Genomic DNA, 57,172 nt, shown 5'->3' on the forward strand with positions numbered 1-57,172 from the left:
GGCCAGCGAAGGCGGCGCGCAGCACATTGACGCGTTCCTTGCCGAATTGCGGAGCGGAGGTGACTTCGAAAGACTGGAACATGGATTTTTCCTGCGAGGGTGTCCGAAGAAGGAGCCGGTGGCCGGGATCACGCCGCGCAAAGTGCAGGCTGATTCCTGAAAGGGTGCCGGTACTCTAGCGGAAACAGACGGCGCAGCGAAAGCCCGTGTTTCTTGCTCAGCTTTTGATGACTTCGAGGTTGCCCGCCATCGTTGTCGTAATTATCATACTTATGCGCCTCATGCATGGCACCCATGCTGCAAGTCACCTAGCCCGATTTCAAACTTCGTTTATAAGGGCGCTCAACGAACACGGACGCAACTCTGTTGTTCACGCGAATGCCGAAAGGCAAGAGCTGCATGATCTGAGAATGGTTGGTCACCCTTCTCCTCCTCCCTCCGGGTGGCCAATTTTGGATCATGAAGAGTCCGCTTGAGCGCTCCTCCTCCTCAAGCTCGCGGACATGGCCGGCTTGCCGGTCAGCGGGCGGTGCTTCGGCATCGCCTTTGTTTTGAAAAACCCGCCTGTCCATGACCGGCGGGTTTTTCATTTTTCCGAACTTCAACATCCCTCCGTCAGGGACGGTCGAGATGGATCGTCACCCAGCCGTTGCGCCAGATGGTGCGGATATGGCGGAGATGCTGACCATTATAAGCAGACAGCACCTTCCAGCGCTGCGATGCCAGAATGCCCGACAGGATGACCGAGCCGCCGGGCGCGAGGTGGCCGGCAAGCTGCGGCGCCATTTTGCTCAGCGGGCGGGCGAGGATGTTGGCGATGATCAGGTCGAAGGGACCATGCGCGGCGAAGGCCGGTGAGTGGAAGCCGGGGGCGGTGACCGTGGTGATGCCGGTGGAGATGCCGTTGCGGCGCACATTCTCGGCGGCGACACGCGTCGCGATCGGGTCGATGTCGGTTGCGAGAACCGGGATCGGCTTCAGCTTGCGCGCCGCGATCGCCAGCACGCCGCTGCCGGTGCCGAGATCGAGCGCATTGCGAACCTTGCGGGCGCGCATGACCGTTTCGATGACTTCGAGGCAGCCCGCCGTCGTGCCGTGGTGTCCGGTGCCGAAGGCCTGGCCGGCATCGATCTCTAAGGAGATGTCGTTGACGCGAACCTTGTTGCGGTCATGCGAGCCGTGGACGAGGAACCGGCCGGCGCGCACCGGCGACAGGCCCTCCAGCGATTTGGCGATCCAGTCGACATCGGGAATGACTTCCCGCTTGATCGTCGCATCGGGAAAGTGCGCCACGATGACGTCGCTCAAGCGCGCCCGCATCTCGTCTTCCTCGTCGAAATCGATGTAAAGCGACGCCTCCCAGATATCCTTCTTTTCGTCCATCTCCATGGTGGCGATGGCATAGCCGTCATCCTCGAACGCTTCGGTCATCAGGTCCATGATGACTTCTGACTGCTTTTCGGTCGTGGTGATGAACAGGCGAAGGTCGCTCAATGTCTTTATCCTTGGTCGGCGGACGGCTTGTGCGGCTCTAGCACGCCCGCCGATCAAAGGTAAAGCGCAGGCCTATCTGGCGTCGGGAATCCACGGCGGCGGCGGCGTGTCCTGGCCGGAAACTTTGCGCAGCGCCGCCGCCGTGAAACCGGGTATTTGGTTCAATAGCGGCATCAACAGCGTACGCCCGCCTGTCAGGAGAGGATTCTTCAGGGTGATGAAGGCGGTGTAGCGCCGCGTATCCTTGAGCACGGTTTTGACGACGGGCATTCTCAGCTTGGAATAGTCCCGTTCCCGTCCTTCGGAAATCAGCCAGGCGAGCCAGCAGGCATCCTCGATGCCGAGGTTCATACCACGGGCGCCAGCCGGTGAATGCACGTGCGCGGCGTCGCCGGCAAGAAAGACATTGCCGCGGCTCATCGTTTCGACATGGCGGAAGCTGACGGTGAAGTCCGATTTCCACGTCCGCTCCAGCACCGTGGCCGGATGCTCGATGCGGGGTTCGAAATCCTCGATCGTCGACACATAACGCAGCCTGTCTTCGCGTACGGGCAGGCGACCCAGCACGCCCGGATTGAGGAGGTTCATTTCGGCGAAGCTGGTATCGACCGGCTGGGCATAGCGGTAATCGGCCAGGAAGAAACGGCTTTCGATCGCATCGCCTGGAAAAGCGAAGCCGCAGGCCTTGCGCACATCGGAATGGGCGCCATCCGCGCCGATCAGCATGTCCGGCAGCACCGTCTCTGTTTGGCCATCCGCGTGGCGCAGCATGACGATCGGGCTCCGGACATCGCCGGACACAGCCTGAACTTGCGTTGACCACTCAGGCCTGATGCCGAATGCCGACAGCCGCTGGAGCAACAACCGTTCCGTTTCGCCCTGTGGCAGGGCATAGATCGGACAATAGGGGCCCCGGAATGTCTCGGTGTCGATCGTCAGCAGCAACTTGCTTGCGGAGCAGATCTTGAATTTGGTCAGGCGCCGGGCGTCGGCGAGGATCCGGGCGCTGGCGCCGGAGGCCTCCAGAAGCGTCATGGTCCTCGCATTGACACCCAGCGCCCGGCTTTCATTGATTGGCGCCGGTCCCGCGGCCCTTGAGACCAGACGTGGGCGGAAGCCGCGCCGCGCAAGTTCGAGCGCCAGAGCAAGTCCGGTCGGCCCCGCACCGGCAATCAGAATTGACCTTCCGGTGCGTTCCCCCATCAGCTCCTCGCGGCGATCCTTATGTCTTCAGCAGATTTTCCAGCTTCTTGACCGCGGTGTCCGGATTTTCGCCGTAAGCGATCGTGCCGGTGAATTTGCCTTCGGAATCGAGAAGGAAAACGGAGGCGGTGTGGTCCATCGTATAATCGCCGTCCGGCTTCTTCTCGTCCAGCGGGATTTTCTTGGCATAGACCCGGAAACCCTTGACCATCTCCATCACCTTGTCCGGCGGACCGGAAATGCCGGTGATGCGCTTGGAAACGTTCGAAACATATTGGCCAAGGACTTCAGGCGTGTCGCGTTCCGGATCGACGCTGATGAAATAGGCCTGCAGCTTGGTGCCGTCCGGATCGACCTTTTCCAGCCAGCCGTTCAATTCGAACAGGGTCGTCGGGCAGACTTCCGGGCAGTGCGTGAAGCCGAAGAACAAAGCCGTCGGCTTGCCGGTGAAAGCCTTTTCGGAAATCGGCTGGCCCGTCTGGGACACGAGTTCGAAGGGCACGCCGAAAGGACCGGCCGCGATCTGGTCCTTCGACGCGGTCATTTGATAGGTCATCCAGCCGAGGGCAGCCGCGACGACGGCGACGGCAGCCCAAAGAACGATGCGAAGTGCTTTCATGATGATGTCCGGTCCATTTAACCAATCTCGATGATCAGATAGACCTTCGGACCGCAGGTTGCAAACGTTCGGTCGGCCAGCGTCAATATGCGGCAGGCAGGATCAGAAACACCAGGAGAGGCCGTTTTCGGCCATGGTCAGGAAGATCTCCGGTCCCTGGACGATCCATCCGAGAAAAGCAGCAAGGAACAGAATAAGGCCGCCGCCGGCAAGGGCGGTGACCATCAGGGTTTGCGGGGGCTTTTTCACGTCATCTTGCATGCCGCCATGATACCCGGGTGCGTTGAAGATTGAAAGGCGCGGGATGGCGCGTTTCCGGCGTGGTCAGCGCATTCGAATCGCGAGAATTCGGCACTCATTTTAGCGAATGTTTAATTTGTGTTTGCCATGTTCTAAGCGCGTGAAGGGGGGCTAAATCCCCTTGCTGACATGACGTCGCCGGTTGTCCGAGTCCGGTTTCCCGCATCATCATTCCCTTTGTCTGCGCGCGCGACGCTCGCTGCCGCACTCACGAATTGGATACTGCCGCATGACGTCTGCACAACTCGACCGTAAACTTTCCGTCAGCCAGCGGCTCGGCACTCTTGGGTTCGCCGCGTTCATTGGCTTCGGTTCGATGCTGGCTGTTGGCTGGTATCAGAATTCGCATGTCAACCAGGCGCTCGACAAAGCCATCATCGCGCAGGCTGCGATCAAGAACGCCGAGACCATGCGGCTTACCAGCGTCGAGCTGACCCTGGTGGCGATGGATACGATCGTCGATCGCGAGGAACGCCAGGTCGCGCCGGAACGGTTGAAGGCGATCGCTGATTTCACCTCGGTGCTGGAGGCTGGAAAGGCTGGGGCAATAGAATTGGCCGCATCTCTTGGCAAGCCGGAGATCATGGCGTCGTTCGAGGCCGATCTCGCCGAGATGACCAAGGCTATTCAGGTCGACCTGAAGAAAATGGTGGAGGAGGGCGCTCCTGCGGACGCCTATGGGGCGATCGATGATACGATCGATGGCACTGGCGAGCGCATGGCCCTATCGCTTGGAAAATTGTATGAAGAGGCTGGCTCGGCGCTTGCTGCGCGCGTCGCCGATGCTACCGCTCGCTCACGTGAATCCCTCCAGTTCCAGATCGCCGTTGGGCTCCTTGCCATGGCGTCGCTGATGGGCATGCTCTATTTTCATGGCAATGTCCTTCGCCGTGGCATTTTTGCGGTGCGCGACAGCATGAAGCGCATCCTGAAAGGCGACTACGAAACCGCAGTTGACGCGGTCAACCGAAGCGACGAGATCGGTGAAATGGCCCGTTGCGTCGAGATGTTCCGGGCAGCTGCTGTCGAAAAACGTGATATTGAACAGTCGGCAGCGACAAGCCGCAGCGAAAATGAAGCCGAGCGCGCGGCCAGTGAAGCAGGCCGCGCTGAAGAGGCGCGGCAGGTGCAGTCCGCAGTCACAGCACTTGGACAGGGCCTGAACCGCCTCTCTGAAGGTAATCTGACCGCTACAATCGACCAGCCGTTCCGCGACGATCTCGAAACGTTGCGCCAGGACTTCAACCATACGGTCGAGAAGCTGCAGAGCGTGCTCTCCAGCGTCCGCGACAACAGCAGCTCGATCCAGTCCAACAGCCAGCAGATGCGCGGCGCTGCCGATGATCTTGCCAAGCGCACCGAGCAGCAGGCTGCCTCTCTCGAAGAAACCTCCGCGGCGCTGGACCAGATCACTGTTACCGTGCGCACCGCCACCCAGCGCGCCGAGGAGGCGAGCCAGATGGTCGGCGAGACGCGCACCAACGCGGAAGAATCCGGCCGTATCGTTCGCGAAGCGGTCGAAGCTATGGCCCGGATCGAAAACGCATCGTCCGAAATCGGCAAGATCATCAATGTGATCGACGAGATCGCCTTCCAGACCAACCTGCTTGCGCTGAATGCCGGTGTCGAAGCCGCCCGCGCCGGTGAGGCCGGCAAGGGTTTTGCCGTGGTAGCACAGGAGGTGCGCGAGCTCGCCCAGCGGGCAGCGGGCGCTGCCAAGGATATCAAGGTTCTGGTCGGGCGCTCCAGCACCGAGGTCGGAACCGGTGTTCGACTGGTGCAGGAAACCGGCGAGGCGCTCGGGCGTATCGGCACGGATGTGGTGCGTATCAACGAGCACATGACGTCGATCGTGATGGCCGCCCGCGAGCAGTCGACCGGTCTTCAGGAAATCAATACGGCCATCGGCCAGCTGGATCAGATGACCCAGCAGAATGCGGCGATGGTCGAGGAAACCAATGCCGCCAGCCATACGCTCGCACAGGATGCCGAAGGCCTGACCGCGCTGATCGGCCAGTTCAAGCTCGGCGGCGGCGCGTTCGCTCCGCAAATTCGTCAACCGGTCCGTGTCGCCACATCGGCCACCGCGCGCCCCGCGCCGTCTCCCGCCAAGGCCCTGATGGGCAAGCTGGCGGGTGCCTTTAGCAGCCCCGCGTCGTCCGTGCCGAAGGCATCGGGTTCCGCCGAAAACTGGGAAGAGTTCTGATCATGTCAAACGCAATCAAGCAGTCCGGTGCCTATCTCGAAATCGTTTCGTTCCACCTGGGTGATCAGGAATTCTGCATCGACATCATGGCGATCCGCGAAATTCGCGGCTGGGCGCCCGTGACGCCGATGCCGCATACACCGCCCTACGTCCTCGGCCTTATCAACCTGCGTGGCGCCGTCATCCCGGTCATCGACATGGCCTGCCGCCTCGGCATGAAGATGACCGAGCCGTCCGAGCGCTCGGCGATCATCGTCACCGATATCGCCGGCAAGCTGGTCGGTCTCTTGGTCGAGCAGGTCTCCGACATGATGACCATCAAGAGCGAAGACCTGCAGCCGGCGCCGGAGATCATTCCGGAGGCGCAGCGCGCCTTCTGCCGCGGCATCGTCGCATTGGAAAAGACCATGGTCTGCTTCCTCAACCTTGATACGGTCATTGCCGACGAACTGGCGCAGGCCGCGTGAGCTGATATCTGCAAATTGGCAAGCACCGCGCGGGAAACCGCGCGGTGTTTTGCTGCGTTCGTGATAGATTGGTCGTTGGCAGAAGCCCGGCTGGTTTTTCCCGACACTCCGTTTATTGTGCGATGCGAAATACGGGCGCCGTTCTCTGCCCGAACCTCTGTTGCAATGATAGGAGACTGCCGTGCGATGCCTTCTGCTCGTCGATATCCAGAATGGCTTCTGCTCGGGGGGAAACCTTGCGGTACCGCATGGCGAGGATGTGGTGCCGGTCGCCAACCGGCTGATCGCCCAAGGCAAGTATGATCTCGTCGTCGCCTCGCAGGACTGGCATCCGGCCGATCACGGCAGCTTTGCCTCGCAGCATCCCGGAAAGAAGCCTTTCGAGATGGGTACGCTAAACGGCAGGCCGCAGATGCTGTGGCCGGATCATTGCGTCCAGGGGACCCGCGATGCCCAGTTCCATCCCGGCCTGAATTTCGCCGGCATTGATCACGTGCAGCGCAAGGGGGCGAATCGTGAGGTCGACAGTTACTCCGCCTTTCGCGACAACGATCACGCCGCGCTGACAGGACTTTCGGGTTACCTGATCCGGGCACGCGTCGGCACCCTCGATATTTGCGGCCTTGCCACGGATTACTGCGTCAAGGCCTCGGCGCTTGACGCGAAGGCGATGATGCCCGGCGTTAATGTCCGGTTTATTGCCGATGCAAGCCGCGGCATCGATCCCGCCGGCGTGCAGGCGGCAATTGCCGAAATGGCCGCGGCAGGCGTCCGCATCATTACTTCCAAGGATGTCTTCGCCGAACGGTAGCGCCGTTACTTCGGCGCACCGTTCGTCCAGGTCACCGGCTGGCCGAAGAGCGGAATGGTCGAGATCGACATCTTGGCGGAGCCGTCGGTCAACTCGCGCGAATGGGCGAGATAGATCAAGGTATTGTTTTTCTTGTCGTAGATCCGGTTGACGACAAGTTTCTTCCAAATCAGCGAAAGCCCCTCGCGAAAGACTTCCTCGCCTTCCTGGCCGAGATCGATATCGCCGATCGTCACCGGCCCCGTCTGGCGGCAGGCGATCGAATTGTTGGAGGGGTCCTCGAACCAGTTGCCCTTTCTCAGGCGGTCGATGACGCTGCGGTCGAAATAGGTGACGTGGCAGGTGACTCCGGCCACCTTCGGATCGGTGACGGCATCGATCAGGATATCGTTGCCGAGCCAGTCGACGCCGACCTCGCCGACGGTTTCGGCCTGTGCGGGCAGGGATGCAAGGATGGCCGCGAAAAGGGCACAAGCGCTGAGAAGGCAGAGGCGAAGGGGAAGCGGCATTGATTGTTCTCCGGAAGCGTTTTCCCTCACATAGGATGGCCGCTTGGCAATGCAAGCCGCACGCTCGGCAGCACCGCCGGCAACGTCAATCTTAGCCGACGTTCGACAGGGGCGGTGCTGAGGCAACCGCCATGGCTGCTGCAGCGCGCATCTGCGCAGCGGGTCCTGCAAGCGCCCTGGCGCTGGCTGAGGAAGCCGCTTCAAGGCTATCGGCAATACTCAACCGGTCGCGTCCCATCGCCTTGGCTTCGTAGAGCGCCACGTCCGCCTGCATCATCAGATCGGCCAATGCGCCGCCGGACTTGGCGATGGCGATGCCGATACTGACCGTCAGTGCGATCGTCATGCCTTTGCCGGCGCTGGCCGGCGTTGTCCTGACAGCCGTGCAGATGGCCTCCGCGACCGCGACCGCTTCCGCGCGGCCGACGCCGGCCAGAACAATGCCGAATTCCTCGCCACCCAAACGCCCCAAAATACCGCGCCCGGCAAGCGTCTGTTGAACAATCCTGGTAAAGTGCCCAAGCGCTGCGTCGCCGCCGGCGTGGCCGTGCTGATCGTTGATCTGCTTGAACCGGTCGAGGTCGAGCAGCATGAACGCCGTCTGGCGCCCGTAGCCGGAGGCGGCGTGGGACATCCGCTCGCATTCGGCCATGAAGGCCCGCCGCGACAGGGCGCCCGTCAGTTCGTCATGCGCGATCAAATGACGAAGATTGGCGATCATCCAGCCGTGCAACAGCAGAACGACGCCCAGCAAAAACAGCGGCATCATCAGTTGACGGGCAGCCACAAGCGCTGTTGTCCACATCTGCGGCTCGACGGCGCTGCCGAAATCGGTGGTGGCGGCAATGGCGCGAAGGGCATTCAGGGCAGCCATCGCAAAGGCGGACACGCAGCAGAACAGCACGTAAGGTGCGATCGCCCGTTGCCTCGACCAATGGCGCATGATCATGATGCCAGTGAGGAAATAGATCAGCCCCGCCAATCCGGCACTGAAAGCGACGCAGACATCCCGACTTTCGAACACGTGGCTGAAGACGCCAGGGACGATAGCCGTGCAGGCAAGGGTTGCAACGAGCAGCGGCAATCTGAGCAGTTTTTGCCCAAGGAAGTCACGGAAACCGTTCAAGGCGGCCAGAGACGCAGCCACCGTCAGCGTTGATCCGGCCACCACATCGAACCAGGGGGGCGCAATCGTCGATGTAAGAACGGCGCCGGCGGAAAGCATCGAAAGAATGCATGCGAGGCAAAAGCTGCCAACACCCGGTACACCGCTCTTGCGCAATAGCAGCAGTACGGGAAGCATCACCGCAAGGGCAATGACGGCGATGGCGGAAAGGAAGCTCATAGGCGTGGATTCCTGCCGGGCGGCGCTGAAAATGGTTGGGTCCGTTTGCGCGGATAAGCCCGAATTCGTAGTCGCAGCGCTTTAATTTTTTCGGCCGAAATTCGCTGCAATTTTATCCAAACAGCACACACCTCGCGATTTCCGACGCTATTTGCACGGCGGCGGACAGCGTTACCGCGCTCCACCACTGATTTAGGTGCCGCAAGCTTGCATATGCATCATCGGCAAGGGGCCGGATGCGCACGCCGCACGAACCGAATTCCATTTTGAGTGGACTGAAACTGTCGGCTGCATGATGTGGAATGAGATCGGAAATCGCGTCGAGCAGGGAGGGCCGCGCGCAAGGGGGAGGGGTGCGAAGGGAATGCGCGGGGCCAGAACGAATACAGTAAGTCCGAGAAAAAGCCCCGCTATCTCCACAATATCGTCAAAAATAAAGGTTTTGAGACCAAACGCAGGCGCCGACCGCCGAGCCTCGGCTCGGTGCTGGCGTTGATGCAGCCATGTGTCCGTTGGACCGCAATATCCCTGGCGGCGAGGGTACAACCTTCGTCGCCCTTTTCTGTGCCGCAATGCTGTTCTTCCTCCCGCATCCTTCTCCTCGATTTCGCGGGGTCAGCGTAAAGGAATTGGTTACCATACTTTGTCATTCTTCTGATCGATCGGCATGCCCGGGAAAGCGCAGAGTTTGGCGCCCCTCAAGCATTGGACCGGCCTCCTCGGCAATGCGTTCCGTTGCCTTCGGATTGTGTAATGCGTTTTGGGTAACGAGTATCATGGCGTTTGCGGTCGAAAAGTTCAGTCATGTCGCCTCATCCGGCAAACCGGCAGGCCGCTCGAAAAAGGCGCATTCTCTCGTCTCCGGCGCGGCCTTTATAGGTGTCGGCATCGCCGCTTCGATGTGGGTGATCGCGACCTTTGCGGCCATGCAAACCATGGGGCCATCGCTGCCGTCAGACAATCAATCTCGTCTGGAGGCCTCCCTGGGGCTCAACGCGATCGTGCGCGCCGCCCCGCAGCAGCGCGTGGTGCGGCTCACCAAGTTCTCGCGGCTGACAGTCCTGCCGCGCATCCATCTGGCCTCCACGCTTGTGCCACAAAAGAGCATCGCGGCCGTTGCGCTGGCGAAACCCCCTGTCGATTTTATCGAAAAGACGCAGGTTTTGGCGCTGGCGAAGGCGGCTGCGGCGAGGGGTGACGACGTAATCACTGGCTCGACGCCCGTGATGGCCAATGCGCTCATCGAAAACGTCTCGCTCAAGCAAGGCTTGGGCAAGCCGTTCAGCCTCGTGATGGAGGAACCGGCCTCATCGCTGAATGGAATGTTGCCGGATCTGGGGCCGACGCCGCTTTCCAAGCCGCGGAGCCTCGCCGACAGCGCCGGCAAACCGGCCAACCGGACCAGACAGCCGGGGACCAAGGAACTTGCCTATGCCAAGCCGGATCTTCCCATGGACGATGATGACGAGGTTCGTCCGACTTTCCGCGGCCGCAAGGGCGTTGCCTACTACGATATTTCGGCCGGCGTGGTTTACATGCCGAACGGCGAGAAGCTCGAGGCGCATTCCGGCATCGGCAAGATGCGCGACAATCCCGCTTACGTCCATGTGAAAATGAAGGGCCCGACGCCGCCCGGTACCTACAAGGTGACGATGCGCGAGTCACTGTTCCACGGTGTGGCGGCCGTGCGCCTGACGCCGGTCAATGGCGTCGCGCCGCATGGCCGCGTCGGTCTGCTCGCCCACAGCTATCTCTTGCGCAACCGCGGCGACTCGCATGGCTGCGTCGCCTTCGAGGAGTATCCGCGCTTCCTGAAAGCCTTCAAGCGCGGGGAAATATCGCACATGGTCATCGTCAAGAGCATGAAGGGTGGCTTCTCCGCGCCGAAGAAGACGCTGGCCTCGCTGTTTTCCAAGGGCGTATAAGCCGTCGCTTGCGGCCGGATCACCCCACGCGGATCGCGAGACATATAAATTACATTGTGCTAATGTGCCCCCTCTCGAGGAGGGGGAGATGTTTGCTCCGGATCGGGCCGTTGTCGTCGCATTCAGTCTGTTGCTCTCCGCTGCAACCCCGTCCGTTGCTGCGCAATCGATCGGCAAGGCCATTCACATCAAGACTGCGGTGACGGGGGCGAGCGGTGAGCTCGCGATCGACGATCCGGTGTTCCAGGACGAACGAATCAGCACGTCCCGATCCGGGCTGGGCCAGTTTGTCTTCCGGGATGGGACCAAGCTCGCCGTAGGGTGGGGCTCATCCGTGGTTATCGACAAGTTCGTCTTCGATGGCTCGCGTTCGGTGAAGAAGCTCACCGTCAAGGCGGCCAAGGGCACGTTTCGCTGGATAAGCGGAAACTCCAAACACGCCGCCTATGAGATTTTGACGCCAGCCGGAACGATCGGCGTTCGCGGGACCGTTTTCGATTTCTATGTCGGTGCCGACGGCACGACCGCCATGGTGCTGTTGGGCGGATCGGCCAGTTTTTGCGGCCCGGGCGGCTGCCGAGAATTGAGGCGGCGTTGCGACTGCGTGGTTGCCACCCGCAACGGAGGCCTGACCGAAACCCGCCCGGTCGACCGCGGCATCTTCAAGACGCTCGGCAATACCAAGGCGCTGCCGTTCCTCTCCGGCAGCCAGAGGCTTTCAGCGGGCGGCGGCGGCGGTTGCGGCCTTGCGAACGTCGTCGATATTCGGCCCGACCGCATCCCTGCGACCGTTCGCGAGCAGCGCGATGTGCCGGATAAGCCGGATATACCCGACAAGGACGATAAGCCCGACAAGCCGGATAAGGACAAGCCGGACAAGCCGGACAAGCCGCGCGAGCGCGACAGGCACCACAACCATCATGATCGTGACGGCAACAGCGTTGACGACGGCAGCCAGCATCACGGTGACCACGACGACGGCTACCATCGCGGCCGCAACAAGGACCGCAACGATCGCGGCAAGAGCAGGAAATGACGGGAGGGATCGTCGCCGGCGTGGCGCTCGCGATGTTGCCGTCAACACGGCTTTGTACCGCCGAAATGCCGCTGCGGGCATGAGGTGTCATGTTTTCCCGTCAGGATGGACGCGCGGCGCTACGGCGGGCCGCTGGAGAAAATGGTCGGCTCGGCGCGAGATGCGGCGATAGAATTCCGCCAATCCCACCGGCAGTTCCGCCGCCTTGCGTTTTGCCACACGTAGCATTTTGCGGGCAGCCGGCGACCGCGATGCCATGGCTTCGATCAGTTGCCCGTGAACATGCTTCAATGTGGCAAAATCGGGGGAGATGGCGAGGCGCTCGTCGCCGACCACCGCGAAGGTGCGGGTTCGCGTACTCTTACCCTTGAGCGCCAACGCACCCGCCTCAAGAAGTGCATACTGCGGCGCCAGGCTCGCAGTGCTCTCAGACACCAGAATGTCGAAACAGACGTCCTTGCAGGCCGCCTCGATGCGTGCGGTGACGTTGACGGTGTCGCCCACGGCGGAATAATTGAAATGGGTCTCGGCGCCCATGTTTCCGACGCAGGCTAGGCCGGTATGGATGCCGATGCCGATGCCCACGGACTGTCCATTTCCAAACCCGAAAGCGTCATCGGCATTGAGGCGGGCAAGCGTCTCGCGCATGGCCAATGCGGCACGGACCGCCTTGACCGCATGGTCCCCGACATCGACGGGCGCATTCCAGAAGGCCATGATCGAATCCCCGATGAACTTGTCGAGGGTGCCCTCGTTCTCGATGACATGGCGGCTCAGCGCATCAAGAAGGGTGTTCAGGAATCCGACGACCGCGGTGGGCGCCAACCGCTCGCTGATCTCGGTGAAGTTGCGGATGTCGACGAACATCACCGTCAATTCCCGGTCGTCGCCGCCGAGACGCAGGGCGCCCTGGGTGTGCTCGATGCGATAGAGCAGCGAGGGGGAGAGGTAGTGGCCAAAGGCGGCGCGGACCTCCCGGCGTTCCCGGTCGATCACCAGGAAACGGAACGCGGTTGCCGCGAAATGCGTCATCGATCCGCTGATGATCGGCGCCAGGGGATCAAGCAGGAGGCCGCCGTAGAGGAAGGCAAGCCACGAGGCGGCGAGAGCGAGCGCCGTGATCAGCAGCCCGCAGGCCAGCGCTACGGCGGGGCTGACGAATGTGGTGAGGATGACGAGCAGGGTGCCCGCAACCGCGATGGACAGGATTTCAAGGCCGTCGGCCCAGTCGGGCCGCGAGAGGAACCGCCCGGACAGGATCTGCTCGACGGTCTGGGCCTGGAGCGAGACGCCGGGCACGTTCTGACCGAGCGCCGTCGTGCGAATGTCCTGGAGGCCCGCGGCCGAGGTGCCGATGAAGACGATGCTGCCTTCCATTGCCGCGGCTGTTGCGGGCGAAACCCCTTCGGCAGCCAGTATCTGTCGCGCCGAAATATACCTGTCCGCCCTGTCGGGAGTGACATAGAGCCAGAGTTCACCGGCTGCCGTCACCGGGACGACGAAATCTCCGATCTTGATCAGGGTAATGGTGTCCGGCGCATCCGGCGCATCGGCGAGCACGTAGGTGGACGCGCCCTGCGCGACGCGCAGCGCTTCGAGCGCAAGGTTGGGATAGAGTTGTTGCCCGTCGCTCAAGAGCAGAGGCACGGTGCGCACCACCGCCGACGGATCGCCGGGGTTGAGGCTGATATGGCCGATGCCGGCGGCATTGGCCTCGAGTTGCGGGCGCAGGGGTGTCGCGCTGGTGATGCGGGGCGGCGCGTGGAAGGGCGGTTCGCCGGTGAAGGCAAAGCCGGCCTTTACCTGAGGCCGGTCGTTGCCCTCGTTGGAGAGTGCAAAGCCGAGCACGACCGGCTTTTCAGCGATCGAACGGGCGAAAATTTCGTCATTGTCCGGGAGCCGTTCAACGAGCGAGGGATCGACCCCGGCGACATCGCGCATGACCGTGCGTGGCGAAAGGCGATCGGGTTCGGAGAAGAGAATGTCGAATGCGATCGCCGCCGCTCCCATCTCCGAAAGCCTGTTCACCAGTTTGGCCATGCGGTCCCTCGGCCATGGCCATTGGCCGAATTCTTTCAGCGACGCTTCGTCTATGTCGACCACGCGGACCGGCAGATCCTGGAATGCCCGCGGCGCGATGCGCTGATACTCGTCGAACGCGACTGCACGGGCCTGCCGCATGAGTTGAGGGTCACTGGCGCGCAACATCGTCAGGATCGCCACGATCATCAGACCGACGATGACGCCAACTTGCTGTGCACGTGTCATGACTACGCCATCCGCCCCTCTGGCATCGAGCCTAGCACAGCCGGCGCCGATGGGGAAAACAGGCGTTGGCGGCTGTGAGCGGGTGGCTTTCAGAAGGGACTTTTCCCGCTCGCACCGGTGCGGGCAGCAGATTCTTGTCGGGCGCCTTTGTTGCTGCGGCCTCCTCTTTGGTGTCGTCATCCTCGGGCTTGAACCGAGGATCCAGAACCGGAGCCAACCCACGTCTGCGCGTTGGGTTTGTGTGTGGATCCTCGGGTCAAGCCCGAGGATGACGACCGGGAGGGCACGGTTCCATCCTTCACGCGCGATCGCTCGCCGTGTTTTTGGTTTCTGTTCGGACGGGGCGCTGAAAGCTGCCTCGTATGAATAGAATAGGTGACACCTCTCAGCGCCCCGTTCGGCGGTTTTTGCCCGCAAACTCGTTCCGCTACGGCCTTGTCGGCCCTCTGTGCGATTGCACGCCCGCAGCAGCATCGGCCTGCGGAGGGGAACCTTCTTGTGAGCCCCGGCCTCGGGGACGTCCGTCCTTTCCCCGAACCCGCCGCCGGCCCCGCCTCGTTGCCACGGCTGGCAGTGTATCCGTGGGCGGGACGAGCGGATTATGGCATGGGTGTGAGGGGCGGGGATTTTGCGGGTGATTTTTTCGCGGCTGGGGGTCGGCATTGGCGCTTGACCGAAGTTTGTGGGCTTGGGCTTTGGGCTTTGGAGAGCGCGGCTGTGGATCCTCGGGTCAGGCCCGAGGATGACTACCTTGGGTGGATCGCGCCAATAGCAAACATCCTACCGCCGGAGGTATCCGGTTTTCTCCGCCGAATTCCTCCCCTCCGTCACCCTCGTCCTCGGGTTAAACCCGAGGATGACCCGAGGATCCAAGCCGAGCGTCACACCCGCTCCACAAACCCGTCCAGCACCCGTTTCTGCCCGGCCCGGTCGAAGTCGATCGTCAGCTTGTTGCCCTCGATGCCGGCGATGTTGCCATTGCCGAACTTGATGTGGAACACGCGGTCGCCGACGTTGAATTTCGAGGGCTCGTCGATCTTCGACTTGGCCACGAGTTCGCCGTCGATGGTGCGGGCGCGGGGGCCGCTCTCACCGTAGCCGATGCGCTCGATCGAGACGCCGGAGCGGGAGCCCCAGTTGTCGCGGGTGGCGTCGGTCTTGTTGGCCTGGGCGCGTTTCCAGCCGGGGGTGGAATAGGCGTTGGCGAAGGGTTCCTGCTTGTCGAAGCGCGACTGGCCGTAGCCGCCGCGGTTGTAGCCGCCATAGGACTGTTCGGTCTCGGCGACGTCGACATGGGTGACGGGCAATTCGTCGAGGAAGCGCGAGGGCAGCGTCGATTGCCACAGGCCGTGGATGCGGCGGTTGGAGACGAACCAGATGTGACAGCGGCGTTTTGCCCGCGTCAGGCCGACATAGGCGAGGCGGCGTTCTTCCTCCAGCCCCGAGCGGCCCCCCTCGTCGAGCGCACGCTGGTGCGGGAAGAGCCCTTCCTCCCAGCCGGGCAGGAAGACGGTTTCGAATTCCAGGCCCTTGGCCGAATGCAGTGTCATGATCGAGACGGCGTCGAGGTTTTCGTTCTGCTCGGCATCCATCACCAGCGCTATATGTTCGAGGAAGCCGCGCATGCTCTCGAACGCTTCCATCGAGCGGATAAGTTCCTTCAGGTTTTCCAGGCGCCCGGGGGCTTCGGCCGACTTGTCGTTCTTCCACATGTCCGTATAGCCGGACTCTTCGAGGATGGTTTCGGCAAGCTCCGTATGCGGCGTGGTTTCAAGCAGGCCCTGCCAGCGCTTGAACATGGTGACGACGTCGAACAGCGATTTGCGCGGCTTGGCCTTCATCTCGTCGGTTTCGATGAGATCGGCAGCCGCTGCGAGCATCGGGATATTCCGGCTGCGGGCATAGTCGTGAAGGCTGCGCACCGTCGTATCGCCAAGGCCGCGCTTCGGGGTGTTGACGATGCGTTCAAAGGCGAGGTCGTCGGCGGGCTGGCAGACGAGGCGGAAATAGGCCAGCGCGTCGCGGATTTCGAGCCGCTCGTAGAAGCGCGGGCCGCCGATAACGCGGTAGTTCAGGCCGAGCGTGACGAAGCGGTCTTCGAACTCGCGCATCTGGAAGGAGGCGCGCACCAGGATCGCCATGTCGTTGAGATCGTGCTTCTGGCGCTGGAGCTGCTCGATCTCCTCGCCGACGGCGCGGGCTTCCTCTTCGGAGTCCCAGGCGGCATGGACCTGCACCTTGTCGTCGTCCGGATTGGTGCGGTCGGTGAACAGCGTCTTGCCGAGGCGGCCTTCATTGTGGGCGATCAGATGGGCGGCGGCGCCGAGGATGTGCTCCGTCGAGCGGTAGTTGCGCTCCAGCTTGATGACCTTTGCGCCGGGAAAATCCTTCTCGAAGCGCAGGATGTTGTCGACCTCGGCACCGCGCCAGCCATAGATCGACTGGTCGTCGTCGCCGACGCAGCAAATGTTGACGGTGCCGCCTCTGATTTCCCCCCTTGAGGGGGAGATGTCGGCGAAGCCGACAGAGGGGGGTGAGCCACTTGCTGCAGAGGCCTGCCGCCTACCCCCCTCTGTCCTGTCGGACATCTCCCCCTCAGGGGGGGAGATTGGGCCGCGTGCGCGCGGCCGTTGGGCAAGCAGCCGCAGCCACATATATTGCGCGGTGTTGGTGTCCTGGTATTCGTCGACGAGAATATAGCGGAACTTGTCGTGATATTCCTTCAGCACGTCCGGATGGGCGCGGAACATGCGGATCGGGTGGAGCAACAGATCGCCGAAATCGCAGGCGTTCAGCGTCATCAGCCGGGCCTGGTAGGCAGCGTAGAGCTCGCGGCCCTTGCCGTTGGCAAAGGAGCGGGCATCGCCTTCGGGGATGTCGGCAGGGCCGAGGCCCTTGTTCTTCCAGCCGTCGATCATCTGGGCGAATTGCTTGGCCGGCCAACGCTTGTCGTCGATGCCCTCGGCCTGAATGATCTGCTTGATGAGGCGCACCACGTCGTCGGTGTCGAGAATGGTGAACGAGGACTTGAGCCCGACAAGTTCGGCATGGCGACGCATCAGCTTGACGCCTATCGAGTGGAAGGTGCCCATCCAGGGCATGCCCTCGACGGCCGAGCCGACCAGCACTCCGATGCGCTCCTTCATTTCGCGTGCCGCCTTGTTGGTGAAGGTGACGGCGAGGATCTGGCTCGGATAAGCGCGGCCGGTCGTCAGGATATGGGCGATGCGGGTGGTGAGCACGCGGGTCTTGCCGGTGCCGGCGCCGGCGAGCACCAGAACAGGGCCGTCGAGGGTTTCGACGGCGTCGCGCTGTTCCGGGTTCAGGCCGGAGAGATAATCGGGTGCCCGATGCTGGTCACGCGCTGCCATGGCGCGGGCGGCGATGCCACCGGCAGGGGCGGGCGGTGCCGGCTGGTGCCCGCGCGCAGGACGCGGCGCCGGCTCCTCATCGAAGAAGGGAATATCGTCAAATCCATTGCTCATGCGGCTCAATGTAGTGATTCGGCGCCGAAAGGCCAGAATTCCGTTCTTCTTTTATTCCGTGAAGTCCAGCTTCTTTGCGCCGGCAACCGCTTTTGTGCCGCGATCAGGGCCGATGATCGGCATCGAAGACGGGATCGACGGGAACCTGCAGCGCGGTTGCCAGCTGGTTGGTCTTGGCGGCGAGCGAAATGACGCGCAGGAGATCGGCGTGCATTTCGGCGGTCATGCCCTTGGCCTTCGCAGCTGCCGTATGGGAATGGGCGCAGTAGCCGCAGCCATTGGTGACCGAGACGGCGACATAGAGCATTTCCTTGGTCAGCGGATCGAGCGCCGACGGCGTTGCCATCACCGCCTTGACCTCGGCCCAGGTATCTTCGAGCAGGCCGGGATCGAAGGCGAGGTAGTGCCACATATTGTTGATGAAATCCGACCTGCGAGTGGCGCGGATGTCGTCGAACACCGCCTTGACGCGGGAATTGGCTTCCGGGTTCTGATTTTTGGCGATGGTGCTCATGGGGCCTCCGGGCTTCGTTTGATTGAAAGCGGCCGCTCTGGACCGAAAATGGCTTTCATTACAAGTGCGTAATGATGGTATTCTGGCATTGCCCGGGCTGCGGCAAAAGGGGATAGTTGGCGTTGTTGATGGACCCCGCGCGCCGCTGTGGCCGGGAGCCGTGGATTTCAATGGAGTTCCTTGATGCGGCTTTGGAAGCAGCTGTCGATCAGTCTGATCATTCTTGCGGTGGGCCTGGGTATCTGGGTCCGCTTCGTGCCGGGCGCCGGCGCGATGCTTGCCAAGGCGGGCGTGCCCGGGCAGTTGCTGGTTTTTGCCGCAAAGCCGGCGGATGGGGTGGGCGGCCAGGGACAAGGCCAAGATTCCGGCCGGCGCGGGCAAGGCGGCGGTGCGCCGCTCGTTGTCACGCAGCCGGTGGATAGCGCCGTCGTCAACGACAGGCTGAACGCGATCGGCAATGGCGAGGCCATCGTCTCGGTTGCCGTCACGCCGCAGGCGACCGGCAATTTGACCGAGATTCTCGCCAAATCCGGCGATCAGATCGAGAAGGGCCAGGTGATCGCCCGGCTCGACAGCGACGAGCAGAAGATTGCGGCGGCCCAGGCCAAAGTCGCCGTCGACAGTGCCCGCGAAAAGGTCGAGCGTAACCGCAGGCTCGGCAATGCCGTCTCTGTTGCCGTATTGCGCGAGGCGGAATTCGCCATGCAGGCCGCCGAACTCGCCCTGCAGACGGCCGAACTCGATCTCAAACGCCGCGACATCGTCGCGCCGTCGGGCGGCGTCGTCGGCATCATCACCGTCAATCCGGGAGACTACGTCACGACCTCGACGCCGGTCGCCGTCGTTGACGACCGCTCGCAGGTCCTCGTCGATTTCTGGGCGCCCGAGCGGTTCTCAACGAAGATCTCCGTCGGACAGGCGGTCACTGCGTCGGCCATCGCCCTGCCGGGCTCGGAGTTTTCCGGTGCCATTCACGCCATCGACAACCGCATCGACCAGGCAAGCCGGACGCTGAGGGTCAGGGCGCGGATCGATAATCCCAACGATACGCTCAGGGCCGGCATGTCCTTCTCCGTTTCGGTCCGTTTCCCCGGCGACCAGTATCCGACGGTCAATCCGCTGGCGATCCAGTGGAGCGCCGACGGCTCCTATGTCTGGCGCGTCGATCAGGAAAAGTCGCAGAAGATTCCGGTGAAGATCATCCAGCGCAATTCCGACAAGGTGCTGGTCGAGGCGGAGCTTGCCAAGGGCGATGCCGTGGTGATGGAAGGCGTGCAGCGCCTGCGTGACGGCGGCGCCGTGCGTGTGGCGAGCGACGAGAAGCCGCGGCAACAGAAGCCGCAACAGGGCGATCAGGAACGGAAGGTCTCCGAAGCGGAGGCCACGAAATGAGCGGGGCAGGCGACCATCACGAAGCAGGGCGCACGGCCGGTTTTACCGCATTGTTCATTCGCCGCCCGATTTTCGCGCTGGTGGTCAACACGCTGATCATTGTCGCAGGTCTCGCGGCCTTGAACGGCATCGAGATCCGCGAGTTGCCCCAGGTGGATCAGCCGGTGGTGTCGGTCAACACGACCTTCGACGGGGCTTCGCCGGAGACGGTGGACCGCGAGCTGACCTCGGTGATCGAGGGCGCCGTCTCGCGCGTCCAGGGCATCAAGGATATTTCCTCGACCTCGCAATATGCCCAAAGCCGCGTCACGCTGCAATTTTCCGATACGACCGATATCGGCCAGGCCTCCAATGATATCCGCGACGCGCTCGGCCGGGTGGCGAACCAACTGCCCGAGGATGCTGACGAGCCGCGCATCGTCAAGGCCGACGCCGACAGCCAGCCGATCCTCAGGCTGGCGCTGACGTCCGATACGCTGTCGATGGAAGACCTGACGCTGCTTGCCGAAAATGAGATCACCGATCGGCTCGCCGCCGTCGAGGGCGTTGCCGACGTGCAGATCAACGGCGACCAGGAGAAGATCTTCCGCATCGACGTCAACCAGTCGAAGCTCGCCTCGCGCGGACTGACCGTCGCCAACCTGCGCGACGCGCTGGCAACTGCCTCGCTCGATGTGCCGGCGGGATCGCTGACCAGCGCCGACCAGGACATTTCGGTGCGCGCCACTGCGGGCCTGCAGACACCGGAGGAATTCGAGAACCTGATCCTCGGCGACAATGTGCGGCTTGGTGACATCGCGACGGTGACGCTCGGCCCCGATATAGGCACGTCGTCGCTGAGGTCTGACGGGCGTCAGGGCATCGGGCTCGGCATCATCCGGCAGGCGCAGTCGAACACGCTCGATATTTCCGAGGGCGTGAAGAAGGCGGTGGCAACGATCGACGAGATATTGCCCGAGGGTACGCAGCTCAAGGTCACCAGCGACGATGCCGTGTTCATCGACGGCGCCATTCACGAGGTGGAGATTGCACTCGCCGCCTCCGTGATCATCGTCACCATCGTCATCTATCTCTTCCTGCTCGATTGGCGGGCGACGCTCATCCCGACGCTGACCATGCCGATCGCCCTGGTCGGCACCTGTGCGGCGATCTATATCGCCGGTTTCTCGATCAACATCCTGACGCTGCTGGCGATCGTGCTGGCGACGGGGCTGGTGGTGGATGACGCCATCGTCGTGCTCGAAAACATCGTACGGCGGCGCGGTGAGGGCATGGGGCCGCGGGCGGCGGCCGTGCTTGGTACGCTCGAAGTGTTCTTCGCGGTCATTGCCACGACGGCAACGCTTGTGGCGGTCTTCGTGCCGCTGTCGTTCCTGCCGGGACAGACGGGCGGTCTGTTCCGCGAGTTCGGTTTCGTTTTGGCTTTCGCCATCCTGCTCTCGGCCTTCGTGTCGCTGACACTCTGCCCGATGCTGGCCTCGCGCATGCTGAAACCGCATGGCGAGGAGCATGGTCACACCGGCTTCATGGCCAGGATCGGCATTTTTGCGGCCGGTTTCTACCGGCGAACGCTGCGGGCCTGTCTCAACTCACCGCTGATCGTCTTCATGGTGGCAGTGATGGTGACGGCGGCGGGCGCCGGCGCCTTCACGCTGCTGAAGTCGGAGCTGACGCCGACGGAAGACCGCGCCCGCATCATGCTGCGGATGCAGGCGCCGCAGGGCGTTTCACTGGAATACACGCAGGCGCAGATGCGGCGCGTCGAGGAGGGACTGAAACCGCTCGCCGACAGCGGCGAAATCGCCAATATCTTCTCCATTTCCGGACAGGGCGGATCGGTCAACAGCGGCTTCATGGTGCTGACGCTGGCGCCCTGGGGCGACCGCGAGCGTACCCAGCAGGAGATTTCCGCCGACATCACCAAAATGACGGCGAATATCCCGTCGATCCGCGTCTTCCCGATCCAGCCGAACAGCCTCGGCATCCGTGGCGCCGGCAATGGGCTGCAGGTGGCGCTGGTCGGCAACGACTACGGCAAACTCGGCGTTGCGGCTGCAAAACTGGTGCGGCAGATGGAAGACAGCGGCCGTTTCGAAAACGTCCGCCTGAACTACGAGGAGAACCAGGCGCAGCTTTCGGTGACCATCGACCGCGAAAGGGCATCCGATCTCGGCATCGATATCAAGGGCCTGTCGTCGGCGCTGCAGGCGATGCTCGACGGCAACAGCGTGCTCGATGTCTATGTCGAGGGCGAGGCCTATCCGGTCAAGCTCCTGTCGACGACCAACCCGGTCAATGATCCGACCGACCTGCAGAACATCTTCCTGAAGACCGGCGACGGCAAGATCGTGCCGATGTCGTCGATTGCGACCGTCGAGGAAAAGGCGGTTGCGCCGCAATTGGCGCGCGAATCGCAACTGCGCTCCGTCTCGCTCTCCGCCGGCCTGACATCCAGCCTCGCGCTCGGCGACGCCCTGTCGATGGTCGAGCAGATGGCCGCTCCGCTCTTGCCGCCGGGATCACGCGTGGTGCCGCTTGCGGAGGCAGCGACGCTCGACGAGAACGCCAACGGCATGTTCATCACCTTCGGCTTTGCGCTCGTCATCATCTTCCTGGTGCTGGCCGCACAGTTCGAAAGCCTGGTCAGCGGTCTGATCATCATGTCGACCGTGCCGCTCGGCCTTGCCTGCGCCGTCTTTGCCATGGTGATGACCGGTAACACGCTGAACATCTACAGCCAGATCGGCCTGGTGCTCCTGGTCGGCATCATGGCAAAGAACGGCATCCTGATCGTCGAGTTTGCCAACCAGCTGCGCGACCGCGGCGAAGATCTGCGCTCGGCCATCGAGAACGCGGCGAATATTCGGCTCAGGCCAGTGATGATGACGATGATCGCCACCATCGTCGGCGCCCTGCCGCTGGTGCTGGCAAGCGGCGCCGGCGCCGAGGCCCGCATCGCGCTCGGTGGGGTGCTGGTCGGCGGCCTCGGGCTTGCAACGGTCGTCACGCTGTATCTGACGCCGGTCGCCTATCTGGTCATCGCCCGGTTTACCAAGCCGCATGTCGATGAAGAACGGCGGCTGCACCGCGAGCTGGAACAGGCCGAAGCGCTGCAATTGGCTGAAGCTGCGGAATAAAGGGCTCCTCCGGGCCGCCTTCCGGCAGGCAATTGCATAGGGATTTGCCGCTTGGTGGCGCGAAGCGCCGGATGAGGCTGGCACCGAAATCTCCGAGACCCCCTCATCGCCTCGCATACGCTCGGCACTTCTCCCCGCCGGGGAGAAGAGGGAGCCAGTCGCAATCGTCGACCATTCACTGCTTCAGCTGCCGTGAGCGGCTCATTCGGGAGCTGCGATGCGAATGGGACGTGTTCCGACCGGGGCGCCGGTCGCGCGGTCGATGGTGACGGGATCGATCTCCGTTCCGGTCTCGGCGTCGAAGAACCGGGTCACCTTGCCCCCGCCGCGATGCTTGCGTCCCCACGCGCCAATCGCAAACAGAACCGGCAGAAAGTCGCGGCCGGCTTCCGTCAGCACATATTCGTCCCGTGGCGGACGGTCGGAATAGCGGCGTTTCTCCAGCAGTCCCTCCTCGGTCAGGCCTGAAAGCCGCCCCGTCAGCATCGTCGGCGCGATACCGAGGCTCTTGCGAAAATCATCGAAGCGGGTCAGCCCCGCATGGGCGTCGCGCATGATCAGCATGCTCCATGCGTCCCCCACAAGCGCCAGGCTGCGGGCGATCAGGCAGGGCTGATTCGAAAGATTCTTCATGTCCATATCTTTTTAGTAGTGACTTGCTATTAAATTGATAGTAACTGATTGTTCATCGATGTTCCACGACAAAATGAAAGCGGAAGAGATGAGCAAGACAGAACGCGGCGTTGCCCTGGTCACGGGGGCTTCCTCCGGCATCGGGCTGGTGACGTCACAGGCGCTGCGGCGCGATGGCTACCGTGTCTTCGGTACCAGCCGAAAGCCGATGCCAGACACCGCGGATGGGATCACGATGCTGGTCTGCGACGTGATCGATGACGCATCCGTGCAGAGCGTCGTCGACGAGGTTCTAAGCCGCGCGGGGCGGATCGATCTTCTGGTCAACAATGCCGGTCTCGGCCTCTTAGGGGGCGCCGAGGAATCCTCGGTCGCACAGGTGCAAGCCCTGTTCGACGTCAATCTGTTCGGCGTCATCCGCATGACCAATGCGGTGTTGCCGTCGATGCGGCGGCGCGGCAAAGGGCGCATCATCAACATCGGCTCGGTCTTGGGCCTCATACCTGCGCCGTATGCGGCTCATTATTCAGCGGCCAAACACGCAATCGAGGGCTATTCGGAATCACTGGATCACGAGGTTCGTGCCTTCAATATTCGCGTCTCAGTTATCGAGCCGGCGTTTGTCCGTACTGTCTTCGACCAGAATGGGATCAAGCCGGATTCCATATTGAATGAATATGATCGCGCTCGAGCTGACGTCGACGCGCTCCTTCGCGATGTGATGCCTAAAGCCGATCTGCCGGATGTGGTGGCCGATGTGGTCGTCAAGGCCGCGACCGATGCCCGTCCGCGGCGGCGCTATACCGCTGGCAAGGCAGCGCAGCAAATCAGCCTACTGCGCCGGTTTGCCCCCGCAGAGATATTCGACAAGAGCTTGCGCAAGCAGTTCCGCTTGCCGGCCTGACGGCACTGCTGGCTCACCACAGAAACGAAAGTTGATCCGATGAAATCATTCCTGATCGATCGCTATGCGAAAGGCGGCGCTCTGCGGCTCGGCGAAAGTCCTGTGCCGGAGTTGAAGGACAACGACGTCATGGTGGAGATTCATGCCGCCGGAGTGAACCCCTTGGATAGCAAGATCAGGGACGGAGAGTTCAAGCTGATCCTGCCCTATCGCCTTCCCCTGGTGCTGGGCAACGATGTCGCGGGCACCGTCGTCCGGGTCGGGGCCAAGGTCCGGCAATTCAAGCCCGGCGACGAGGTCTATGCACGTCCGGCCCAGGATCGCATCGGGACATTCGCAGAGTATATCGCCATGGACGAGGCCGATGTAGCAATGAAGCCCAACAATCTGACCATGGAAGAGGCCGCATCCATTCCGCTTGTCGCCCTGACGGCATGGCAGGCGCTTGTCGAGCGGGCCAACGTGCAGAAGGGGCAGAAGGTCCTGATCTATGCCGGATCGGGCGGCGTGGGCGTGATCGCGATCCAGCTTGCCAAGCATCTCGGGGCATATGTGGCGACGACCACGAGCACGGCCAATATCGCTCTTGTGAAAGATCTCGGCGCAGACGTCGTGGTCGATTACAAGAAGGATGACTTCGAGAAAGTGCTGCAGGGCTACGACGTCGTGCTGAACAGCCTCGGCAAGGACACGCTGGAGAAATCTCTTGGCGTGCTGAAGCCGGGCGGAAAGCTGATCTCGATTTCCGGTCCGCCCGATCCGGACTTTGCGAGGCAGAACGGCTCGGGGTGGCTGCTTCAACAGGTCATGCGCCTGCTGAGCTCTGGCATCAGGAGAAAATCGAAACGCCTAGCGATCAGCTATTCATTTCTCTTCATGACAGCGAATGGTGGGCAGCTCGGAAAGATCACCTCCCTGATCGAGGCGGGTGACATAAGCCCGGTGATGGACCGGGTCTTCCCCTTCGCGAGGACCAACGAGGCACTGGACTATGTCGAAACGGGTCGCGCGAAGGGGAAGGTCGTCGTCGCAGTGAAGTAACGCCTGGGGGGCAAGGGGCCAAAGGCATTGCCACCTGGAGCGACGGATTGAACCAATTGCAGAGCAAGGAGGCACTGCAATGAGTGATTTAATGCCGTTATCCGCGCGCAAATACGCCGAAATAAAGCTGCACATTTCCAATGTCGCGCGGTATTCCGCGGGTGGATGATCGTAAGGTCACAAGTGGCAGTATATTCGGTCATGGCAGCGGATTGCGAAGGCCGCTGCATATGGACGGCGGTAGCCGTCATCTTCCGGCTCAGATTGACGAGGCCTGATTCCAGGCTCTTTCTCCCCCTGTGTCCCGACTGTCTCACTTCGGCGCAATTCCATGCTAAACCTGTGTGGTTGAGGACGAGGTTCTGGACAAAATGATTCCGATTTGCACAGTAGCGCGTTGAAATCTAAGAATTTCCGCGACGTGCGGCGGCGGTTCGGGAGGAAGGCATGGCGTTGAAGGCAATCAAGGCGGGCAGCCGCAACGAAACCGGCATAGCAACGGCCGTGCGGCTGATGAGCGAACGGTTCGGAGCGCGTTTCCAGACCGGTGAAGCCATCCGTGCGCAGCATGCCCACGCGACGACCTATATCCCGGCGCAATTGCCCGATGGCGTCGTCTTTCCGGAGAGTGCGGCCGAGGTCGAGGCGATCGTTTCGATCGCCAGCGAGCATGGCGTTCCGTTGATCGCCTTCGGCACGGGCTCGTCGCTTGAAGGTCATATCAATGCGCCGCATGGCGGCATCAGCGTTGATATGAGCCGCATGGACAAGGTGCTCGAAGTCAATGCCAGCGATTTCGATTGCACCGTCCAGCCGGGCATCACGCGCGAGGCGCTGAACATCTATCTGCGCGACACGGGCCTGTTCTTCCCCATCGATCCGGGCGCCAATGCCTCGATCGGCGGCATGGCCTCGACGCGGGCCTCCGGCACCAATGCGGTGCGCTACGGCACGATGAAGGACAATGTGCTCGCCGTGACCGCAGTGACGGCGCGCGGAAAGGAAATCCGCACCGCGCACCGGGCGAGGAAGTCGTCGGCGGGCTATGATCTCACCCGTCTTTTCGTGGGTGCCGAGGGCACGCTTGGCATCCTCACCTCGATCACGCTCAGGCTGCAGGGCATCCCGGAGGTGATCGCCGGCGGCGTCTGCTCGTTTCCTTCTGTCGGCGACGCCTGCAACACGGTGATCCTGACCATCCAGTCGGGCATTCCGGTGGCGCGGATCGAGCTTCTGGACGCCGTGCAGATGCGGGCGAGCAACGCCTATTCCGGATTGTCCTTCCCTGAAATGCCGACGCTGTTCGTCGAGTTTCACGGCAGTGCGGAGAGCGTGGCGCTGCAATCGAAGCAATTCGGCGAGATCGCCGCCGAATTCGGCAGTCCCGAATTCCTCTGGACGGCCAATACCGAGGAGCGCAACGCACTGTGGAAGGCGCGGCACAATGCCTATTGGGCACAGAAGAGCCTGGCGCCCGGGCTGGCTATACTCTCGACCGACGTCTGCGTGCCGATCTCGCGGCTCGCCGATTGCGTCGAGGCGACGCAGGAGGATATTCTCGCCAATGGCCTGATCGCCCCGATCGTCGGGCATGCGGGAGACGGGAACTTTCATGTTGGCCTGCTGTTCGACGACAAGGACGAAGCCGACATTGCGAAGGCGGAGGCCTTTGTCGCCCGCCTCAACGCGCGGGCGCTGGCGATGGATGGCACGTGCACCGGCGAGCACGGCATCGGACAGGGCAAGATGCCGTTCCTCGAGGCTGAGCTTGGCGACGCGCTCGATCTGATGCGGCAGGTGAAGCGGGCGCTCGATCCGGGCAACATCTTCAATCCCGGCAAGATTTTTGCCATGTGAAAAGCCTGAAGCGGTGTTAATACCAATTATCGATGACAGGATGCGCGCCGAAGGGCGCCATCGTCCGCAGCAAACGGGTTAGGACTTTCAACTGGTGCTTTCGCGAATTCTGGTTTTCGTCGGTGGTCTTCTGGTCGTGGCTCTATTTGCCGCGCTGATTGCGCCACTGTTCGTGGACTGGACCGATTTTCGCAAGGATTTCGAGCGCGAGGCGAGCCGGATCATGGGCAAGCCCGTGGTTGTGCACGGCAGCGTTGATGCGCGGCTGATCCCATTCCCGTCGGTCACCCTCAATGATGTCCGCGTCGGCCAGTCCGAGAGCGGCGAGCCGCTGATCCAGGTCGCGCATTTCTCGATGGATGCAGAGCTCGCGCCTTTCCTTTCCGGCGAAGCGCTGATCTTCGACATGCGGCTGGAACAGCCGAAGGCGAAGGTACGGCTCCTGCCGGATGGTACGCTTGACTGGGCGCGCGGGCGCAAGGCCTCCATTCCGGCCAAGATCGTAATCCTCGAAAACGTTGCGATCACGGGTGGCCAGATCGACTTCATCGACGAGCAGACTGGGCGGATCCGGCGGATCACCGGGCTCGAGGCCGATCTCTCGGCCCGTTCGCTTGCAGGTCCATGGAAGATGGAAGGCCGCGCGGCGCTGGACGGGGAAGCCGGCAGCTTCGCCTTTTCCAGCAGCGAGGCCGACGATGGAGCCGGAACGCTTGGCATGCGGGCTCGATTGACCCCGGACAAGCGCCCGTTTGGCGTGGAACTGGACGGCGACCTGAAGATCGTCGACTTCAAGCCGGTCTATCAAGGCAAGTTCACGCTGACCGAAAACAAGCCCGCCGAGGCGCAGCCGGTGTCCGATCAATCCGGCGCCCTGCGGGTGACGGGCGGTTTCGAGCTCACCAACGAGCGCATCCGCGTGCCCGAATACCGGCTCGAAATCGGCCCGAAGGACGATCCCTATCTGGTGACCGGCGAGGCGACGCTCGATACCGGCAAAGAGCAGGAATTCCTGCTTCTGGCCGATGGCCAGCAGATCGATGTCAGCCGCATCGGCAATACCGGCGAGGCGGGCAAGACCGGTCGCGACCCGGCAATCTCTGTTCGCCAGAGGCTGGCTGCGATGATGGCGATCGCGGCGGATATCCCGATCCCGCAGGTGCCCGGCCGGGCGAGTTTGAAGCTGCCGGCGATCGTGATCGGCGATACGACGGTGCGCGATGTCCGCCTTGACCTCAGACCAGACGGGGCCGGCTGGATGGTTGACAACGCGGTGGCGCAGCTGCCCGGCCGCACGCAGTTCGAGGCCAAGGGCAGGCTGCAGCTGAGCGGCCAGCGCGCCTTCCGAGGCGAAATGCTCATCGCCTCCAACCAACCGTCGGGCCTTGCGGCCTGGGTTGCCGGCTCGGTCGATCCGTCTATCCGCAAGCTGAAGACCGCCGGTTTTTCGGCCACCGTCAACCTGACCGACACGCTGCAACAGTTCGAGCGCCTCGAAGTCGCGGCCGGGCCGGCCGTCCTGCGCGGCCGGATCGAGCGGCAGGCTCTCGATGGCGTTCCGCCGAACCTGTCGCTGCAGCTCAAGGGCAACCGTATCGACCTGGAAGCGCTGCAGGCACTGGCTGGGCTGGTGGCGGGCGACGCATCGAACGAAACGGTGCTGTCGCACACGATCGCCGCCGATCTTTCGGCCGAGCATTTCTCCGCTTTCGACGAGGATGCGAGCGACGTGCAACTGGTGGCGACCCTGAAAAACGGCCAGCTGCAGGCCGAGCGCGTCTCGATCGGCAATATCGCCGGAACACAACTAGCCTTGTCAGGCCGCATGAGCGGCGACCTGTCGACACCCGTGGTTTCGGCCAAGATGAAGCTTGCCTCGCCCGATCTGACGCCGTTCCTGAAGATGCTCGAGCGTCATGCGGTGGCCCACCCGGCGCTGGAGCGGCTGGTTAAGAGCGGGCCCTACTACACGGACACGGCTCTCGACGTGACCGTGACCTCCGGCGGCCAGGACGGCAAGGCGCCGGTAACCTTCGGCATTATCGGTACTGCGAATGGCACGAAGATTGCCGCCAACTATCAGGCGCCGAATGTGGCGCAGGCGCTGACGGGCCAAGGCATCCTCTTGGAGGCAACGATGGAGAACCCTTCGACGCCGGTGCTGCTCGGCCAGGTCGGCTTTGATCCGCTGCCGTTCGACGTCGATAAGAATGCGATTTTCTCGGTCAAGCTGCAGGGCACGGACGGCCAGAAGGCCAACGGCTCGCTGACCTTTACCACCGAGCAGACGTCCTTGACCGCCAATGGCGATATCGACCTGTCGCGCGAGAATTTCCTGTCCGGGCAGTCGAAGGTGACGCTGGAAAGCCGGGATTTCGAGCCGTTTTTGCTGTTGCAGGGCATTGGCCTGCCGGAGATGGGAACGGGGCTGCCGCTCGCTTTGATGGCCGATATCGCGACGACGCCGGAAGCGGTGACGCTCTCGGCAATCGAGGGCAAGGCTGACAGCAACGCCTTTTCCGGGACCATCGCCATCGATCGCAGGACACCGGGCAAGGTGGCGGGGCAGATTGCACTCGATACGCTTGATCTTGCCTGGATCGGCGAGGGCATCATCGGACCCGTTCAGGATACGACGAGCGGCGATCTGTCGATGTCGCCCGTCGTGCAGCCGGCATGGAACGGGCTCGACGTCGCTCTCGATTTTTCAGCCAAGCGGTTCTGGCCGGGTATATACGGAGCCGTCTCCGACCTGACCGGCAAGCTTGTCTGGAAGGGCGACCAGATCGCGTTCGACACGCTCGCCGGCAATTGGCTCGGCGGCAAGGTCGAGGGCCGCCTGTTGCTCGGCAATGGCGACGGCTCCGGCTTTTTCCAGACGCGGCTTGACCTCAAGGATGCGGACCTGGCCGCAGCCGCCTGGAAAGCGGGCGGGGCGGCGGTGGCCGAGGGCAAGGCCGATCTGACGATTGCCATGGAGGCCTCCGGCAAGACGGCGCGGGCCATGGCCGAATCGGCCAGCGGATCCGGTACGGCGACGCTTCGGGATACGGTCGTTCACGGGCTGAATACGGCGGCGCTGCCGGATATCATGGCGGTTGCCGATCGGCTGGAGGGGGAGATCACGGCGGATGTCATCAAGCCCATTGCCGAGAAGAATGTGCTGACCGGGCAGGCGGCGCTTGGCGCGGTGACTGTGCCCTTCAACATTGCCGGGGGCACCCTGCGGGCGCAGAACGTGACGGCGGGCGATGCTGCTGCCGGTCTTTCCGCCGATGCGGAAATCAGCTTTCCGGACGAGCGGATGAAGGCGGGCTTGACCGTCGATTTCAATCCGGGCGAGGAGGCGCTGACCGGCGCCGAGGCGCAGGTGACGCTGGACTATGCCGGCCTGCTCAAGTCACCCGGCATGACGCTCGATGCCACCGGCCTGTCGAATTTCCTGTCGCTCAGGGCCTTCGAGCGGGAACGGCGCCGTGTCGAGATGCTGCAGGCGAACGTCTTGGAAAAACAGCGGCTCAGACGGGAAGTGGCACTCTACAAGGCCAATGCCGCCGAGCGCGAGGCGGCGCGGCTGCGGGCCATCGAAGAAGAGCGGCGGCGCCAACTTGCCGTGGAAGCGGCAGCGCGGCAGAAGGCGGAAGCCGAGGCAAGGGCGCTTACCGAGAAGAAGGCGGCAGAGGAGGCCGCTACGGCCAGGGCGGCGGCAGAGGCTGCGCGCAAGGCCGAGGAACAGAAGAACCTTCTGCCGTTCGATCCGACCGGGGGCGTGTTGCGCGGCGGCGCGCTGGCTGCGCCGCAGGATGGCGGCACGACCGGGCAGCCTGCCGATGAGCAGCCAACGGTCCAGACGCCGCAGCCGGGACTTGATTTCAATACGCTGCCGGGTGTTACGGCGCAGTAGGACTGTAGCGGTGATCAGCCTGATGCGGCGGCGCGCCTTTGCCGGTCGGCGACGATAGATGACCCGCTGGCAGCGGCCGCCCATCACCAAGGGCACGACATTGTGCGGTTGAATGGCAAGCGGCGTCGAGTTCCGGCTCGGCAGGCCGCATGCCGAGGGTCATCGATCCTCGGTATAGTGTCCGTGGGTCTTGATCCAGTTCAGCACGTAGACCCTGAGCGCCGAGGAGAGGTTGCTGTCGGCGAGGCGTGCGTCGTCGATCTCGGCGATCAGTTGCGCAAACGCGATTTTCCGGGCGTCGGCGATTGTCTTCAATTCCAGCCAGAATGGCTCTTCCAGCGAGAAGCTGGTGCGATGGCCATGCAGGGTCGCGGAATGCTTGCGGATCAACGATTGTGCCTCAGAAAATGATTCAGGTCGTTTGGAATTTGATTCTGGTAGGCTCTTTAACCCGTTGATCTGGCGTGAAAATGACGATCGGTGCCAAGGGCGGCTAAGACCGGTCGTCGCTTTCGTCCGACGTCTTTTCGCGCCGGCCCTGTTCGTGTGCCTTGCCAGCCTTGTCGTTCAGCGCGGTGGTGAGCTGCTTCTCAGCCTTTGTCCGGCCGAAGGAAATGCGGTTCTGCTCAGCGTGCTTGTCCTTTTCCGTCCGCGCCTTCTGCTTGCGGAATTGACGGAGATTGACGACGTCGCCGGTCATGGGGAACCTGTCTTGAGGAGTGGATTCAGTTCTTCTTGCGGAAGGAATCGAGCGAGATCACCGAGCCGCTCTCCTTCTTGCCGTCTTCGCCGGACTTTGCCGCGGCATCGGTCTCGGAGTCACCCGCCTTGTCCGACTGCGTGATCGGATAGGCGGTGATTTCGGCGCCTTCGTCTTCCTCGGCGGCGGCAACGTCAAATTCGAGCTCGAAGTTGACGGAAGGGTCGTAGAAGCCGCGGATGGCGTTGAACGGGATGACCAGCTTTTCCGGCGTATCGGAGAAGGAGAGGCCGATCTCGAACTGGGTTTCCGAGACCTTCAGGTCCCAGAACTGGTGCTGGACGACGATCGTCATCTGCTCGGCATACTTGGCCTTGAGGTGCTGGGAGATGCGCACGCCCGGCGCGCCGGTGAGGAAGGTGATGAAGAAATGGTGATCGCCGGGAAGGTGACCTGTGGCTGCGACTTCGGTCAAGACCTTGCGAATGACGCTGCGAAGCGCGTCCTGCGCGAGAATGTCGTAGCGGATATGGTCTTGGCCCATAAGATCCCCGTCTTTCTTGTAACTCAACTCTGTCACACTCTATGCCGTCTGCTCTCGTAGCAGGAAAGTCCTCGCATACGAGTCAGTTGCATCATCTATAGACCATTTCAAGGCAGGGGAGAAGGTGAAGGCTTCTGTTGCCAGGTGCCTTCGGACCCCGCCTAAGAGTGCGACCCCTTAGGACTTGATTTGAAGTGTCACACCGCGATTAAGCAGCGAGACGAGCTTCCGCATAGTTGTCGTTTGCAACTACAATTTTAGCCCGATAACGGTGGTACAATGCCGAGCGAAAAGTCGATCTTTACACCCTTGTCGATCCTATTTCGCCCCCATCAAAAGCCGGTCCGCACGTCATGTTCGACCGGTTTTTGGTGGAGGCGCCGGGTACCGCCCCCGGGTCCAATAGGTTTATTTCACCGCCTGTTTATCGCCATAGCCGCCCGAAGACGGCACCTCACATATAGGTCGTAAACGGTCCCAAGAAAAGGGGTTTGCGGGAAAATTCACTGTATCCCTGCGCCTGACCCTGCAGTTGGCCTTCGCGGCAAGCGTTCGGCGTGAAAAAACGCCTGCTGCATGTCTTCCATAAAGGAAGATGGTGCGCGACGTTCTACGATCTGGCTACTATCTGGCCACTATCTGGCTACTATCTGGCGGCAAAACACCTCGGCGAGCTCGTGGCGCTCCGATCGCACCCTGGGGAAACCCGGGATTTACCGATTGGTTCGCCGGCGACTTGCGCCTATTTTAGCGCGAAACGAATCGGCGGCGGACCCAATGAAGCAGTATCTCGATCTTTTGCGTCATGTGATGGACACCGGCTCCGACCGCGGCGACCGGACGGGAACCGGTACGCGCTCCGTGTTCGGTTACCAGATGCGCTTTGATCTGTCCGAGGGCCTTCCGGTCCTGACGACCAAGAAGCTGCATCTGAGGTCGATCATCCACGAACTTCTCTGGTTCCTGCAGGGCGATACCAACATCGCCTATCTCAAGCAAAACGGCGTCAATATCTGGGATGAATGGGCCGACGAGAACGGCGACCTCGGGCCCGTCTACGGCTACCAGTGGCGATCCTGGCCGACCCATGACGGCCGCCATCTCGACCAGATCGCCACCCTCGTCGAGGGCCTGAAGAAGAACCCGAACTCCCGCCGTCATATCGTCTCCGCCTGGAACCCGGCGCTGGTGGACGAAATGGCGCTGCCGCCCTGTCACTGCCTGTTCCAGTTCTACGTTTCGGACGGAAAACTGTCCTGCCAGCTCTATCAACGCTCGGGAGATATCTTCCTCGGCGTACCATTCAACATCGCCTCCTATGCGCTGTTGACCCTGATGGTGGCGCAGGTTTGCGACCTTCAACCCGGCGATTTCGTCCATACGCTCGGGGATGCACACATCTACCAAAACCACTTCGACCAGGTCCGCGAGCAGTTGACCCGAACGCCCAAGCCTTTGCCGAAGATGCACTTGAACCCGGATGTAAAGGATCTATTTTCCTTTAAATTCGAAGACTTCGAGCTAACCGGCTATGAGGCCGATGCGCATATCAAGGCGCCGGTTGCGGTGTGATGCAGACAAGCGTGGCGCGCTGACAACGTCGCCGGCGGCGGAACGGTCGGGAGGACCACATGCTGACATTGATCCATGCGCCCATGTCGCGCTCGGGCCGAATCCTGTGGCTGCTGGAGGAACTCGGGGCGGAATACGACGTCCGCTACGTCTCGATCCGCCGCTGGGACGGTTCGGGCGGGCCGGACGACAACAATCCGCATCCGCACAAGCAGGTTCCCGCCCTTCTGCATAACGGGTCGTTGGTCACGGAATCGACGGCGATCACGCAGTACCTGACGGAGCTCTATCCGGATTCCGAGATGGGGCGGCCGCAGGGTCACCCCGAGCGGGGCGCCTATCTGTCCTGGCTTGCCTACTACGCCGGTGTGATCGAACCGGTAGGGAGCGCCTTCATCAGCGGCCTGACGCAGACCAGTCCGGAGCTTGCGAAAGGCTACCAGGATATGTGTGCGTACGTGGTCGCGACGCTTGACAAGCAGTCCTACCTGCTTGGCGAGCGGATCAGCGGCGCTGACCTCATGCTAGGTGGTGCGCTCGCCTGGATGCGCACGCTTTTGCCGGAAAGCGCCAGCGTCGATCGCTACGTGCAGACATTGACATCACGGCCGGCGCTTGCGCGCGCCCGCGAGATCGACAGCAAGCCGGACGGATTTCATGACTGAGCCGGACGCCGTATTTGGGTTGCCTTCGACGAACATGTATAATGTGAGTTCGTTGCGCCTGCTCGCAGAACGAGGTTGTTTTGAGGTCACATCTTTGACAATAGACGCTGGCTGACGCGATCAGTTGATTGTGTCCGTGACATGGAAAAGGTCTGTCGTCGTGTCGAGTAAACCGCGTGTGAAGATGCCCTCCGCAACCTCGGTTGTGGCTAGAAGCTATCCTGATAGAATTATCGGGGTAGACAATCAGCTCCCTTGGCATTTGGGCACTGATTTGAAGAACTTCAAATCGCTTACCCAAGGCCATGCGATTATTATGGGTAGAAAAACCTTCGACTCATTGGGCCGGCCTTTGCCAAACAGGGTGAATATCGTCCTGTCGCGGAGTGAAATTGAAGATACTAATAATGTTAAATGGGCCAAAAATCCAGAAACGGCACTGCTTTTGGCGGATTTTTATTCAATATCTATGGATAAGAAACAATTTTTTATTATAGGTGGTGATAAAATATATAGCTTATTCCACCGCTATATTAACAGAATATTTCTCACCGACGTAAATAGCGGGCCTATAAATGGCGACGCAAAATTCGACTTCGATTTTAATTCTGACGAATGGTATTATAAATTTGAAAGAGAATTTCCAAAGTCCCCCATTGATGACTATTCATTCCGAATATCTTATCTTCTCAGACGTAAGCCTTTTCACCGCGACCGTATGCTGACGGAATTTCTGAACCGTGATCCCCTCTTTGAAAGTAAGTGGGCGAAATACGAGGCCGTTGACAAACAGGCAGAGGCGGACATCGAAACGGCCCAACTGAGCTTCATCCAGAATCTTTGAAGACTCTGCGGCTGTCCGTGTTGAGCCATCCTTTCTTGACGCGCACGAGGTTACGAACGAAAACAGCTATTGTGTTCAACTATTTTGCCGGATTTACGGTGAAGTTGGATGCGCTGCGTTGAAAGCCGTTCTGGAGATACCTATAAGGGGGTCACATCACGGCCAGCGGCGTGTCCGCAGGGTGTCGATCCTGGAATTTTTTTCGTGGAAGAGGTATGAATGCCCTGGAGCAATCAGAACGGCGGCGGCGGCGGTCCTTGGGGCGGCGGCGGCGGAAATAAGGGTCCCTGGGGCCAGGGGCCGAACCGCCCGCGCGGCGGTGGCCGCGGCAATGGCGGCCCGCCGGACCTGGAGGAAATCTTCCGCCGGGGACAGGATCAGCTGAAAAATGTTGTTCCGGGCGGTTTCAACGGTGGCGTTGCCGCCATCATCGGCCTTCTCATCGTCGGTTTCGTGCTGATCAATTCGATCTACACCGTCCAGCCCGACGAGCGCGGCGTCGAAATGCGGTTCGGCAAGCCCAAGGACGAAATTTCCATGCCGGGCCTGCACTACCATTTCTGGCCGCTTGAAAAGGTCGAACTGGTCAAGATCACCGAGCAGCAGCAGAATATCGGCAGCAAGTCCAGCCTGGCGAGCCAGTCGTCGGCCGGCCTGATGCTCTCCGGCGACCAGAACATCGTCAACGTGCAGTTTTCCGTGCTGTTTTCCGTGACCGACCCGAAGGCCTATCTCTTCAACGTCGAGAACCCGGCAGAGACACTGCAGCGGGTTGCTGAAAGCGCCATGCGCGAAGTCGTCGGCCGCCGTCCGGCGCAGGACATCTTCCGCGATAATCGCCAGGCGATCGCGGCCGACGTCAAGACGACCATCCAGGCGACGATGGATGCCTACGGCGCCGGCATTTCCGTCAACACGGTTGCCATCGAAGACGCAGCACCGCCGCGCGAGGTGGCCGATGCCTTCGACGAAGTGCAGCGTGCCGAACAAGACGAAGACCGGTTTGTCGAAGAGGCCAACCAGTATTCCAACCAGGTGCTCGGCAAGGCGCGCGGTCAGGCCGCACAGATCCGGGAAGAGGCGGCGGCCTACAAGGGCCGTGTCGTCAAGGAAGCGCAAGGTGAGGCGCAGCGCTTCATCTCGGTTTACGACGCCTACGCCAAGGCGCCCGATGTGACGCGCAAGCGCCTCTATCTCGAAACCATGCAGAGCGTTCTCGGCAAGTCGAAGAAGGTCATTCTCGACGAGAAGAACGGGCAGGGCGTCTTGCCCTATCTCCCGCTCAATGAAATCGGCAAGCCCGCGCAGTCGGGAGGGGCCCAGTAATGAACAACCGTCTCCCTTATATTCTGATCGCTCTCGCGCTTGTCCTGATGACGGCCTATTCCTCTGTCTTCATCGTCAACCAGCGCCAGCAGGCGATCGTCGTTCGTTTCGGCGAGATCAAGGACGTCAAGAGCGAGCCGGGCCTCTACTTCAAGCTTCCCTTTGGCTTCATGGATGCCGACCGCGTGCAATATGTCGAGAGGCAGGCGCTGCGCTTCGATCTCGACAACATCCGCGTTCAGGTCTCCGGCGGCAAGTTCTATGAAGTCGATGCCTTCGTGGTCTACAAGATCTATGACGCGCAGCGCTTCCGCGAAACGGTTTCCGGCGACCGGGAATCGGCGGAATCGCGGCTGCGCACCCGCCTCGACGCTTCGTTGCGCCGGGTCTACGGTCTTCGCGGCTTTGAATCCGCACTTTCCGAAGAGCGGGCATCGATGATGCGCGAAGTGCGCACCGACCTGAAGACTGACGCCGAATCGCTTGGCCTCAACATCGAAGACGTCCGTATCCGCCGCACCGATCTGACGCAGGAAGTCTCGCAGCAGACTTTCGAGCGGATGAAGGCCGAGCGTCTGGCGGAAGCCGAACTGATCCGCGCCCGCGGTAACGAGAAGGGCCAGACGCGCCGCGCGGTTGCCGACCGCCAGGTGGTCGAGTTCGTCGCCGAAGCGCAGCGCGATTCGGAAATCCTGCGCGGTCAGGGCGAAGCCGAGCGAACCGCCGTCTTTGCCGATGCCTTTTCCCGCGATCCGCAGTTCTTCGAGTTCTATCGCTCGATGGCGGCCTACGGCACGGCGATCGGCAGCCCGGATACGATGCTTGTCCTGTCGCCGGACTCGGAGTTCTTCCGCTATTTCAATAGCTCGGAAGGGGCTGCTGTTCCATCCGCCACCCAGCCCGCGACAGGAAACTGATCAGCGCAATGAGTGATTTTCTGACGGGAATTGCATTTTTCCTGATCATCGAGGGGCTGGTGTACGCACTGGCCCCTTTGGTTTTGGTGGAAATGGCGAAACGATTGCCCCATATTCCGGAGCAACAGTTGCGGCTGTTCGGACTTGTCTCCGTTGCCATCGGCGTGGCGCTTGTCTGGATGGTTCGAGGATAGAAAATGACCCATAAACTGCTGATCCGCCTGGTGGACGCCGAATATGCGATCACAAGGCTCAACATCGGGACGCCATTGCCGGAATGGTTGATGGGGCCGGGGTTCTGGACAGTATCGAGTTCGCGCGAGGAGATGACGCTGGTCTGCCGGGCTGCGCGCATTCCCCCCGGCGTCCAGTCATCCGGCGGCTGGCGCTGTCTGCGCATCGAGCAGCATTTCAGCTTCGATGTCCCGGGCGTGCTCGCCTCCGTGCTCAACCCGCTGTCAGAGGCAGGTGTCGGCATCTTCGCCAATTCGACCTTCAGCACCGACTATGTCTTCATCATGGGTTCGGACCTCGACAAGGCCGTGGCGGCGTTGAAGGCGCATGGCCACGAGATCACGACCTGAGCGGGTCCGCGGCCGACCAGGCTTTTCCGCGCTAACGAAAAGATGACTGGACGCGTCCCAAATCGGCCTTATCTTCAGACAGAATTTAGGCCACATTGTGCGGTGGAAGGCTGGTGGAGATGCGATCCCGCAGCTGCCACACGCGCCGGCATGACGGACAACCTCCTGTCGGTCCGTCTTTCTCCGGCGTGCCACCCCTAATCGAGAGGACCCCATGGGTTTGTCCATCCGCGCTTCCTTCCTCCGCACCGCGACGCTGGCGGCAAGCGCCGCGCTCATGATGAATTCTGTGTCGCTGCCTTCGTTCGCCGAACCACAGACGAAGGCGCCCGTGGCACAGCACGGTCCGGAATCGGTCGCCGACCTCGCTGCCGGGCTGCTCGATGCCGTCGTCAACATATCGACTTCGCAGAATGTGAAGACCGACGACCAGGCGCCGATGCCGCAGGTGCCGGAAGGCTCGCCCTTCCAGGATTTCTTCGATGAGTTCTTCAAGGGCCAGGGTGGCGAGGGCGGCAACCGTCAGCGCACCGTCAACTCGCTCGGCTCCGGCTTCGTCATCGACCCCACCGGCTTCATCGTCACCAACAACCATGTGATCGAGGGCGCAGACGACATCGAGGTCAATTTCGCCGATGGCACCAAGCTCAAGGCGAAGCTGATCGGTACCGACACGAAGACCGACCTCGCGCTTCTGAAGGTGGAGCCGAAGAGGCCGCTGACCGCCGTTCCGTTCGGCGATTCCCGCCAGATGCGCATCGGCGACTGGGTGATGGCGATCGGCAATCCATTCGGGCTTGGCGGAACGGTGACGGTCGGGATCATCTCGGCGCGCGGCCGCAACATCAATGCCGGGCCGTATGACAACTTCATCCAGACGGACGCGGCCATCAACAAGGGCAATTCCGGCGGTCCGCTGTTCAACATGAAGGGCGAGGTGATCGGTATCAACACGGCGATCATTTCGCCAAGCGGCGGCTCGATCGGCATCGGGTTTTCCGTGCCGACGGAACTGGCGCAGAACATCATCAACCAACTCAAAGAATTCGGCGAAACCCACCGGGGCTGGCTCGGCGTACGTATTCAGCCGGTGACGGACGAAATTGCCGAAAGCCTGAAGATGCAGAGCCCGAAAGGAGCTCTCATTGCCGGTATCATCAAGGGCGGACCGGTCGATGGCGGCCAGATCAAGACGGGTGACGTGATCGTCAAGTTCGATGGACGCGATGTCGTCGAAATGCGCGACCTGCCGCGTGCTGTCGCCGAAAGCCCGGTCGGCAAGGCCGTCGATGTCGTTATCATTCGCGACGGCAAGGAGATGACCGTCAAGGTGACGCTCGGCCGTCTTGAGGATGGAGAAAACCTCGCAGGGGCCGAGGCGGACCAGGACCCGCAAACCCAGGAAGGAACCGACCAGGCTGAGCCGCCGGCGGCGGACCTGCCGGCGTCCGACATCGTGCTCGGCATGAAGCTCGCCGTTCTCGACGCGGAAAGCCGCAAGACCTATGGCATTTCAGAGGATGTCGAGGGTGTCGTCATTGCCGAGGTCCAGCCGCAGTCGGCGGCGGCCGAACGGCGGATCGCGGCGGGCGACGTGATCGTCGAAATCGGCCAGGAGGCGATGAAGACGCCGGATGACGTATCGGCGCGGGTCGAGGAACTGAAGGCCGACGGCCGCCGCAATGCGCTCTTGATGATTGCCAACAAGACGGGCGAACTGCGGTTCGTCACCGTGCGGATGGAGTAGCTGTCTCATTCGTCGATCGCGAATGGAGGTTTGAAGGCGGACCGCAAAGCGCGCCTTTATCGCGCCAGCCATTCGTTCCGGCTGATGGCATAGAGCACATGTGGCTTGAGCTGCGGCGCCGTGTCAGGCACCCGAGGATGCTCGAAGTCACGCGCCGGGTCTCGCCGCATGCCGATGCGTTGCATCACCGCTGTCGAGCGCGTGTTGTTTGCCACCGCGAAGGAGACGATTTCGGCAAGGCCGTGCTTTTCGAAGCCATGCCTGAGCATCGCTTCCGACGCCTCCGTGACGTAGCCCTGGCGCCAGAAACGAGCGGCCAGCCGCCAGCCGATTTCGACCGTGCCGTCTGGCAGGAACGGCTCAAGATCGGTGCGGGCGAGCCCGAGAAATCCGATCGGCTCGTCCGTGTCCCTGAGCGCCAGTGCGAAAAAGCCGAGGCCGGTTTCGCTGATCCGGCGCCGGGCTTCGTCCATCAGGGCGTCGGATTCCTGCCGCGAGCGTTGGCGCGGAAAGAATTCCATGACCTTCGGATCGGCGTTGATTTCGGCAAAGAGCGGCCGGTCTGTCTCCAGCCAGTTGCGGATGCACAGCCTCGCCGTTTCGAGGACGATCAAAGGACGAAATCCGTCATCCTGTATCCCTGGATATAGAGAAGGGCGGTCAGGTCGGCGTGATCGATGCGGATTTTTACCTGCGACGAAACAACGGGCTTTGCATGCAGGGCAACGCCCGATCCGGCGAGATGCAGCATGCCGAGGTCGTTGGCGCCATCGCCGACGGCAAGTGCGTCAGCCGTCGAAATGCCGAGCCGGGTGGAGATATCAATGAGCGCATCGACCTTGGCCTGCTTGCCGAGGATGGGCTCGGCAACAGTGCCGGTCAGGTAACCGCCTTCTTCGAGGAGGATGTTGGCGCGGTTTTCGTCGAAGCCGAGGATTTCGGCGATCGGGTGGGTGAAGACGGTGAAACCGCCGGAGACGAGGGCGGTGTAGTATCCCTTGGCCTTCATCGTCGCGATGAGTTCCTTGCCGCCGGATGTCAGGGTGATGCGGTTGGCGATGACTTCGGCGATGACGGTGACCGGCAGGCCCTTGAGCAGGGCGACGCGCTCGACCAGTGCCGGTTCGAAGGCGATCTCGCCGTTCATGGCCCGCGCCGTAATGGCGGCGACCTTGTCCTTGAGGCCGACCTCGGCGGCAAGCTCGTCGATGCATTCCTGGCCGATCATGGTTGAATCCATGTCGGCGATCAGAAGCTTCTTGCGGCGTGTCTCGGCCTGCTGGACGATGACGTCGACCGGCGCATCGCCGACGACGCCGCGCAGCAGCGCTTCCTGCCAATCGGGATTGGCGCCATCCTTCAGCGCGATGTCGCAGGCGATACCGTCGGCGAGCCAGTAGAGGCCCGACGCGTCGACGGCGGCCGCAGCCTCTTCGGCGAGCGCCGGTGTCAGAACTGGATTTGACGGATTGGCAACAAGCGTGGCAACGAAGGCCATGATGAAAAACCTTGAGATTGGACAGGACGCGATCCTGATAACCGGGCCGACCGCCAGCGGCAAGTCCGCTTTCGCCGTGGAAATGGCGAAGCGGCATAATGGCGTGGTCATTAATGCCGATAGCATGCAGGTTTACGATACGCTCCATGTGCTGACGGCGCGGCCGTTCGAACAGGATATGCAGGGCGTTCCGCACCATCTCTACGGCCATGTTCCGGCGTCGCAGCTCTATTCCACCGGCGAATGGTTTCGCGATGCGATCAAGGTTCTGCAGGCCGTGCGCAGCGAGGGGCGCATTCCTGTTTTCGTCGGCGGCACCGGGCTTTATTTCAAGGCGCTGACCGGCGGCCTGTCGGACATGCCAGCGGTTCCGGCCGCCATCCGCGATGATGTCCGCAAGCGGCTGCAGGAAGAGGGGGTCGAGGCGCTGCACGCCATCCTTTCGCTAAAGGATCCAGAAACCGCCGAGACCCTGCGGCCGGGTGATGGCCAGCGCATTGCCCGGGCGCTTGAAATCTTCGAGGCCACGGGGCAGTCCATCCGGGCCTTCCAGGCGCAGCAGGGGCCGGTTGCCATCGATCCGGAAAAAGCGCTGAAGATTGTCGTCTTGCCGGAACGTGACGCGCTGCGCCAGCGGATCAACCGGCGCTTTGCCCAGATGCTGGACGGTGGCGCCGTCGAGGAGGTCGAGGCATTGCTATCCCTTGATCTGAAGGCCGAAATGCCGGCGATGAAGGCGATCGGCGTGCCGCAGATTGCCGCCATGGTGGCCGGGACGATGACGAAGGCCGAGGTGATCGAAACTGCCTCCGCCGCCACGCGCCAATATGCCAAGCGGCAGATGACATGGTTTCGCAATCAACTGGACGAGAGCTGGCTGCGCTGGGATCCGGACGCTGGCTGTTGAGACCCGTCGGCGCTTCCACGCGACGGAGCCGCCAAACCGGGAATGATCTATTTGCGAATGATGCTGCTCAGCGGTTTTTTCAGGAGGCTTTCGCGCAGAGATGGGCGGGGCAGGTCCGATCCGGGCTGGGCAAAGCTTGGGGCGACACGCGGCGGTGGCGCCTGGTAAGACTCCGGTTTCGGTTGAGCTGGAAGATCTTCCGAAAGCAATTGATTGCGGATCTGGTTGAAACGCTCGAGCTGCGGGTTGACAGCCTCCGCCAGCGGCAGCATTGCCGGGTTGTATGGTTCGATAGCCGGAGCATCGCGTTCGCCTGTCGGGACCTCCCCGATACCGGCTACCTGCTCGTCGGTGAAGTCGTCTTCGATGGGCGCGCTGTCGTGCGCGTGCGTGTCGATGCTGGCGGAATAGGCCTGCTGGAAACTGGAAATGTCGGGGCCGTTCAGGGCACGCATTCTTGCCACTACTGAGCGCAGATCAACTGTGTCGGGTGTTTCGTCCGTTGCCTTGACGCCGACGCCGTTGGCTTTCGGAAGGTTCTTTTCATCGACGCGGGTAAAGCGCATGCGCATCGGTACGGCCACCGCCTCGCCGAAGGCGATGGCTTCGCCATTGCCAATCGAGGAGATGAAACTGGTCGTCGAAATCGACGAGTTCGGGATGGCCGAGCGGATGATGTCCTGGTCCCGGTCATTGGAAAGGCGCATGGCAAAGACCGTCGAGCACTGGGACAGGATGGTCGGATCGAGTTCGCCGGGGCGCTGCGTGACGACGCCGAGCGAGACGCCGTATTTGCGGCCTTCCTTGGCGATGCGGGCGATTGCCTGACGGGTCGGAACGAAGCCGAGGCTGGCATCGGCCGGGACATAACGGTGGGCCTCCTCGCAGACGACCAGCATATGCACGCCGCCATTGCTCCAGAGGCCGATTTCGAACGCCATCCGGCAGAGCACCGAAGCGACGGAATTGACGACTTCCGAGGGAATGCCGGCGAGCTGGAATGTCGTCACCGGCTTGCCATCGCCGGGAATGCGGAAGATTTTGGCGATCGTCTCGAGGATCGTATCGGTGATGGTGTTCGACGAGAACATGAAATTGTAGCGCGGGTCGTTGATGGCGCCGATCACCTTGACCTTCAGCGAGCGCAGATGCGGCTTGTCACTGCGGCCTTCCAGCCGTCCGATGCGCTCATCGATCAACGCCAGCAGGTCGGCCATGCGGTAGGGAACCGGGGTGTCGGCAGTGATCGAGCTTTTTTCGCTGGTCCGGCGAGCAAGGCCGGATTCGGCAGAGCCCTTGAATGCCTTTTTTGCGTCCGGAATGACATCTCGAAGGATGTCGAGTTCTTCCGGGACGGCCGGCCGGCCGCGAAAGATGACTTCCGCGAATTCCTCGAGCTTCATCAGCCAGAAGGGCAGATCGAGGTTGTCCGTGTCGACGACGACGGCAATATCGGGAAAGGCGGCCGCGAATTCATTGTGCGGATCGAGGATCAGCACACGCAGCTTCGGATCCGCCGCGATCGCCTTGCGCAGCAGCAGGCTGACGGCCGTCGACTTGCCCACGCCCGTGGTGCCAACGATAGCGAAATGCTTGGACAGCATCGAGGGCACATGGATGGCGGCATCGAGGCTTTCATCCTGGGTGAGCTTGCCGATGACGCAGACATCGTTCTTGCCCGTGTCGTAGATGCGGGCAAGGTCGGCCGAGCGAATGCGGTGAGCAATGGCGCCGAGGTGGGGATATTGGCTAATGCCGGCGGAAAATTCCTCTCGACCAGTCGGGCCGACATGGACTTCGCCCATCAGTTCGACTTCGATGCGGAAGACGTTGTCGAGTTCCTCGCCCCACTCATTGGTGGCGGTCTGCATCGAATAGACGAGGGCGACGACGCGGTTGTTGCCGACACTTATCGAGATCAGCCTGCCGACGGACCACAGTTCGGTCAGCGAGGTCTCACCCTTTTCGGCAATGGCAGCAACCGTTGCCCGCGACCCGCTGCACGCGACAACGCGACCGAGGAAGCGATTGCCCCGTGTCAGAGCGTCGCGCCGATCCTGTTCTCCAGCACTGGTCGACGAATGAAGGTCACTGTTCAGCAATGCGAAACCTCTGGCCAAGAGTTCGCTATATTATCGGACGGGATTTAATAAGTTGTTTCTTGGGCTTGGGCTAATTTGTGCCGTTTTGGACCCGTGCCGGTTGTTTTCGGGAAAGGCGTTGACGGGGTCGGCATTTCTGGTTATCACTGCGCCCCATGAAAAAGATCGTTGCTATTCTTGTGGTGGGACGGCGCATGGGCAGGATGGTGTAACCATCCGGCGATAGCCACCCATGCGCAAACACGAGGCCCTCACCGGGCCTTTTTTTATGCCTTCAAACACGATACTCACAGCCAAAATCGCGAAACATGGACGGAAACAGGCCAATGAGCGGCACAGACAACCAGACGCAGGGCAACCAGATGCAGGACAATCGCATGACTGGGGCGGAAATTGTTCTTCAGGCACTGAGGGACAATGGCGTGGAGCATATTTTCGGCTATCCGGGCGGTGCCGTCCTGCCGATCTATGACGAAATCTTCCAGCAGGACGATATCCAGCACATCCTCGTGCGCCACGAGCAGGGCGCCGGCCATATGGCCGAAGGCTATGCCCGCTCGACCGGCAAGGTCGGCGTCATGCTGGTAACGTCCGGACCGGGTGCGACCAATGCGGTCACGCCGCTTCAGGACGCGCTGATGGACAGTATCCCGCTCGTCTGCCTGACCGGCCAGGTTCCGACGTCACTGATCGGCTCTGACGCCTTCCAGGAATGCGATACCGTTGGAATTACGCGCCCCTGCACCAAACACAACTGGCTGGTCAAGGACGTCAACGAACTGGCCGGCGTCATCCACGAAGCCTTCCGCATCGCCCAGTCCGGCCGTCCGGGCCCGGTTGTCGTCGATATTCCCAAGGACGTCCAGTTCGCGACCGGCACCTATACGCCGCCATCGGCCGCCAAGGTCCAGCACAGCTATCAGCCGAAGGTGCAGGGCGACATGCGCCGCATCGAGCAAGCGATCGAGCTGATGAAGGGCGCCCGTCGCCCTGTCATCTATTCCGGCGGCGGCGTCGTCAACTCCGGTCCTGAAGCCTCGCATCTGCTCCGTGAACTGGTGGAGCTGACGGGCTTTCCCATCACCTCGACGCTGATGGGCCTCGGCGCCTATCCGGCTTCGGGCAAGAGCTGGCTCGGCATGCTCGGCATGCACGGCACCTACGAAGCCAACATGGCGATGCATGACTGCGATGTCATGGTCTGCATCGGCGCGCGTTTTGACGACCGCATCACCGGCCGTCTCAATGCCTTCTCGCCAAACTCGAAGAAGATCCATATCGACATCGACCCGTCGTCGATCAACAAGAATGTTCGTGTCGACGTACCGATCATCGGCGATGTCGGCTCCGTTCTGGAGGACATGGTTCGCCTGTGGCGCGCGTCCGCCGCAAAGGATGCGGACAAGAGCCGCCTTGAAGACTGGTGGACCAGCATTGCCCGCTGGCGTGCGCGCAATTCACTCGCCTACAAGCCGAGCGACGACGTCATCATGCCGCAATACGCCGTCCAGCGGCTGTATGAACTGACCAAGCACCGCGATACCTACATCACGACCGAAGTCGGCCAGCACCAGATGTGGGCGGCGCAGTTCTACGGTTTCGAACATCCGAACCGCTGGATGACCTCGGGCGGCCTCGGCACGATGGGTTACGGCTTCCCGGCGGCGGTCGGCGTCCAGGTCGCGCATCCGGAAAGCCTCGTCATCGACATTGCCGGCGACGCCTCGATCCAGATGTGCATCCAGGAGATGTCTTGTGCCGTGCAGTATAACCTGCCGGTCAAGATCTTCATCCTGAACAACCAGTACATGGGCATGGTCCGGCAGTGGCAGCAGCTGCTGCACGGTAACCGCCTGTCGAACTCCTACACCGAAGCAATGCCCGACTTTGTCAAGCTTGCCGAGGCCTATGGCGGCGTCGGCATCCGCTGCGAAAAGCCTGCTGATCTCGACGCGGCGATCCAGCAGATGATCGACAGCCCGGCGCCGGTGATCTTCGACTGCCGCGTCGCCAATCTCGCCAACTGCTTCCCGATGATCCCCTCGGGCAAGGCGCATAACGAGATGCTGCTGCCGGACGAAGCCACGGACGAGGCGGTTGCCAATGCGATCGACGCCAAGGGCCGCGCGCTGGTTTGATGAATAGGAAAAGGACAAGATCATGAACGCACATCTTCAGCCGACCGGCTCCGCCTATTTCATCGCCAAGGAAACCGAGAAGGCGGAAAACCACACGCTTTCGATCCTCGTCGACAACGAGCCGGGTGTTCTCGCCCGCGTCATCGGCCTGTTTTCCGGCCGGGGCTACAATATCGAGAGCCTGACCGTCTCGGAAACAGAACACCAGACGCACCTGTCGCGCATCACCATCGTCACGCGCGGCACGCCGCATGTGCTGGAGCAGATCAAGGCGCAACTTGAGCGTATCGTGCCGGTGCACCGGGTCGTCGACCTGACGGTCCGGGCCGCCGAGCTTGGCCATGACCGGCCGATCGAGCGCGAAGTGGCGCTGGTCAAGGTCAGCGGGCACGGCGAGAGCCGGGCGGAAACGCTGCGCCTGGCAGACGCCTTCCACGCCAAGGTGATCGACGCGACGCTCGAGCACTTCATCCTCGAAATCACCGGCAAGTCGTCGAAGATCGATCAGTTCATCGCCATCATGAAGCCGCTCGGCGTCATCGAAGTCTGCCGCACCGGCATCGCGGCGATGAACCGCGGCCCGCAGGGGATGTAAGACGATGCGCTAAGCCGGCGACTGCGAGCGCCGGCTTTCCGCTCAGATCATCTCCAGCGGCATCTTTCTTGCTGGTGGTGGGAAAGCCTTGTCGAGTACCGCCAGATCGTCCTCGGTCAGGTGAACCTCCACGGATGCCCGGTTTTCGCGCACCCGTTCCGGCATCCCGGTCTTCGGGATGACGATGACGCCGGGATTGCGGATGAGGAAGGCAAGGGCGATCTGGGCGACGGTTGCCTGATGGGCCTTGGCGATATGGATGAGGTCCGGATGGCGCAGGAGCCGGCCTTCGTCGAGCGGCGAATAGGCCATGACCGGCATGCCGCGAGCCTGGCTGTCCTTCAGAAGATCATATTCGATGCCGCGGCGGTTAAGATTGTAGAGCACCTGATTGGTCGCGACGTTGCCGCCGCCCGGCACGGCGAACAGTTCCTCCATGTCGTCGGAATCGAAATTGGAGACGCCCCAGCCGCCGATCTTGCCCCCCTGCCGCAGCGTCTCGAAGGCGTCCACCGTTTGCGAGAGCGGGTAGCGGCCGCGCCAATGGAGCAGATAGAGGTCGATATGATCGGTGCCGAGCCTTTTCAGGCTCGCCTCGCAGGCCTTGATGGTGGCGTCGCGGCTGGCATTGGTGGGCAGGACCTTGCTGACGACGAAGGCGTCGCTGCGCCGGCCCCTGATTGCCTCGGCAACGATCCGTTCGGCACCGCCATCCGCATACATTTCCGCCGTGTCGATCAGCGTCATGCCGAGGTCGAGCCCATGCCGCAGGGTCCTGGCTTCTTCGGCGGCGCTCGCCTTATGCTCGCCCATATGCCAGGTGCCCTGGCCGATGACGGGAACGGTCCGGCCGTTGGGAAAGGTGGTGGTCGGAATGGCGTCGCGCATCAGAATCCTCTTTGACTTGCAGGTTGGCCCAGTCGTATGAACGGTCGATGTCTCATTTAAGGCGTATCGCTGCGGCGCAAAGGCCGTGTGTCAAAAACGATGACGCCCGGTAGCTCGTGCTTCTTGTCACCGTGACAAGTTTCGGGTGGTCCTTGCCGATAGGTCAGCTAGATTGACCTAAATTTCGGGAGGATCCCATGCAGGCCGACACGTTACTGGCGTTGTTTCTCTTTGCTTTCACGACATCGATCACGCCGGGGCCGAACAACATGATGCTGTTCGCATCGGGCGTGAATTTCGGCTTTATCCGTACCCTTCCGCACATGTTCGGCATTGGCGCCGGCTTCCTGTCGCTCTTGATTGCCGTCGGTCTCGGGCTTGGCGCGGTCCTGCATTCCGTGCCGTTCATCTATGCCGCGCTGAAATTCGCAGGCGGCGCCTATCTTGTCTGGATCGCCTGGAAAATCGGCACGTCGCGGAACCTTTCCGAAGGGAAAGCCAATGCCGTGCCGATGACTTTCCTGCAGGCCGCCGCGTTCCAGTGGATCAATCCGAAGGCCTGGGTGATGGCAGTCACCGCGATGGCGACCTATACGAGCCAGCAAAGCTATCTCGCCAGCGTGATCTTCGTCGGCATTGTCTTTGCAATCGTCAACGTGCCAAGCGTCTCGACATGGGCCGGTTTTGGCTCGGCATTGAGGCAATGGCTGTCCGATCCGGTTCGGCTGAAATGGTTCAATATCACCATGGCGGTCTTGCTCGTCGTTAGCCTTTGGCCGATGCTGAAATGAACAGGGTAGCGGAATCAAAACCATGACCTCTCACTCCCACGACAATCACGACGACGATCATCACGACAACCATTTTTCCGATATGCAGGCGCGGGTGAAAGCGCTGGAGACGGTGCTGACGCAGAAGGGGCTGATCGACCCGGCGGCAATCGACGCGATCGTGGAGACCTACGAAACGAAGGTCGGTCCGCGCAACGGTGCCCGTGTCGTTGCCAAGGCCTGGAGCGAGCCGGATTTTGCCGATTGGCTCAGCCGCGACGCAACGGCGGCGATCGCCAGCCTTGGTTACACCGGGCGGCAGGGAGAGCACATGCGGGCGGTGTTCAATACGCCGGAGACGCACAATCTCGTCGTCTGCACGCTGTGCTCCTGTTACCCCTGGGCGGTGCTTGGGCTGCCGCCGGTCTGGTACAAGGCGCCGCCTTACCGTTCACGCGCGGTGATCGATCCGCGTGGCGTGCTTGAGGAATTCGGGCTAACGCTGCCTGATACCAAGAAAATCCGCGTCTGGGATTCGACGGCGGAGCTGCGCTATATCGTCATTCCGGAGCGGCCGGTGGGATCGGAGGGGCTCGACCAGGAGGCGCTCGCCGATCTGGTGACACGCGATTCGATGATTGGCACGGGGCTGGTGAAACCGGGCGGAGAACGGCCATGAACGGCGCGCAGGATCTCGGCGGCCAGCACGGAATGGGTCCCATCGCGCCGGAAAAGGACGAGCCCTATTTCCATGCCGAATGGGAAAAACGCGCGCTCGGGCTGACGCTTTCCTGCGGCGCCTTCGGTGCCTGGACGATCGATGAAAGCAGGCATGCCCGCGAAAGCCTGCCGCCCGCGACCTATCTTGCCGCCAGCTACTATGAAATCTGGATACGGGCACTGGAAACGCTGCTGAAACGGCATGGGTTCGTCTCCGCCACGGAACTGGCCGAGGGCCGCATGCTGGAAAAGGGCAGGGCGCCGAAGCGCATCCTGACGGCCGATATGGTGCCCGGCGTGCTGGCAAAGGGTGGCCCCTGCGACCGGCGCGTGGCCGAGGCTCCGGTCTTTGCCGTGGGTCAACGGGTGCGGACCCGCAATTTCAATCCGGAAACCCATACGCGGTTGCCGCGTTATGCTCGCGCCAAGACCGGCATTGTCGAGGCGGTGCAGGGCTCGTTCGTCTTTCCCGACGACAATGCGCACGGCAAGGGCGAAAACCCGCAATTCGTCTATACGGTGGTCTTCGACGCCGTCGAAATCTGGGGCGAGGGTGCCGATCCATCGCTGACGGTTTCGATCGATGCCTGGGAGAGCTATCTTGAACGCGCATGACCCTTCAAACCTTCTGACGGGTTCGCCGGAACTGCCGAAGTCGCCGGAGGGAGATCCGGTCTTTGCCGAGCCATGGCAGGCCGAAGCCTTCGCCATGACCGTGCGTCTGCATGAGAAGGGCGTGTTTTCCTGGAGCGAGTGGGCCGAGGCGCTGTCGCGGGAGCTTTACCGGCCGGGGCGTCGTACGGATGGCAGCGATTATTTCGATTGCTGGGTTGCGGCCCTGTCGTGCCTGGTGACGGAGTTGTCGATCACGTCGGAGTCGCAGCTCGACCAATTGACGCGAAGCTGGCAGCGAGCGGCGGAAGCGACGCCGCACGGCCAGCCGATTCTCCTGGAAAACGATCCGGCTCGCTGAGGCGAAATTTCTCCCGCTCATGCCGAGGGCGATAAGGCGAGGGCGTTGATGGCCATTAGCGAGAGGTTCGCGGGGGCCGGGGTCCACGACACCGTCCTTAAACAAAAAGGAAGATATTCTTCGCTAATGTAGGGTGATCTATTGTAACGCGGCCTAAGAATCCACTCTGAGGGAACAAGTCCTGACACAAGTTGTACCCTTAGCGAAGCTGAAAGATGCTCTTCGCCACAGCCGGTTTGAACCCGCGTTTCAGCCGCTTGTGGATATGTCGAACGGTTTGGTCGTCGGTTTCGAGGTTCTGGCGCGATGGGTTGACCCTGCTTTGCCAGCTATTGGTCCTGTCCATTTCATTCCGGCTGCTGAACGGTACGGCTTGATCGGACCGTTGACGCGGCAAATTCTCAGGAAAGGATGCACTGAGGCCCTTCAATTTCCCGGCGAACCGATCCTTGCATTCAATCTCTCGCCGATTCAATTTCGCGATCCGGATCTTTTCGATTTCGTCATTGCGGTTATCGAACCGACCGGATTTCCGTTGCGACGCGTCCACATCGAGATGACCGAAAGTGCCTTGACCGGCGACGACGGGGTCGCACTGGCGACCGTCCAGCGATTCAAATCTGTGGGGATAGGTGTCGCACTGGACGATTTTGGAACGGGGTTTGCCAGTCTAACCAGGCTCCACGCGTTTCCGTTCGAGACACTGAAGATCGATGCCAGTTTCGTCCAGACGATGGAAACCGACCCAGGTAGCCGCAAGATTGTGGCCTCGGTCATCGGGCTCGGCCAGAGCCTCGGAATGACGATTGTCGCAGAGGGTGTAGAAACCGAGCAACAAGCCACGATCCTCCGGCGCCTTGGATGTGACATCGCCCAAGGCTGGCTATTTGGCAAACCAGCGGCTGCGTTGGAAATCGTGAGATCGCTTCCGTCCCCCACCGGAGGCATACAGAGGAAATCGACGCGCGTTTCGCCCTTGCAGCGATTCCATCAATTGGAGGCGCTGTATAAAGACGCGCCAATCGCGCTTGGGTTCGCTGATCTCGATCTCAGCTACGTCAGCGTCAACGACCGGCTGGCGCAAATTCTTGGTCGGCCGGCAGCCGACATCGTCGGCCATCCCATAACGGAGAAATTGCCCGCGCGTCACAAGCTGGCGATGACCCGCCTGCTTCAGCGAATCATAGACAGACGATCAATCAAATCCCACGAATACAGCGACGGGGCGATGGCGCGCTCCTACCTCATCTCCTGCCAATGCGTGTGCGATGACGTGGGTGACGCGATTGGATTGTCGATCACTGCAATCGACATTACGCAACGCAAAGCGGCACAGGTCGCGCTGAAAGCAGACGAAGAGCACTTCCGTCGTTCCGTGGAGCTCAGTCCGAATGTCGCATGGGCGGCGAAGCCATCGGGTGAAGTGGACTACATGAGCCCCGCGCTCGGGATTGGCGAAGCAAGCGCGATGGCTGATAGGATTGCCGACTGGTATGCGCGCATGCACGAACAGGACAGGGCGAGGGTAAGGCAGGAATGGCTCGCATGGCTGCCGTCGCAACGGCCGTTTTCAACCCAATTCCGTATAAAATGGAACGACGGCGAATGGCGCTGGGTGTTGAGCCGGGCAAAGCCCTTTTTCAATTCAAGGGGGCAGTTGGAACGATGGTACGGTGTCATCAGCGATATCAGCGATCAAAAGATCCTGGAGGCGACAGTCGCTCAAATGGCAAGCTTGCCTCAGGAAAATGCCCAAGCTGCACAGATCTTGAAGTTGTTCCGCTGAAGACACGCAGCCCTCTGGGAATACGGCGTTGTGTTCGAGAGATTAGCTTTCGAACTGCCGGTAGCATTCCTCGGCGATCGCCTGCAGTTTTGCGCGGGTGACTTCGCCGGTGACTGCATAGCCGATCTCGCCGTCGATCCAGTAGAAGGTCTCAATCGATCCCGAGGTTTCGAATCGGAAGCTGGTCTCCCTGCTTTCCGGGTTCTTGCCGAGGAGAACGGTGAGCCGTTCGCCGCCGGCATCCTGGTACATCAGCATCGCACCGGCCCTGCCATTGACGGGCACGAGCCTGCCGCCCACAAGAGAGAAACCCTCTGAGCGGAGATCGGGCGCGACGAGTTTGTAGTCAAGGCGCCTGCCGAGCCAGGTGATCAGATGTGCCTCTTCGTCCGCGCCAACCTCGACTGGGTGACGTTTTTCGCTGGCATAGACAAGAAAGGCCGTTCTCGACTGGCCGGGCAGGCTTTCGAGCGCCGAGGCCATCTCGAACGGCGGGCTTGCCAGGTAGAATCGGTCGGCATAAATGCCCGCACCTGCACCGGACAGGAAGAGCAGCAGCGATGCGGCAAGCAGGCCAACTCTGCGCCAGAAGGGGGCCGGCCTCCCGGCTTGCGCCTGGGGATTCAGGAGCGCGCGATCGTTCTCGCTGAAACGGGCATAGTGCGAAAACGCGGCCTTCAGGTCTTCGGCCTGCTGCTGCCATTGCCGGACCTCGGCGGCTTCGTCCGGATGCTCTTTCAGCCAGAGTTCAACCTGACGCCGGCGGTCATCGTCGAGACGTCCATCGACGAAGGCATGCAGGTCGGCTTCGGTGACCGGAGTTTGTTCGTCTGTCATTTCGGTCTCCGCAGTGTAACAATATTGTCCTCAGCAAGGTACGCGGCCATCTGCCGGCGTGACCGCGACAGGCGCGACATGACGGTGCCGATCGGGATCGACAGCATGTCGGCGACATCCTGATAGGCATAGCCTTCGACAACCACGAGCATCAGCACCGAGCGGTATTCCGGCGTCAGCGCGTTCAGTGCCCGCTGCAGCCGCGTTTTTTCCAGCGGGTCGCCGGAAACGTCTTCCGCCGTCAAGCCAAGCGTCTCGTCCAGTTCGACAGATGGATGCTGGTTGAAACGGCGATGGCGGTCGCGATGGAGATTGGTCATGATCGTAAACGCCCAGGCGCGAAGGTTGATGCCGCGCCACTGGCCGCGGCGGACAAGAACCTTCTCGACGCAATCCTGCAACAGGTCTTCGCCGTCGCTGTCGGATTTGGCAAGGCTGCGGGAATAGCGGCGCAACGACGGCACCAAAGATAGGACCTGGTTTTCAAACGTCTCCGCGGAAGGGGGGATACCCCCCTTCGCGCGAGAAGCCTCATCAGGGGCGTGCGGCATCCCAGACCTTTCCTACGCCGTCACCGGTGGCGTCGCCCTTTTTCGTGTCCTTGATCCAGAAGTAGAGCGGCATGCCCTTGAGCGCCCATTGCTTCTTGCCATCCTTGCGTTCGATCAGCGTATAGTCGCCTTCGGCCGCTGCGGATGCGTCAGCGAGATAGGGCGGCCAGTTGGTGGCGCATTTATCATAGCAATAGGATTCGCCCTTTTCATCCTTCTTGTAGGTGTAGAGCGTCATGCCGTTTTCCGCGGCGATGACCTTTCCCTTGTCGGTGTCGACAGTCTGAACCGGGGGAGCGGCAAAGGCGCTAGTGGCCGCGGCGATAGAAAAGGCTGTAACGAGCGGCAGAAATCTCATTGGATATGTCCTCTCTGAAAATTTCCGAACGAACCGCCTTTTTTTAGCCGGTTCGAACGTAAGACACATCCGGGCTGCTTGTTATTCCCGCCATTTTTGAAAAACTTATCGCGGCGGTGCGGCCTTCGAGGCGACAAAACGTGCGAGTGAGGGGCCGACGGCCATGACGAGCAGCAGGCGCGCCGTCTGCAAAGCCATGACGAAGGGCACGTCGACCTTGCTGGAAGCGGCGATGATGGCGATCGAATCCATGCCGCCGGGGCTGGTGGCAAGATAGGCGGTCAAAGGATCGATGCCGACCGCTTTGACAAGGACGAAGGCGAGCAGGCCCGAAAAGCTCATCAACACGAGGATGGAGACGATCGTCGGCAGCAGCGCCCGGCGGGCATGGGCAAGGATCGGCCGGGTAAAGCCAAGGCCGATGTTCCAGCCGAGCATGGCGTAGCTGATGGCAAGCAGCCATTCGGGAATTTCGATCGTCAGCATGCCGGTGACGCTGAGCACGGAGCCGAGCAGGAAGGGCAGGAGGAAGACGCCGGCCGGTACGCGCAGCCATTTGCCGAGAAAACCGCCGACGATGGCAACGGCTGCGGTTTCGAGGAAGGGTATCAGATGGATCGGCCCGAACCAGATGATCTCCGGTCCCGCCCCGTCGACCTCCGCCCAGTAGCGCGCCACCAGCGAGGCTGCGGCGGCGACAAAGACGACGCGCAGATATTGCATGAAGGCGACGAGCCGGATGTCGGCGCCATAGGCATCGGCCATGACCAGCATTGATGTTGCTGCACCCGCCGAGGAGCCCCAGATCGCCGTCGTGCCCGGCAGGATCTTCAGCCGGCTCATCACGAAGCCGCTCAGCGTGCTCATCGCGATGACGGCAGCGACGATGGCGAAAAACAGCGGCGAGTTGGCAAAGAAGGTCACCAGAATGCCGGGGCTTATGGTCTTGGCGATCATCGTGCCGATCAGCGCCTGGCCGCAAAGAAGCGCCGGGCGCGGCAGGCGGATCGAGCCGCCGTTCATGCCGACGACGGCGCCGGCCACCATCGGTCCCATCAGGAGGGCGGCCGGAATGCCGGCAAGCTCGAGGCAGCCGGCAAGAATGGCCGAGAGGAGGAGCAGCAGACCCCATTGCAATGCGGCGTTCCAGCGGCCGATGCCCGACGTTACGGGTGCAAACGGGTCTTCGGCAGGATCAGGTCTCACATCGGCACTTTCGGAATCCAGAAAAGTCAGCGCTTGGGAGGCGGCTCTGAGGGAGTATTATCACGGGCGGTATCCCGGCGATACGAGCGGCGGTGTGGCAGTTTCTTGCCGTATCCGGCCCGTCGTGCCGGATTTCGATGTGGCCAATGCGAGGCGTGGGGTCCTGCAGGACGTGGAAGGCGACAGGCTCGTGCGAATCGGGCAATAGAACAAACATGGAATTCGCACCGCAACAGGATGAGGCCCTCAAGGCCGTTTCGCGCTGGCTGAAGGAAGGGCGCTCGCCGCTCTTCCGGCTGTTCGGCTATGCCGGAACGGGCAAGACCACGCTTGCGCGCCATTTCGCCGAGCACGTCGACGGCGATGTGCTGTTTGCCGCCTTCACCGGCAAGGCCGCTCAGGTGCTGCGCTCCAAGGGGGCGACCAACGCCAGGACGATCCATTCGCTGATCTACCGGCCGCGCGGCGAGGAGGAGGTCTCCGACGAAGAGACCGGCAAGACCTCGATCGCGCCGATGTTTGCCATTAACCGGCAGTCGCCCGTCGCCAAGGCGGCGCTGATCATCGTCGACGAGTGCTCGATGGTCGACGAGGCGCTCGGCAAGGATCTGATGAGCTTTGGAACGCCGATCCTGGTGCTTGGCGACCCCGGCCAGCTTCCGCCCGTGTCCGGTGGCGGCTACTTCACCAATGAGGAGCCGGATTACCTGCTGACGGACATTCACCGGCAGGCGCGCGACAATCCGATCATCCAGCTTGCCATGCATGTGCGTGAGGGCAAGGAGATCATGCATGGCGACTATGGCACCACGGCCAAGGTGATTTCGAAGAACGAGGTGACGCAGAGCCTGGTGCTCGACGCCGACCAGGTGCTGGTCGGCACCAACAAGACACGGCGGCGCTACAACATCCGCCTGCGGGAGTTGAAGGGGTTTACGACCGACTATCCGCAATCGGGCGACAAGCTCGTCTGCCTGCGCAACGACCCGGCAAAGGGTCTGCTCAACGGCTCGCTCTGGCAGGTAATGACCTCGTCCAAGGAGACCGTGAAGCCCGGCATCAACCTGATGATCCGCCCGGAAGACGACGACATGGATCGCGGCGCCGCCAAGATCAAACTTTTGAAAACCGCGTTCGAGGATGTCGAGGGAGAAATTCCGTGGTCGACGCGCAAGCGCTACGATGAATTCGACTACGGCTATGCGCTGACCGTCCACAAGGCTCAAGGCTCGCAATGGAACGACGTCGTGCTGTTCGACGAAAGTTGGGCCTTCCGCGATACACGCGAGCGATGGCTCTATACGGCGATCACGCGGGCTGCCGAAACCTTGACGATCGTGCGCTGACGGTTCACTCGGCGGAAACAAGGCCCATCAGCACCGCCTTGGCGACCGCCTGAAAGCGGTGGTTGACGTTGAATTTGCGGATGATGTCGGATTCGAGCGTCAGCACGGCCGTCAGGTCCATGTCCATCAGGCTGGCGATCTTGTTTGCCGGATAACCTTCGGCCATCAAGGCAAGGCACTTCGCTTCGATCGGGGACAGATGGATCGGCATCACGGCGGCATGTCCGTCGGCATCGCCGTCCGCCGCCGATTCCAGGAGTTCGCTGACCCGTTGCATCTGGCGCCGCAGGATCGATTGCTGCGCTGCCAGTTCCCGCTTGCGGGCATTGAGCGCAATTTCGAATATCCGCGCGGCGTCATCCTGGCTTTCGCAAGCCGTCAGCGCCCGCATCAGGTCCTGGATTTCGGCGATCGGCATGTCGATCTCGCGACAGGCGTTGATGACAGTCATCCGCCGGATGTCGTCCGGACCGTAGACCCGCATCGGCCCCATTCGGTCGGCTGTCAGCAGTCCTTTCTCCTCGTAGAAATGTAAGGTGCGGTGCGTG

The 57,172-nt window shown here is 61.6% G+C and carries 52 protein-coding genes and 1 other RNA gene (2 of these 53 cut by a window edge); 28 read left to right on the forward strand and 25 right to left on the reverse strand.

Annotation, left to right across the window (positions count from 1 at the left end; all coding sequences use genetic code 11):
• The 6 genes from ACSQ2W_RS15040 to ACSQ2W_RS15065 all read right to left on the reverse strand — a co-directional run.
• Positions 1-82, reverse strand: the 5' end (the start) of a protein-coding gene (locus ACSQ2W_RS15040) for an aminopeptidase P family protein (protein ID WP_436086971.1). 1,754 nt of this gene lie to the left of the window's left edge; only the first 82 of its 1,836 coding nucleotides appear in the window; it begins with the start codon at positions 80-82; the stop codon falls past the left edge of the window.
• 226 nt (positions 83-308) lie between these two features.
• A complete protein-coding gene (locus ACSQ2W_RS15045) occupies positions 309-608 on the reverse strand; it encodes a hypothetical protein (protein ID WP_436086972.1) in 300 nt (99 codons plus the stop codon).
• Positions 609-615: 7 nt separating this feature from the next.
• Positions 616-1,494, reverse strand: coding sequence for a 50S ribosomal protein L11 methyltransferase (locus ACSQ2W_RS15050; protein ID WP_436086973.1), 879 nt, complete (start codon positions 1,492-1,494; stop codon positions 616-618).
• A gap of 72 nt (positions 1,495-1,566) precedes the next feature.
• A complete protein-coding gene (locus tag ACSQ2W_RS15055) occupies positions 1,567-2,697 on the reverse strand; it encodes an FAD-dependent oxidoreductase (protein ID WP_436086974.1) in 1,131 nt (376 codons plus the stop codon).
• 19 nt (positions 2,698-2,716) lie between these two features.
• Positions 2,717-3,316, reverse strand: a complete 600-nt coding sequence (locus ACSQ2W_RS15060) for an SCO family protein (RefSeq protein WP_436086975.1) — start codon at positions 3,314-3,316, stop codon at positions 2,717-2,719.
• A gap of 102 nt (positions 3,317-3,418) precedes the next feature.
• On the reverse strand, positions 3,419-3,565 hold the full coding sequence (locus tag ACSQ2W_RS15065; RefSeq protein ID WP_436086976.1) for a hypothetical protein: 147 nt from the start codon (positions 3,563-3,565) through the stop codon (positions 3,419-3,421).
• Positions 3,566-3,845: 280 nt separating this feature from the next.
• On the opposite strand from ACSQ2W_RS15065, the gene ACSQ2W_RS15070 reads away from it, so the two are divergent.
• From ACSQ2W_RS15070 to pncA, 3 genes are all read left to right on the forward strand, one after another.
• Positions 3,846-5,822, forward strand: coding sequence for a methyl-accepting chemotaxis protein (locus ACSQ2W_RS15070; protein ID WP_436086977.1), 1,977 nt, complete (start codon positions 3,846-3,848; stop codon positions 5,820-5,822).
• 2 nt (positions 5,823-5,824) lie between these two features.
• Complete coding sequence (locus ACSQ2W_RS15075; protein WP_018326507.1) at positions 5,825-6,289, forward strand: chemotaxis protein CheW; 465 nt, start codon at positions 5,825-5,827, stop codon at positions 6,287-6,289.
• A gap of 181 nt (positions 6,290-6,470) precedes the next feature.
• Positions 6,471-7,100 carry a bifunctional nicotinamidase/pyrazinamidase gene (pncA, locus tag ACSQ2W_RS15080; RefSeq protein ID WP_436086978.1) on the forward strand — a complete coding sequence of 210 codons (630 nt, stop codon included), beginning with the start codon at positions 6,471-6,473 and terminating at the stop codon, positions 7,098-7,100.
• A gap of 5 nt (positions 7,101-7,105) precedes the next feature.
• Here pncA and ACSQ2W_RS15085 read toward each other — a convergent pair whose 3' ends face one another.
• Together ACSQ2W_RS15085 and ACSQ2W_RS15090 are read right to left on the reverse strand one after the other, a co-directional pair.
• A complete protein-coding gene (locus ACSQ2W_RS15085) occupies positions 7,106-7,609 on the reverse strand; it encodes a CreA family protein (RefSeq protein ID WP_436086979.1) in 504 nt (167 codons plus the stop codon).
• A gap of 91 nt (positions 7,610-7,700) precedes the next feature.
• Positions 7,701-8,954, reverse strand: coding sequence for a GGDEF domain-containing protein (locus ACSQ2W_RS15090; RefSeq protein ID WP_436086980.1), 1,254 nt, complete (start codon positions 8,952-8,954; stop codon positions 7,701-7,703).
• A gap of 776 nt (positions 8,955-9,730) precedes the next feature.
• On the opposite strand from ACSQ2W_RS15090, the gene ACSQ2W_RS15095 reads away from it, so the two are divergent.
• Entirely contained in the window at positions 9,731-10,879 is a 1,149-nt protein-coding gene (locus ACSQ2W_RS15095) for a DUF2778 domain-containing protein (RefSeq protein WP_436086981.1), read from the forward strand.
• A gap of 88 nt (positions 10,880-10,967) precedes the next feature.
• Positions 10,968-11,915 (forward strand): FecR family protein, encoded by a 948-nt coding sequence (locus ACSQ2W_RS15100; protein ID WP_436086982.1) that lies wholly within the window; start codon positions 10,968-10,970, stop codon positions 11,913-11,915.
• Between the two features lie 87 nt (positions 11,916-12,002).
• On the opposite strand, the gene ACSQ2W_RS15105 is transcribed toward ACSQ2W_RS15100, so the two are convergent.
• From ACSQ2W_RS15105 to ACSQ2W_RS15115, 3 genes are all read right to left on the reverse strand, one after another.
• Positions 12,003-14,183: a CHASE2 domain-containing protein gene (locus tag ACSQ2W_RS15105; protein ID WP_436086983.1), complete on the reverse strand. Its 2,181-nt coding sequence runs from the start codon at positions 14,181-14,183 to the stop codon at positions 12,003-12,005.
• An 881-nt stretch (positions 14,184-15,064) separates the two neighbouring features.
• Positions 15,065-17,668: an ATP-dependent helicase gene (locus ACSQ2W_RS15110; protein WP_436086984.1), complete on the reverse strand. Its 2,604-nt coding sequence runs from the start codon at positions 17,666-17,668 to the stop codon at positions 15,065-15,067.
• Between the two features lie 103 nt (positions 17,669-17,771).
• A complete protein-coding gene (locus tag ACSQ2W_RS15115; protein WP_436086985.1) occupies positions 17,772-18,182 on the reverse strand; it encodes a carboxymuconolactone decarboxylase family protein in 411 nt (136 codons plus the stop codon).
• A 183-nt stretch (positions 18,183-18,365) separates the two neighbouring features.
• Between ACSQ2W_RS15115 and ACSQ2W_RS15120 the strand changes: the two genes are divergently transcribed.
• Together ACSQ2W_RS15120 and ACSQ2W_RS15125 are read left to right on the forward strand one after the other, a co-directional pair.
• Positions 18,366-19,574: an efflux RND transporter periplasmic adaptor subunit gene (locus ACSQ2W_RS15120; RefSeq protein ID WP_436086986.1), complete on the forward strand. Its 1,209-nt coding sequence runs from the start codon at positions 18,366-18,368 to the stop codon at positions 19,572-19,574.
• Complete coding sequence (locus ACSQ2W_RS15125; RefSeq protein WP_436086987.1) at positions 19,571-22,711, forward strand: efflux RND transporter permease subunit; 3,141 nt, start codon at positions 19,571-19,573, stop codon at positions 22,709-22,711. Before ACSQ2W_RS15120 ends, ACSQ2W_RS15125 begins: the two co-directional genes overlap by 4 nt.
• 201 nt (positions 22,712-22,912) lie before the next feature.
• Here ACSQ2W_RS15125 and ACSQ2W_RS15130 read toward each other — a convergent pair whose 3' ends face one another.
• Entirely contained in the window at positions 22,913-23,344 is a 432-nt protein-coding gene (locus ACSQ2W_RS15130) for a winged helix-turn-helix transcriptional regulator (protein ID WP_436080885.1), read from the reverse strand.
• A gap of 88 nt (positions 23,345-23,432) precedes the next feature.
• Between ACSQ2W_RS15130 and ACSQ2W_RS15135 the strand changes: the two genes are divergently transcribed.
• The 4 genes from ACSQ2W_RS15135 to ACSQ2W_RS15150 all read left to right on the forward strand — a co-directional run bounded on the left by ACSQ2W_RS15135 (position 23,433) and on the right by ACSQ2W_RS15150 (position 31,050).
• The gene (locus ACSQ2W_RS15135) at positions 23,433-24,248 is read left to right on the forward strand and encodes an oxidoreductase (protein ID WP_436086988.1); all 816 of its coding nucleotides are present in this window, start codon (positions 23,433-23,435) and stop codon (positions 24,246-24,248) included.
• 39 nt (positions 24,249-24,287) lie between these two features.
• Positions 24,288-25,289, forward strand: a complete 1,002-nt coding sequence (locus ACSQ2W_RS15140) for an NADP-dependent oxidoreductase (protein ID WP_436086989.1) — start codon at positions 24,288-24,290, stop codon at positions 25,287-25,289.
• Positions 25,290-25,736: 447 nt separating this feature from the next.
• A complete protein-coding gene (locus tag ACSQ2W_RS15145) occupies positions 25,737-27,146 on the forward strand; it encodes an FAD-binding oxidoreductase (RefSeq protein ID WP_436086990.1) in 1,410 nt (469 codons plus the stop codon).
• A 94-nt stretch (positions 27,147-27,240) separates the two neighbouring features.
• Entirely contained in the window at positions 27,241-31,050 is a 3,810-nt protein-coding gene (locus tag ACSQ2W_RS15150) for an AsmA family protein (protein ID WP_436086991.1), read from the forward strand.
• A 159-nt stretch (positions 31,051-31,209) separates the two neighbouring features.
• On the opposite strand, the gene ACSQ2W_RS15155 is transcribed toward ACSQ2W_RS15150, so the two are convergent.
• The 4 genes from ACSQ2W_RS15155 to ssrA all read right to left on the reverse strand — a co-directional run bounded on the left by ACSQ2W_RS15155 (position 31,210) and on the right by ssrA (position 32,784).
• Positions 31,210-31,440, reverse strand: a complete 231-nt coding sequence (locus ACSQ2W_RS15155; protein WP_436086992.1) for a ribbon-helix-helix domain-containing protein — start codon at positions 31,438-31,440, stop codon at positions 31,210-31,212.
• A gap of 103 nt (positions 31,441-31,543) precedes the next feature.
• On the reverse strand, positions 31,544-31,750 hold the full coding sequence (locus ACSQ2W_RS15160) for a DUF4169 family protein (RefSeq protein WP_436086993.1): 207 nt from the start codon (positions 31,748-31,750) through the stop codon (positions 31,544-31,546).
• A gap of 25 nt (positions 31,751-31,775) precedes the next feature.
• Positions 31,776-32,294 (reverse strand): SspB family protein, encoded by a 519-nt coding sequence (locus ACSQ2W_RS15165; RefSeq protein WP_436086994.1) that lies wholly within the window; start codon positions 32,292-32,294, stop codon positions 31,776-31,778.
• 123 nt (positions 32,295-32,417) lie between these two features.
• Positions 32,418-32,784: a transfer-messenger RNA gene (gene ssrA, locus ACSQ2W_RS15170) on the reverse strand.
• A 287-nt stretch (positions 32,785-33,071) separates the two neighbouring features.
• Here ssrA and ACSQ2W_RS15175 point away from each other — a divergent pair.
• The 8 genes from ACSQ2W_RS15175 to ACSQ2W_RS15210 all read left to right on the forward strand — a co-directional run bounded on the left by ACSQ2W_RS15175 (position 33,072) and on the right by ACSQ2W_RS15210 (position 39,949).
• Entirely contained in the window at positions 33,072-33,866 is a 795-nt protein-coding gene (locus ACSQ2W_RS15175; RefSeq protein WP_436086995.1) for a thymidylate synthase, read from the forward strand.
• A gap of 59 nt (positions 33,867-33,925) precedes the next feature.
• Positions 33,926-34,531, forward strand: a complete 606-nt coding sequence (locus ACSQ2W_RS15180; RefSeq protein ID WP_436086996.1) for a glutathione S-transferase family protein — start codon at positions 33,926-33,928, stop codon at positions 34,529-34,531.
• Positions 34,532-34,691: 160 nt separating this feature from the next.
• Positions 34,692-35,375 carry a dihydrofolate reductase gene (locus tag ACSQ2W_RS15185; RefSeq protein ID WP_436086997.1) on the forward strand — a complete coding sequence of 228 codons (684 nt, stop codon included), beginning with the start codon at positions 34,692-34,694 and terminating at the stop codon, positions 35,373-35,375.
• Between the two features lie 219 nt (positions 35,376-35,594).
• Positions 35,595-36,701, forward strand: coding sequence for an FtsH protease activity modulator HflK (gene hflK, locus ACSQ2W_RS15190; protein ID WP_436086998.1), 1,107 nt, complete (start codon positions 35,595-35,597; stop codon positions 36,699-36,701).
• Positions 36,701-37,618: a protease modulator HflC gene (gene hflC, locus ACSQ2W_RS15195; protein ID WP_436086999.1), complete on the forward strand. Its 918-nt coding sequence runs from the start codon at positions 36,701-36,703 to the stop codon at positions 37,616-37,618. Before hflK ends, hflC begins: the two co-directional genes overlap by 1 nt.
• Positions 37,619-37,626: 8 nt before the next feature.
• A complete protein-coding gene (locus ACSQ2W_RS15200) occupies positions 37,627-37,812 on the forward strand; it encodes a DUF2065 domain-containing protein (protein ID WP_018324324.1) in 186 nt (61 codons plus the stop codon).
• A gap of 3 nt (positions 37,813-37,815) precedes the next feature.
• Positions 37,816-38,202 (forward strand): ACT domain-containing protein, encoded by a 387-nt coding sequence (locus tag ACSQ2W_RS15205; RefSeq protein WP_436080899.1) that lies wholly within the window; start codon positions 37,816-37,818, stop codon positions 38,200-38,202.
• A gap of 214 nt (positions 38,203-38,416) precedes the next feature.
• On the forward strand, positions 38,417-39,949 hold the full coding sequence (locus tag ACSQ2W_RS15210; RefSeq protein WP_436087000.1) for a DegQ family serine endoprotease: 1,533 nt from the start codon (positions 38,417-38,419) through the stop codon (positions 39,947-39,949).
• A gap of 56 nt (positions 39,950-40,005) precedes the next feature.
• Here the strand turns inward: ACSQ2W_RS15210 and ACSQ2W_RS15215 are convergent, their stop codons facing one another.
• On the reverse strand, positions 40,006-40,563 hold the full coding sequence (locus ACSQ2W_RS15215) for a GNAT family N-acetyltransferase (RefSeq protein WP_436087001.1): 558 nt from the start codon (positions 40,561-40,563) through the stop codon (positions 40,006-40,008).
• On the reverse strand, positions 40,560-41,447 hold the full coding sequence (gene serB / locus ACSQ2W_RS15220; protein ID WP_436087002.1) for a phosphoserine phosphatase SerB: 888 nt from the start codon (positions 41,445-41,447) through the stop codon (positions 40,560-40,562). Before serB ends, ACSQ2W_RS15215 begins: the two co-directional genes overlap by 4 nt.
• On the opposite strand from serB, the gene miaA reads away from it, so the two are divergent.
• Positions 41,446-42,354, forward strand: coding sequence for a tRNA (adenosine(37)-N6)-dimethylallyltransferase MiaA (gene miaA, locus ACSQ2W_RS15225; protein WP_436087003.1), 909 nt, complete (start codon positions 41,446-41,448; stop codon positions 42,352-42,354). The genes serB and miaA overlap by 2 nt on opposite strands.
• Before the next feature lie 47 nt (positions 42,355-42,401).
• Here the strand turns inward: miaA and ACSQ2W_RS15230 are convergent, their stop codons facing one another.
• Positions 42,402-44,456, reverse strand: a complete 2,055-nt coding sequence (locus ACSQ2W_RS15230) for an ATP-binding protein (protein WP_436087004.1) — start codon at positions 44,454-44,456, stop codon at positions 42,402-42,404.
• Between the two features lie 326 nt (positions 44,457-44,782).
• On the opposite strand from ACSQ2W_RS15230, the gene ACSQ2W_RS15235 reads away from it, so the two are divergent.
• Positions 44,783-46,594 (forward strand): acetolactate synthase 3 large subunit, encoded by a 1,812-nt coding sequence (locus ACSQ2W_RS15235; RefSeq protein ID WP_436087005.1) that lies wholly within the window; start codon positions 44,783-44,785, stop codon positions 46,592-46,594.
• A gap of 22 nt (positions 46,595-46,616) precedes the next feature.
• Positions 46,617-47,189 carry an acetolactate synthase small subunit gene (gene ilvN, locus ACSQ2W_RS15240; protein WP_037122407.1) on the forward strand — a complete coding sequence of 191 codons (573 nt, stop codon included), beginning with the start codon at positions 46,617-46,619 and terminating at the stop codon, positions 47,187-47,189.
• A 42-nt stretch (positions 47,190-47,231) separates the two neighbouring features.
• On the opposite strand, the gene ACSQ2W_RS15245 is transcribed toward ilvN, so the two are convergent.
• Entirely contained in the window at positions 47,232-48,077 is an 846-nt protein-coding gene (locus ACSQ2W_RS15245; protein ID WP_436087006.1) for an aldo/keto reductase, read from the reverse strand.
• A gap of 197 nt (positions 48,078-48,274) precedes the next feature.
• On the opposite strand from ACSQ2W_RS15245, the gene ACSQ2W_RS15250 reads away from it, so the two are divergent.
• The 5 genes from ACSQ2W_RS15250 to ACSQ2W_RS15270 all read left to right on the forward strand — a co-directional run bounded on the left by ACSQ2W_RS15250 (position 48,275) and on the right by ACSQ2W_RS15270 (position 52,326).
• Positions 48,275-48,868: a LysE family translocator gene (locus tag ACSQ2W_RS15250; protein WP_436087007.1), complete on the forward strand. Its 594-nt coding sequence runs from the start codon at positions 48,275-48,277 to the stop codon at positions 48,866-48,868.
• A gap of 22 nt (positions 48,869-48,890) precedes the next feature.
• On the forward strand, positions 48,891-49,526 hold the full coding sequence (nthA, locus tag ACSQ2W_RS15255; RefSeq protein ID WP_436087008.1) for a nitrile hydratase subunit alpha: 636 nt from the start codon (positions 48,891-48,893) through the stop codon (positions 49,524-49,526).
• On the forward strand, positions 49,523-50,182 hold the full coding sequence (gene nthB, locus ACSQ2W_RS15260) for a nitrile hydratase subunit beta (RefSeq protein ID WP_436087009.1): 660 nt from the start codon (positions 49,523-49,525) through the stop codon (positions 50,180-50,182). Before nthA ends, nthB begins: the two co-directional genes overlap by 4 nt.
• Positions 50,169-50,540, forward strand: a complete 372-nt coding sequence (locus ACSQ2W_RS15265; protein ID WP_436087010.1) for a nitrile hydratase accessory protein — start codon at positions 50,169-50,171, stop codon at positions 50,538-50,540. Before nthB ends, ACSQ2W_RS15265 begins: the two co-directional genes overlap by 14 nt.
• A 208-nt stretch (positions 50,541-50,748) precedes the next feature.
• Complete coding sequence (locus ACSQ2W_RS15270) at positions 50,749-52,326, forward strand: sensor domain-containing phosphodiesterase (protein ID WP_436087799.1); 1,578 nt, start codon at positions 50,749-50,751, stop codon at positions 52,324-52,326.
• A gap of 42 nt (positions 52,327-52,368) precedes the next feature.
• On the opposite strand, the gene ACSQ2W_RS15275 is transcribed toward ACSQ2W_RS15270, so the two are convergent.
• From ACSQ2W_RS15275 to ACSQ2W_RS15290, 4 genes are all read right to left on the reverse strand, one after another.
• Positions 52,369-53,163, reverse strand: a complete 795-nt coding sequence (locus ACSQ2W_RS15275; RefSeq protein ID WP_436087011.1) for an anti-sigma factor family protein — start codon at positions 53,161-53,163, stop codon at positions 52,369-52,371.
• On the reverse strand, positions 53,160-53,714 hold the full coding sequence (locus ACSQ2W_RS15280; protein ID WP_436087012.1) for an RNA polymerase sigma factor: 555 nt from the start codon (positions 53,712-53,714) through the stop codon (positions 53,160-53,162). Before ACSQ2W_RS15280 ends, ACSQ2W_RS15275 begins: the two co-directional genes overlap by 4 nt.
• Positions 53,698-54,072, reverse strand: a complete 375-nt coding sequence (locus tag ACSQ2W_RS15285) for a COG4315 family predicted lipoprotein (protein ID WP_436087013.1) — start codon at positions 54,070-54,072, stop codon at positions 53,698-53,700. The genes ACSQ2W_RS15280 and ACSQ2W_RS15285 overlap by 17 nt, the downstream gene beginning before the upstream one ends.
• A 105-nt stretch (positions 54,073-54,177) precedes the next feature.
• The gene (locus ACSQ2W_RS15290; RefSeq protein WP_436087014.1) at positions 54,178-55,278 is read right to left on the reverse strand and encodes an AbrB family transcriptional regulator; all 1,101 of its coding nucleotides are present in this window, start codon (positions 55,276-55,278) and stop codon (positions 54,178-54,180) included.
• 215 nt (positions 55,279-55,493) lie between these two features.
• Here ACSQ2W_RS15290 and ACSQ2W_RS15295 point away from each other — a divergent pair, with 215 nt between their 5' ends.
• Positions 55,494-56,624, forward strand: a complete 1,131-nt coding sequence (locus ACSQ2W_RS15295) for an ATP-dependent DNA helicase (protein ID WP_436087015.1) — start codon at positions 55,494-55,496, stop codon at positions 56,622-56,624.
• A gap of 4 nt (positions 56,625-56,628) precedes the next feature.
• On the opposite strand, the gene ACSQ2W_RS15300 is transcribed toward ACSQ2W_RS15295, so the two are convergent.
• On the reverse strand, positions 56,629-57,172 hold the 3' portion of the coding sequence (locus ACSQ2W_RS15300) for a MerR family transcriptional regulator (RefSeq protein WP_436087016.1). 137 nt of this gene lie beyond the right edge of the window; 544 of the gene's 681 nt are visible here — the last part of the coding sequence; its start codon lies beyond the right edge, outside the window — the gene reads right to left on this strand; it ends in the stop codon at positions 56,629-56,631.

Origin of the sequence: Pararhizobium sp. LjRoot255, from assembly GCF_964252905.1 — a bacterium.
Classification (GTDB): Bacteria; Pseudomonadota; Alphaproteobacteria; order Rhizobiales; family Rhizobiaceae; genus Pararhizobium.

Bases quoted from the DNA above. Each gene is read 5' to 3' on its own strand.
- ACSQ2W_RS15045 (WP_436086972.1), bottom strand. From the start codon at position 608: ATGTTGAAGTTCGGAAAAATGAAAAACCCGCCGGTCATGGACAGGCGG.
- ACSQ2W_RS15055 (WP_436086974.1), bottom strand. From the start codon at position 2,697: ATGGGGGAACGCACCGGAAGGTCAATTCTGATTGCCGGTGCGGGGCCG.
- ACSQ2W_RS15060 (WP_436086975.1), bottom strand. From the start codon at position 3,316: ATGAAAGCACTTCGCATCGTTCTTTGGGCTGCCGTCGCCGTCGTCGCG.
- ACSQ2W_RS15070 (WP_436086977.1), top strand. From the start codon at position 3,846: ATGACGTCTGCACAACTCGACCGTAAACTTTCCGTCAGCCAGCGGCTC.
- ACSQ2W_RS15075 (WP_018326507.1), top strand. From the start codon at position 5,825: ATGTCAAACGCAATCAAGCAGTCCGGTGCCTATCTCGAAATCGTTTCG.
- ACSQ2W_RS15085 (WP_436086979.1), bottom strand. From the start codon at position 7,609: ATGCCGCTTCCCCTTCGCCTCTGCCTTCTCAGCGCTTGTGCCCTTTTC.
- ACSQ2W_RS15090 (WP_436086980.1), bottom strand. From the start codon at position 8,954: ATGAGCTTCCTTTCCGCCATCGCCGTCATTGCCCTTGCGGTGATGCTT.
- ACSQ2W_RS15095 (WP_436086981.1), top strand. From the start codon at position 9,731: ATGGCGTTTGCGGTCGAAAAGTTCAGTCATGTCGCCTCATCCGGCAAA.
- ACSQ2W_RS15100 (WP_436086982.1), top strand. From the start codon at position 10,968: ATGTTTGCTCCGGATCGGGCCGTTGTCGTCGCATTCAGTCTGTTGCTC.
- ACSQ2W_RS15105 (WP_436086983.1), bottom strand. From the start codon at position 14,183: ATGACACGTGCACAGCAAGTTGGCGTCATCGTCGGTCTGATGATCGTG.
- ACSQ2W_RS15110 (WP_436086984.1), bottom strand. From the start codon at position 17,668: ATGAGCAATGGATTTGACGATATTCCCTTCTTCGATGAGGAGCCGGCG.
- ACSQ2W_RS15115 (WP_436086985.1), bottom strand. From the start codon at position 18,182: ATGAGCACCATCGCCAAAAATCAGAACCCGGAAGCCAATTCCCGCGTC.
- ACSQ2W_RS15120 (WP_436086986.1), top strand. From the start codon at position 18,366: ATGCGGCTTTGGAAGCAGCTGTCGATCAGTCTGATCATTCTTGCGGTG.
- ACSQ2W_RS15125 (WP_436086987.1), top strand. From the start codon at position 19,571: ATGAGCGGGGCAGGCGACCATCACGAAGCAGGGCGCACGGCCGGTTTT.
- ACSQ2W_RS15130 (WP_436080885.1), bottom strand. From the start codon at position 23,344: ATGAAGAATCTTTCGAATCAGCCCTGCCTGATCGCCCGCAGCCTGGCG.
- ACSQ2W_RS15135 (WP_436086988.1), top strand. From the start codon at position 23,433: ATGAGCAAGACAGAACGCGGCGTTGCCCTGGTCACGGGGGCTTCCTCC.
- ACSQ2W_RS15140 (WP_436086989.1), top strand. From the start codon at position 24,288: ATGAAATCATTCCTGATCGATCGCTATGCGAAAGGCGGCGCTCTGCGG.
- ACSQ2W_RS15145 (WP_436086990.1), top strand. From the start codon at position 25,737: ATGGCGTTGAAGGCAATCAAGGCGGGCAGCCGCAACGAAACCGGCATA.
- ACSQ2W_RS15160 (WP_436086993.1), bottom strand. From the start codon at position 31,750: ATGACCGGCGACGTCGTCAATCTCCGTCAATTCCGCAAGCAGAAGGCG.
- ACSQ2W_RS15165 (WP_436086994.1), bottom strand. From the start codon at position 32,294: ATGGGCCAAGACCATATCCGCTACGACATTCTCGCGCAGGACGCGCTT.
- ACSQ2W_RS15175 (WP_436086995.1), top strand. From the start codon at position 33,072: ATGAAGCAGTATCTCGATCTTTTGCGTCATGTGATGGACACCGGCTCC.
- ACSQ2W_RS15180 (WP_436086996.1), top strand. From the start codon at position 33,926: ATGCTGACATTGATCCATGCGCCCATGTCGCGCTCGGGCCGAATCCTG.
- hflK (WP_436086998.1), top strand. From the start codon at position 35,595: ATGCCCTGGAGCAATCAGAACGGCGGCGGCGGCGGTCCTTGGGGCGGC.
- hflC (WP_436086999.1), top strand. From the start codon at position 36,701: ATGAACAACCGTCTCCCTTATATTCTGATCGCTCTCGCGCTTGTCCTG.
- ACSQ2W_RS15200 (WP_018324324.1), top strand. From the start codon at position 37,627: ATGAGTGATTTTCTGACGGGAATTGCATTTTTCCTGATCATCGAGGGG.
- ACSQ2W_RS15205 (WP_436080899.1), top strand. From the start codon at position 37,816: ATGACCCATAAACTGCTGATCCGCCTGGTGGACGCCGAATATGCGATC.
- ACSQ2W_RS15210 (WP_436087000.1), top strand. From the start codon at position 38,417: ATGGGTTTGTCCATCCGCGCTTCCTTCCTCCGCACCGCGACGCTGGCG.
- miaA (WP_436087003.1), top strand. From the start codon at position 41,446: ATGATGAAAAACCTTGAGATTGGACAGGACGCGATCCTGATAACCGGG.
- serB (WP_436087002.1), bottom strand. From the start codon at position 41,447: ATGGCCTTCGTTGCCACGCTTGTTGCCAATCCGTCAAATCCAGTTCTG.
- ACSQ2W_RS15235 (WP_436087005.1), top strand. From the start codon at position 44,783: ATGAGCGGCACAGACAACCAGACGCAGGGCAACCAGATGCAGGACAAT.
- ilvN (WP_037122407.1), top strand. From the start codon at position 46,617: ATGAACGCACATCTTCAGCCGACCGGCTCCGCCTATTTCATCGCCAAG.
- ACSQ2W_RS15245 (WP_436087006.1), bottom strand. From the start codon at position 48,077: ATGCGCGACGCCATTCCGACCACCACCTTTCCCAACGGCCGGACCGTT.
- ACSQ2W_RS15250 (WP_436087007.1), top strand. From the start codon at position 48,275: ATGCAGGCCGACACGTTACTGGCGTTGTTTCTCTTTGCTTTCACGACA.
- nthA (WP_436087008.1), top strand. From the start codon at position 48,891: ATGACCTCTCACTCCCACGACAATCACGACGACGATCATCACGACAAC.
- nthB (WP_436087009.1), top strand. From the start codon at position 49,523: ATGAACGGCGCGCAGGATCTCGGCGGCCAGCACGGAATGGGTCCCATC.
- ACSQ2W_RS15275 (WP_436087011.1), bottom strand. From the start codon at position 53,163: ATGACAGACGAACAAACTCCGGTCACCGAAGCCGACCTGCATGCCTTC.
- ACSQ2W_RS15280 (WP_436087012.1), bottom strand. From the start codon at position 53,714: ATGCCGCACGCCCCTGATGAGGCTTCTCGCGCGAAGGGGGGTATCCCC.
- ACSQ2W_RS15285 (WP_436087013.1), bottom strand. From the start codon at position 54,072: ATGAGATTTCTGCCGCTCGTTACAGCCTTTTCTATCGCCGCGGCCACT.
- ACSQ2W_RS15295 (WP_436087015.1), top strand. From the start codon at position 55,494: ATGGAATTCGCACCGCAACAGGATGAGGCCCTCAAGGCCGTTTCGCGC.